The sequence below is a fragment of the Candidatus Methanoperedens nitratireducens genome, from assembly GCF_900196725.1.
Taxonomy (GTDB): domain Archaea; phylum Halobacteriota; class Methanosarcinia; order Methanosarcinales; family Methanoperedenaceae; genus Methanoperedens; species Methanoperedens nitroreducens_A.
The window spans coordinates 1-53,077 of sequence record NZ_FZMP01000249.1 but is presented as its reverse complement, the minus strand read 5'-3'; the positions used below and the strand labels follow the sequence as shown (position 1 = coordinate 53,077).

Annotated in this window: 55 protein-coding genes, 1 tRNA gene and 2 pseudogenes; 24 read left to right on the top strand and 34 right to left on the bottom strand. The window is 43.5% G+C overall.

What is annotated here, in order from left to right; all coding sequences use genetic code 11:
* A partial coding sequence (locus tag MNV_RS18655; protein WP_096207446.1) for an ISNCY family transposase occupies nt 1–861 on the bottom strand: 861 nt, incomplete at its 3' end.
* 53 nt (nt 862–914) lie between these two features.
* Here MNV_RS18655 and MNV_RS18650 point away from each other — a divergent pair.
* The 5 genes from MNV_RS18650 (at nt 915) to MNV_RS18630 (ending at nt 3,854) form a co-directional block, all read left to right on the top strand.
* Nucleotides 915–1,088 (top strand): DUF2080 family transposase-associated protein, encoded by a 174-nt coding sequence (locus MNV_RS18650; protein ID WP_096207445.1) that lies wholly within the window; start codon nt 915–917, stop codon nt 1,086–1,088.
* A gap of 71 nt (nt 1,089–1,159) precedes the next feature.
* A complete protein-coding gene (locus MNV_RS18645) occupies nt 1,160–1,459 on the top strand; it encodes a hypothetical protein (RefSeq protein ID WP_179294094.1) in 300 nt (99 codons plus the stop codon).
* Nucleotides 1,460–1,743: 284 nt separating this feature from the next.
* Nucleotides 1,744–2,565, top strand: coding sequence for a hypothetical protein (locus MNV_RS18640; RefSeq protein ID WP_096207443.1), 822 nt, complete (start codon nt 1,744–1,746; stop codon nt 2,563–2,565).
* Nucleotides 2,562–3,098 (top strand): metallophosphoesterase, encoded by a 537-nt coding sequence (locus MNV_RS18635; protein WP_096207442.1) that lies wholly within the window; start codon nt 2,562–2,564, stop codon nt 3,096–3,098. Before MNV_RS18640 ends, MNV_RS18635 begins: the two co-directional genes overlap by 4 nt.
* Before the next feature lie 72 nt (nt 3,099–3,170).
* Nucleotides 3,171–3,854 carry an FKBP-type peptidyl-prolyl cis-trans isomerase gene (locus tag MNV_RS18630; RefSeq protein ID WP_096207441.1) on the top strand — a complete coding sequence of 228 codons (684 nt, stop codon included), beginning with the start codon at nt 3,171–3,173 and terminating at the stop codon, nt 3,852–3,854.
* 5 nt (nt 3,855–3,859) lie between these two features.
* Here the strand turns inward: MNV_RS18630 and MNV_RS20940 are convergent, their stop codons facing one another.
* The 5 genes from MNV_RS20940 to MNV_RS18610 all read right to left on the bottom strand — a co-directional run bounded on the left by MNV_RS20940 (nt 3,860) and on the right by MNV_RS18610 (nt 7,899).
* Entirely contained in the window at nt 3,860–3,982 is a 123-nt protein-coding gene (locus MNV_RS20940) for a hypothetical protein (protein ID WP_257000117.1), read from the bottom strand.
* Between the two features lie 2 nt (nt 3,983–3,984).
* On the bottom strand, nt 3,985–4,311 hold the full coding sequence (locus MNV_RS18625; RefSeq protein WP_096207440.1) for a hypothetical protein: 327 nt from the start codon (nt 4,309–4,311) through the stop codon (nt 3,985–3,987).
* Nucleotides 4,312–4,490: 179 nt separating this feature from the next.
* Nucleotides 4,491–5,603: a hypothetical protein gene (locus tag MNV_RS18620; protein WP_096207439.1), complete on the bottom strand. Its 1,113-nt coding sequence runs from the start codon at nt 5,601–5,603 to the stop codon at nt 4,491–4,493.
* A 33-nt stretch (nt 5,604–5,636) separates the two neighbouring features.
* The gene (gene gpmI / locus MNV_RS18615; RefSeq protein WP_218838073.1) at nt 5,637–7,160 is read right to left on the bottom strand and encodes a 2,3-bisphosphoglycerate-independent phosphoglycerate mutase; all 1,524 of its coding nucleotides are present in this window, start codon (nt 7,158–7,160) and stop codon (nt 5,637–5,639) included.
* 46 nt (nt 7,161–7,206) lie between these two features.
* Nucleotides 7,207–7,899, bottom strand: a complete 693-nt coding sequence (locus MNV_RS18610) for an RAD55 family ATPase (RefSeq protein WP_096207438.1) — start codon at nt 7,897–7,899, stop codon at nt 7,207–7,209.
* A 398-nt stretch (nt 7,900–8,297) separates the two neighbouring features.
* Here MNV_RS18610 and MNV_RS18605 point away from each other — a divergent pair, with 398 nt between their 5' ends.
* Both MNV_RS18605 and MNV_RS18600 read left to right on the top strand, forming a co-directional pair.
* Nucleotides 8,298–9,593, top strand: coding sequence for an MgtC/SapB family protein (locus tag MNV_RS18605; RefSeq protein WP_096207437.1), 1,296 nt, complete (start codon nt 8,298–8,300; stop codon nt 9,591–9,593).
* A gap of 22 nt (nt 9,594–9,615) precedes the next feature.
* On the top strand, nt 9,616–10,443 hold the full coding sequence (locus MNV_RS18600) for an SDH family Clp fold serine proteinase (RefSeq protein ID WP_096207436.1): 828 nt from the start codon (nt 9,616–9,618) through the stop codon (nt 10,441–10,443).
* On the opposite strand, the gene MNV_RS18595 is transcribed toward MNV_RS18600, so the two are convergent.
* Entirely contained in the window at nt 10,388–11,515 is a 1,128-nt protein-coding gene (locus MNV_RS18595; protein WP_096207435.1) for a hypothetical protein, read from the bottom strand. The genes MNV_RS18600 and MNV_RS18595 overlap by 56 nt on opposite strands.
* A gap of 21 nt (nt 11,516–11,536) precedes the next feature.
* Entirely contained in the window at nt 11,537–11,761 is a 225-nt protein-coding gene (locus tag MNV_RS18590) for a hypothetical protein (RefSeq protein ID WP_096207434.1), read from the bottom strand.
* Nucleotides 11,762–11,906: 145 nt separating this feature from the next.
* On the opposite strand from MNV_RS18590, the gene MNV_RS18585 reads away from it, so the two are divergent.
* The 3 genes from MNV_RS18585 (at nt 11,907) to MNV_RS18575 (ending at nt 13,846) form a co-directional block, all read left to right on the top strand.
* Entirely contained in the window at nt 11,907–12,521 is a 615-nt protein-coding gene (locus MNV_RS18585; protein WP_096207433.1) for a nucleoside deaminase, read from the top strand.
* Nucleotides 12,522–12,689: 168 nt separating this feature from the next.
* Nucleotides 12,690–13,448 (top strand): glycoside hydrolase family 75 protein, encoded by a 759-nt coding sequence (locus MNV_RS18580; protein WP_218838072.1) that lies wholly within the window; start codon nt 12,690–12,692, stop codon nt 13,446–13,448.
* A gap of 5 nt (nt 13,449–13,453) precedes the next feature.
* Complete coding sequence (locus MNV_RS18575) at nt 13,454–13,846, top strand: hypothetical protein (RefSeq protein WP_096207431.1); 393 nt, start codon at nt 13,454–13,456, stop codon at nt 13,844–13,846.
* A gap of 134 nt (nt 13,847–13,980) precedes the next feature.
* Here the strand turns inward: MNV_RS18575 and MNV_RS18570 are convergent, their stop codons facing one another.
* The 12 genes and pseudogenes from MNV_RS18570 to MNV_RS20000 form a co-directional block, all read right to left on the bottom strand.
* Nucleotides 13,981–14,304, bottom strand: a complete 324-nt coding sequence (locus MNV_RS18570) for a DUF1616 domain-containing protein (RefSeq protein WP_096207430.1) — start codon at nt 14,302–14,304, stop codon at nt 13,981–13,983.
* A 17-nt stretch (nt 14,305–14,321) separates the two neighbouring features.
* Nucleotides 14,322–17,867, bottom strand: coding sequence for a PGF-pre-PGF domain-containing protein (locus tag MNV_RS18565; RefSeq protein WP_096207429.1), 3,546 nt, complete (start codon nt 17,865–17,867; stop codon nt 14,322–14,324).
* A 1-nt stretch (nt 17,868) separates the two neighbouring features.
* Entirely contained in the window at nt 17,869–19,245 is a 1,377-nt protein-coding gene (locus MNV_RS18560) for a hypothetical protein (RefSeq protein WP_218838071.1), read from the bottom strand.
* A 222-nt stretch (nt 19,246–19,467) separates the two neighbouring features.
* Nucleotides 19,468–21,132 carry an EpsG family protein gene (locus tag MNV_RS18555; RefSeq protein WP_096207427.1) on the bottom strand — a complete coding sequence of 555 codons (1,665 nt, stop codon included), beginning with the start codon at nt 21,130–21,132 and terminating at the stop codon, nt 19,468–19,470.
* Between the two features lie 19 nt (nt 21,133–21,151).
* Nucleotides 21,152–22,570: a flippase gene (locus tag MNV_RS18550; protein ID WP_096207426.1), complete on the bottom strand. Its 1,419-nt coding sequence runs from the start codon at nt 22,568–22,570 to the stop codon at nt 21,152–21,154.
* Nucleotides 22,571–22,687: 117 nt separating this feature from the next.
* A complete protein-coding gene (locus MNV_RS18545) occupies nt 22,688–23,308 on the bottom strand; it encodes a class I SAM-dependent methyltransferase (protein WP_096207425.1) in 621 nt (206 codons plus the stop codon).
* Nucleotides 23,305–23,817, bottom strand: a complete 513-nt coding sequence (locus tag MNV_RS18540; protein WP_257000120.1) for a glycosyltransferase family 4 protein — start codon at nt 23,815–23,817, stop codon at nt 23,305–23,307. Before MNV_RS18540 ends, MNV_RS18545 begins: the two co-directional genes overlap by 4 nt.
* Nucleotides 23,814–24,446, bottom strand: a complete 633-nt coding sequence (locus MNV_RS18535; protein ID WP_096207423.1) for a glycosyltransferase family 4 protein — start codon at nt 24,444–24,446, stop codon at nt 23,814–23,816. The genes MNV_RS18540 and MNV_RS18535 overlap by 4 nt, the downstream gene beginning before the upstream one ends.
* Complete coding sequence (locus MNV_RS18530; RefSeq protein WP_096207422.1) at nt 24,443–25,924, bottom strand: hypothetical protein; 1,482 nt, start codon at nt 25,922–25,924, stop codon at nt 24,443–24,445. Before MNV_RS18530 ends, MNV_RS18535 begins: the two co-directional genes overlap by 4 nt.
* Nucleotides 25,924–27,084 carry a glycosyltransferase gene (locus MNV_RS18525; RefSeq protein WP_096207421.1) on the bottom strand — a complete coding sequence of 387 codons (1,161 nt, stop codon included), beginning with the start codon at nt 27,082–27,084 and terminating at the stop codon, nt 25,924–25,926. Before MNV_RS18525 ends, MNV_RS18530 begins: the two co-directional genes overlap by 1 nt.
* Nucleotides 27,085–27,187: 103 nt before the next feature.
* Nucleotides 27,188–28,215, bottom strand: a pseudogene (locus MNV_RS18520) (glycosyltransferase family 2 protein).
* Complete coding sequence (locus MNV_RS20000; RefSeq protein WP_179294092.1) at nt 28,212–28,349, bottom strand: hypothetical protein; 138 nt, start codon at nt 28,347–28,349, stop codon at nt 28,212–28,214. The pseudogene MNV_RS18520 and the gene MNV_RS20000 overlap by 4 nt, the downstream one beginning before the upstream one ends.
* 272 nt (nt 28,350–28,621) lie before the next feature.
* On the opposite strand from MNV_RS20000, the gene MNV_RS18515 reads away from it, so the two are divergent.
* The 3 genes from MNV_RS18515 to MNV_RS18505 all read left to right on the top strand — a co-directional run bounded on the left by MNV_RS18515 (nt 28,622) and on the right by MNV_RS18505 (nt 34,294).
* Nucleotides 28,622–30,667, top strand: coding sequence for a PGF-pre-PGF domain-containing protein (locus tag MNV_RS18515; RefSeq protein WP_096207420.1), 2,046 nt, complete (start codon nt 28,622–28,624; stop codon nt 30,665–30,667).
* A gap of 96 nt (nt 30,668–30,763) precedes the next feature.
* On the top strand, nt 30,764–31,738 hold the full coding sequence (locus MNV_RS19995; RefSeq protein ID WP_096207419.1) for a hypothetical protein: 975 nt from the start codon (nt 30,764–30,766) through the stop codon (nt 31,736–31,738).
* 453 nt (nt 31,739–32,191) lie between these two features.
* Entirely contained in the window at nt 32,192–34,294 is a 2,103-nt protein-coding gene (locus MNV_RS18505; RefSeq protein WP_096207418.1) for a PGF-pre-PGF domain-containing protein, read from the top strand.
* A gap of 75 nt (nt 34,295–34,369) precedes the next feature.
* Here MNV_RS18505 and alaS read toward each other — a convergent pair whose 3' ends face one another.
* Both alaS and MNV_RS18495 read right to left on the bottom strand, forming a co-directional pair.
* Entirely contained in the window at nt 34,370–37,117 is a 2,748-nt protein-coding gene (gene alaS, locus MNV_RS18500; RefSeq protein ID WP_096207417.1) for an alanine--tRNA ligase, read from the bottom strand.
* Nucleotides 37,118–37,206: 89 nt separating this feature from the next.
* Nucleotides 37,207–38,622 (bottom strand): DHH family phosphoesterase, encoded by a 1,416-nt coding sequence (locus MNV_RS18495; protein WP_306453668.1) that lies wholly within the window; start codon nt 38,620–38,622, stop codon nt 37,207–37,209.
* Nucleotides 38,623–38,878: 256 nt separating this feature from the next.
* On the opposite strand from MNV_RS18495, the gene MNV_RS18490 reads away from it, so the two are divergent.
* Both MNV_RS18490 and rtcA read left to right on the top strand, forming a co-directional pair.
* Nucleotides 38,879–39,373: a coiled-coil domain-containing protein gene (locus MNV_RS18490; protein WP_096207415.1), complete on the top strand. Its 495-nt coding sequence runs from the start codon at nt 38,879–38,881 to the stop codon at nt 39,371–39,373.
* A 443-nt stretch (nt 39,374–39,816) separates the two neighbouring features.
* Nucleotides 39,817–40,811: pseudogene (rtcA, locus tag MNV_RS18485) on the top strand (RNA 3'-terminal phosphate cyclase).
* A gap of 68 nt (nt 40,812–40,879) precedes the next feature.
* On the opposite strand, the gene MNV_RS19165 reads toward rtcA, so the two are convergent.
* From MNV_RS19165 to MNV_RS21450, 3 genes are all read right to left on the bottom strand, one after another.
* Entirely contained in the window at nt 40,880–41,140 is a 261-nt protein-coding gene (locus MNV_RS19165) for a hypothetical protein (protein WP_143311912.1), read from the bottom strand.
* Between the two features lie 245 nt (nt 41,141–41,385).
* Nucleotides 41,386–41,658: a winged helix-turn-helix domain-containing protein gene (locus MNV_RS18480; protein ID WP_179294091.1), complete on the bottom strand. Its 273-nt coding sequence runs from the start codon at nt 41,656–41,658 to the stop codon at nt 41,386–41,388.
* Between the two features lie 124 nt (nt 41,659–41,782).
* On the bottom strand, nt 41,783–41,884 hold the full coding sequence (locus tag MNV_RS21450; protein WP_143311914.1) for a twin-arginine translocase TatA/TatE family subunit: 102 nt from the start codon (nt 41,882–41,884) through the stop codon (nt 41,783–41,785).
* A gap of 208 nt (nt 41,885–42,092) precedes the next feature.
* On the opposite strand from MNV_RS21450, the gene MNV_RS18470 reads away from it, so the two are divergent.
* The 4 genes from MNV_RS18470 to MNV_RS18455 all read left to right on the top strand — a co-directional run bounded on the left by MNV_RS18470 (nt 42,093) and on the right by MNV_RS18455 (nt 45,518).
* On the top strand, nt 42,093–42,734 hold the full coding sequence (locus tag MNV_RS18470) for a 50S ribosomal protein L1 (protein WP_096207412.1): 642 nt from the start codon (nt 42,093–42,095) through the stop codon (nt 42,732–42,734).
* Nucleotides 42,735–43,766 (top strand): 50S ribosomal protein L10, encoded by a 1,032-nt coding sequence (locus MNV_RS18465; RefSeq protein ID WP_096207411.1) that lies wholly within the window; start codon nt 42,735–42,737, stop codon nt 43,764–43,766.
* 22 nt (nt 43,767–43,788) lie between these two features.
* A complete protein-coding gene (gene rpl12p / locus MNV_RS18460; RefSeq protein ID WP_096207410.1) occupies nt 43,789–44,106 on the top strand; it encodes a 50S ribosomal protein P1 in 318 nt (105 codons plus the stop codon).
* A gap of 179 nt (nt 44,107–44,285) precedes the next feature.
* The gene (locus MNV_RS18455; RefSeq protein ID WP_096207409.1) at nt 44,286–45,518 is read left to right on the top strand and encodes an aminotransferase class V-fold PLP-dependent enzyme; all 1,233 of its coding nucleotides are present in this window, start codon (nt 44,286–44,288) and stop codon (nt 45,516–45,518) included.
* Between the two features lie 15 nt (nt 45,519–45,533).
* On the opposite strand, the gene MNV_RS18450 is transcribed toward MNV_RS18455, so the two are convergent.
* The 8 genes from MNV_RS18450 to MNV_RS18415 form a co-directional block, all read right to left on the bottom strand.
* Nucleotides 45,534–46,331 carry an MEMO1 family protein gene (locus MNV_RS18450; RefSeq protein ID WP_096207408.1) on the bottom strand — a complete coding sequence of 266 codons (798 nt, stop codon included), beginning with the start codon at nt 46,329–46,331 and terminating at the stop codon, nt 45,534–45,536.
* Between the two features lie 6 nt (nt 46,332–46,337).
* Complete coding sequence (rpsB, locus tag MNV_RS18445) at nt 46,338–46,964, bottom strand: 30S ribosomal protein S2 (protein ID WP_096207407.1); 627 nt, start codon at nt 46,962–46,964, stop codon at nt 46,338–46,340.
* Between the two features lie 12 nt (nt 46,965–46,976).
* Nucleotides 46,977–47,177, bottom strand: a complete 201-nt coding sequence (locus tag MNV_RS18440; RefSeq protein WP_096207406.1) for a DNA-directed RNA polymerase subunit K — start codon at nt 47,175–47,177, stop codon at nt 46,977–46,979.
* 145 nt (nt 47,178–47,322) lie between these two features.
* A tRNA-Pro gene (locus MNV_RS18435) sits at nt 47,323–47,397 on the bottom strand.
* 3 nt (nt 47,398–47,400) lie between these two features.
* Nucleotides 47,401–47,586: a DNA-directed RNA polymerase subunit N gene (locus MNV_RS18430; protein ID WP_096207405.1), complete on the bottom strand. Its 186-nt coding sequence runs from the start codon at nt 47,584–47,586 to the stop codon at nt 47,401–47,403.
* Between the two features lie 3 nt (nt 47,587–47,589).
* Nucleotides 47,590–47,988, bottom strand: coding sequence for a 30S ribosomal protein S9 (locus tag MNV_RS18425; protein ID WP_096207404.1), 399 nt, complete (start codon nt 47,986–47,988; stop codon nt 47,590–47,592).
* Nucleotides 47,989–47,997: 9 nt separating this feature from the next.
* The gene (locus tag MNV_RS18420; protein WP_096207403.1) at nt 47,998–48,417 is read right to left on the bottom strand and encodes a 50S ribosomal protein L13; all 420 of its coding nucleotides are present in this window, start codon (nt 48,415–48,417) and stop codon (nt 47,998–48,000) included.
* A gap of 4 nt (nt 48,418–48,421) precedes the next feature.
* Complete coding sequence (locus tag MNV_RS18415) at nt 48,422–48,784, bottom strand: 50S ribosomal protein L18e (protein WP_096207402.1); 363 nt, start codon at nt 48,782–48,784, stop codon at nt 48,422–48,424.
* A gap of 252 nt (nt 48,785–49,036) precedes the next feature.
* Between MNV_RS18415 and MNV_RS19990 the strand changes: the two genes are divergently transcribed.
* Genes MNV_RS19990 through MNV_RS18400 form a run of 4 tightly spaced genes read left to right on the top strand, consistent with a single transcriptional unit; the run spans nt 49,037 to nt 50,803 of the window.
* Nucleotides 49,037–49,192, top strand: a complete 156-nt coding sequence (locus MNV_RS19990; RefSeq protein ID WP_179294090.1) for a hypothetical protein — start codon at nt 49,037–49,039, stop codon at nt 49,190–49,192.
* A complete protein-coding gene (locus MNV_RS18410; protein WP_143311911.1) occupies nt 49,183–49,986 on the top strand; it encodes a radical SAM protein in 804 nt (267 codons plus the stop codon). The genes MNV_RS19990 and MNV_RS18410 overlap by 10 nt, the downstream gene beginning before the upstream one ends.
* Nucleotides 49,983–50,456 carry a M23 family metallopeptidase gene (locus MNV_RS18405; protein ID WP_096207400.1) on the top strand — a complete coding sequence of 158 codons (474 nt, stop codon included), beginning with the start codon at nt 49,983–49,985 and terminating at the stop codon, nt 50,454–50,456. Before MNV_RS18410 ends, MNV_RS18405 begins: the two co-directional genes overlap by 4 nt.
* Nucleotides 50,426–50,803: a hypothetical protein gene (locus MNV_RS18400; RefSeq protein WP_096207399.1), complete on the top strand. Its 378-nt coding sequence runs from the start codon at nt 50,426–50,428 to the stop codon at nt 50,801–50,803. Before MNV_RS18405 ends, MNV_RS18400 begins: the two co-directional genes overlap by 31 nt.
* On the opposite strand, the gene MNV_RS18395 is transcribed toward MNV_RS18400, so the two are convergent.
* Nucleotides 50,778–51,272 (bottom strand): hypothetical protein, encoded by a 495-nt coding sequence (locus MNV_RS18395; RefSeq protein ID WP_143311910.1) that lies wholly within the window; start codon nt 51,270–51,272, stop codon nt 50,778–50,780. The two genes, MNV_RS18400 and MNV_RS18395, sit on opposite strands and share 26 nt — an antisense overlap.
* A gap of 491 nt (nt 51,273–51,763) precedes the next feature.
* Here MNV_RS18395 and MNV_RS18390 point away from each other — a divergent pair, with 491 nt between their 5' ends.
* Nucleotides 51,764–53,026: an amidohydrolase family protein gene (locus tag MNV_RS18390; protein ID WP_096207397.1), complete on the top strand. Its 1,263-nt coding sequence runs from the start codon at nt 51,764–51,766 to the stop codon at nt 53,024–53,026.
* The last annotated feature ends 51 nt before the right edge of the window (nt 53,027–53,077 follow it).

Here is a 53,077-nt window from a genome sequence, read left to right as displayed (position 1 = left end):
TTCAGAGTTATTTCTAAGATAATATTGCTCAAGGTACGGAATGGTATTATCCACAAACTCTTTCATTGTATCCTTCCATTTCCAGGAACCTCTCAATGTTGCATTTTTTCTCGGAATGACATAGACCTTTGCTTTCCCGAATCTATCCACATAAGAAGGAAAGCTGTAGTATTTATCAAGCCTTATACTATCGATTTCTACATCAATATGTTTTAGCATATCCATTGCTCTATCAAAAGCTTCCTTTTCACTTTTTAAACTCATTCCAAATGCTACATACATCTTTGATTCAAGATCAAGCAACTTAAAGGAATATACGAAAGCCCTGGTTCCAGAATACTCTTTTGCTTTATCCTTTCGTTTCTGCGTTTCAGAGGCATAATGCTTTTTTATCGTTAATGAATAGCCTGTCCCATCTCCGCATGCATCTACATTCTTAACTCCCTTTGCTTTTAAAATCAGCATGTGTAGGTTATAAATCACCATTTTGATATCATAATTTGAGTATAATCGTTCTACTGTTTTATAGCCAACATCAATTCCTGAAAGAAGTGAAAATAAAGTAAGCATCGAAGCCATTTTTCTGTTTGTTTCACCGATTAGTTCTTTCAATAAGAGAATAATGACACTCTGCTTTAAATCAAGACTGGGCGGTCTTCCGCTGCCTCTATGAATTTTAATATTTGTTGCTTCATTTATCAGAGGTTCAAGATTACGGATTGCTCCTTTGATCCGATTCATTAATTGCTGTTCATATGTTCGCAAATCACGTTTCTCTATTTTCTTGTTCTCTTTGTACTGGTTGAGGAGAAATTCATCTATATCTTTTAGTCTGTTCCGAATGTCTTCACTTCGCATCATAATGCTATTTTGGATGCAAAGCTTTATATAGATATCTATAGATATCTACTGGTATGGCAAGAATTATAGAACTTAAAAAAGAAGACTTGATTTTGAAGGATGGCGAAATAGAAGGGTTTCTGGAAAGGGTTGTTACTCCTTTTGGCACTTCAGCCAAAGCTGATATTCCCAGAAAATACATTGGAAAAAGGGTTTACGTGATAATCACTAAGAGCTTAGTTGATTGAAGCTGGTTCTATTTTGTCCCACAGCCGATAAAGCCTCAGGTTTTATATTCTGGCAGGTAAACATAATCCTTATGGTAACGGTTAGTGCAAAGAAAAGACTTGAATCCATAGAGCGCGATATTATCCCTTCCATGTTCGTGGGCGTGCTGTCAAAGGATGATAAATGGCTGAAGAAGACCCTTGAAGATACCCTGCCAGCGCTGGAGACGCGTGCCCTCCGCCTTGCAATGGAAGCTGTAGAAAGTAAAGAATGCACCTTAGATGATCCATTGTGCAGCGAAGAACGTATCAGAGCATTATTTAAAGATACGCGCGCAAGGCTTGAGAAAGAGCATATTACAAGGGAGTCGCGTACAAGGTGGCAGCATTGAGATTCGCTGTTCTTTTCTCAGGCGTCGTTGTGTTCCTGTTTAAGGATCCTTGCCCATATCCTTTTTGTTTTCCATTCATTGAGGGTTGTTAAGACATTTTTCAGAATGCTCATACCATCGCCATAGCACCTTCCACTGCAATAAATATACATAGATTATATATAATCTTTACTATGGGTTTTACAAATATACGTTTAAAAATTATTATGCCTGATGCACTGATGTTTTGTATAAAATAAAGCAATCCCGCTAACTATTTATTTAGCCGCCGCGATTAATCAGCTATGCAAAGCCAGAAGGAACAAAGCCAGAAGGAACAATTCATAGAAGATTATACATTGTGGATAAGATCAGCCGCAAAGGACATCGCTTTTGCATTGAACCAGTTGAAGCCTGAGGAAGTAAGGAATATAATCACCCTGAGCGAGCAGTACCTGAAAGAGCCCGGATCCATGTACGGCATGGACGGGCTTGAGAACGCCAGAAAGCTTACGCCATCAAAAATCCTGCTGCTCTCAACCGATGCCGTTGTATTCTCGCAGAGCATCTTTCTAAGGATGCCCTCTATTTTTGATTACGCGGTCGCGATGAACAGGCGGTATTACCTCGGCTCGTGGTACTCGATAATAACCCTCAACAGGTCTTATATAAAGGAAGCCAGCGAAAAAATGCTAAAGTACACGCTTGAGCACGAACTGCTTCAAAAGGGCATATACGAAGAGGCACTGATGAAAACTGAAACCAGGAAATTCACACCTGAAGAAAAACAGAAGATCAGCGATGAGACATTAAAGAAAGCCATCGAAAAGACAGGAATAACTTCAGAGGAGCTTGCAAGGGAGAACCAGCTCATGCTGAAGATATCCTATACATCCCCGCTTGTCCCGAAACCTTTTGCAGAGAGCGCGCTTTACTGGTTCATGGAAAAAAACCTCGAAGGGTTCGGGGATTACGGCGAAGCGAGCAGGACGGAGAAAGAAGATGCGATCGGTAAGAAACTGAATTCTGATTTCAAGGAGTGGCTTGATTTTTCCGTTGAAGTCTATAAGACATTCCTATCGGACATCAAAAAAGAACTGAACTATATGGACTATGGTTACGCATGAAGATAATTGCGATCTCTGATACGCACATAAAACACGGCTCGATATTAGAGCAACTACCGGAAGAGCTTGTGGTATTGCTCAAAGAGGCGGATATGATCATCCACGCAGGCGATTTTGTCATGAAAGCTGCATTCGATGAGCTTGCAGGACTTAACAGGCTTGAGGCAGTTCACGGCAACATGGATGAAATAAAATTAAAAGAAATTCTCCCGGAGCGCAGGGTAATAGAGGCAGAGGGCGTAAAAATAGGGATAGTCCATGAAGCAGCTCTTTCCCTCCAGGATACTACAGGCGCATGGTACCTGGCAAAAGAGATGGGCGTAGATGTGCTGGTTTTCGGTCATATCCACAAGCCTGTGATCGAGAGGGCGGACATGCTCCTCGTCTGCCCGGGCAGCCCCACATTCCCGAGGCTGTCCGAGCCGGCTGCGGTTGAGCTGGTTATCGATGGGGGCAAAATATCGGGAAAAGTGATAACGCTTACGGGGGCAACGTGCGGCGCTATTGAAAGCGCGAGGTCTTTTTATAAATAATTTCTGAAAGAACTTTAGGTAAGTATTTTATACCATCGATACATCAAGAGCGGAAAAAAGGAACGAATAATTATGAGTATCCAAAAGGGAGATTTTATTAAAGTTTCATATACCGGAAGAAATGACGATCGCATTTTTGACACGACAGATGAAGAGGTTGCGAAAGCCAACAACATCTACAATGAGAAAGGGAAGTACGGGGGGGACATAATAATTGTGGGCGCGGGTCATACCGTGGCAGGACTGGACGAGGATTTAGAAGGCAAGGAAGTAGGATACAAAGGCACTGTCACGCTTCCTCCCGAAAAAGCATTCGGCATCAGGAACCCTGAACTGATAGAGACCGTACCCATCACCAGGTTCGAGGACAGGCCGCAGGTCGGGATGCCGGTGCAGATAGACGGTCGCCCGGGTATAGTGATAAGGGTCATAGGCAGGATGGCACAGGTGGACTTCAACAGGTTCCTGGCAGGACAGACCGTTACTTACGAATACGAGATAAAAGAGAAAATAGAGGATACGGAAAGTAAGGTCAAAGGTCTTCTGGGCCTGTATATCGGTAAAGAGTTCTCAATCAGGATAGACGATGGAACCCTGTTCGTGGATATTGAGCCTGAACTGACTTTTAACCAGCGGTGGCTCATCTCGAAGAGACAGATCGCAAATGAGATAATCAGCAATACGGATATTAAGGAAATTATCTATCAGGAAAAATACAATAAGGACGTGCTGGCGCCAAAAAAGACCGAAGAATAACTCAATCAGTTTGTAAAAATCAGCAGGTAAATGACAGCCGCTATTATTATTGCAGTTACCGCGTCCTCGGCGATACGCAGGTTGTTTATGCTGTTGCAGAGTATATCCGGACCAAGATTGCATGCCATGTCTATGCACCCCTGTACAGGCTGTTCATCACATTATAGTAGTTAAAGAACCCGTAAACAAGGACTGCCCCACCTGCAATTCCCAGCAGGTACCTTGTCACCTGAAGGTCGTAGCTGGCGGAAAAATCAGGAAATATCAGCTTAAAGCTTACCCTCAGACCGATTAAAAACAATCCAATGGCAATGATCGCCCATGCTTTCGTACCTGTATCGTCACCGAAACTCTGCCTTTTAACGTAGTTTGCGAACATGAAGGCAAACACTATGCATATCAACCAGAAAACCGCCTGGGTTGCTGGCTGTGTCAGGAATTCAACTATTTCACTCATTTTATCCTCCGCAAGCGGTTTTTATTGATGTAAGGAACTGCCCCGCAACGGCATCTCCTTTTAACATTCTTACTCTTTCATACAAAATCACATTATTATAAGCAGGCGTGTGAAAAACTTCACATTAGTTGAGAAAAGTTTAGATATGCAGAAACGCGGTTTTATCTTTAACGGGAAATTCACCTGATGATAGGAATTATCACTTCGTACAGTATCAGCGCGACTATTGCAGCTTCGAGAATCATCGTTAACTGCTCTGTAGAAAGTTCTCTCGCAGTCGCATAGAGATCTTCAAGAACATCTATTTTATGCTGAACTACTTTTTCAAAATCCGTTACCTTCAGGGTATTCAGCATCTTCTGATAGGCAGATTGATAATACCAGTCAGCGGTTATCTTGTGCGGGTTCATCAGGTCTTCGATATCATCGAGGATTACAAGCCCTATCTCACTGACTTTGAACAGTGACTTTTCAAGTTTTCTTGGCGCCTGCGTAAGGAAATACAGCTTCGAGCTGCTGAGCTTTTTTATCGCGTCAAATGCATTATCGATTTCCGAGTCGATTTTCCTGTCATATATCTGGAATAAAAGCAAAAGTGATATTGCAAGCTCAAGCAGTTCCCGCAGGTCCTTAAGATAGTCATCACAGCCCAGTATAAATACGCCTTCAGGCGAGGCAAGGAACAGGTCCTCATCATAATAGGACAGGTCGTTGGCGAGTTTCTCAGTTATCTCCCTGCTGTGCAGCGGACGGATCGAGGTCTCACCTGATACAAAACGCGTGATAACCTCGCCATACTGTTCCTTCAGGCTTTTCTGGTCAAGTTTGGGAGTAAAATCCTTTATTTTCAGGAGCGTATATCTCTTTGTGATCGGATAGTACGAAACCTTCTTCCCTGCATTAAGTTTTTCGCGTATCTCGTTAATCTTCCTGTCCGTGAAAGTCTGGAAATCATGCCCTTCCACTATGATCGTGTTAGAGTGGAGTGCGACCAGTATATCGTTGAACAATATCCTGTCCCTGATCTCGAATTCAGCGCGCAGGAGGGATACGCCTGCGATAAAAACGTCCGTGAATATATTCACGCCGCACGTTATTTTTTCGCTGCCTGCAACTATTACAGCTACGCCTTCTGATTGATCCATTTCTATGGGTTTGTTCCGCCTTTCTGCGATCACGTCCGAGCCGAACAGCTTTGCCAGCTGGCTTTTATCCACTTCTCCCCCGATACCGAAAGCCACAAGTATGGTGAGTTTCCCGTTAAAGATAGTTAGATCGCCAGTTGCATCCATGAAATAATATAGGTTTGAATAGTATATAAATTATTATGGCAGTATTAATGATCTCCCTGCCATCTCTTCCGGCTTCCGGATGCCCAGTATTTCAAGAAGCGTCGGGGCTATATCAGCCAGTATGCCGTCTCTGAGCATGAGGCTTTTCTCACAGATGAGGAAGGGTACCGGGTTAGAGGTATGCGCTGTATGGATACCTCCATCCTCATCTATCATTTTCTCTGCGTTACCGTGGTCGGCTGTAATGATCAGGAGCCCCCCTGCAGCTCTTACAGCATCGAATACCCTGCCGATGCACTGATCTATTGCTTCTGCCGCTCTCACTGCAGCCTCAAAAACACCCGTATGTCCTACCATATCAAGATTGGCGTAATTCAGGATGATAACATCATATTTACCCGAGGATATCGCTTTCACAACTTCATCCGTTACCAGGAAAGCGCTCATCTCAGGCTGCATATCGTACGTTGCCACTCCGGGGGATGGTATCAGTATCCTGTCCTCTCCCGTGACCGGCACTTCCACGCCTCCGTTAAAAAAGAAGGTGACATGGGCATATTTTTCCGTTTCTGCGATGCGGAGCTGTCTTAAATGGCGCCCTGCCAGGACTTCTGCAAGGATATTTTTTAACGATTCAGGGGGAAAAGCTACATGGGCACGGAAGGTCTCATCGTACTGAGTAAAGCAAACAAAAAAGGTATGAGGATGCTGTTTTCGTTTAAAATCCATGAAATCATTGTTTATAAATGCGCGGGTTATCTCGCGGGCGCGGTCCGAGCGAAAGTTAAAGAAAATAAGAGAATCATTATCCGAAACCGAAGCTACAGGTCTTCCATCCCTTAAAATGACAGTCGGGGTAACAAACTCATCGGTCTCGCCCCGTTCATAGGCATTTTCTACCGCAAGATAGGCGTTTTCAGCTATAACGCCTGCGGTAGAGGTCATAACATTATAAGATTTCTCCACCCTGTCCCATCTTTTGTCACGGTCCATCGAATAATACCTGCCCGATATAGTCGCGAACTCGCCGCCCAGCTCTTTCATTTTTTTCCCAGCTTCTTCAATATACGTAAGGGCGCTTTTAGGGGGCACGTCCCTGCCGTCAAGGAACGCGTGGATGTACATTTTTTTAATACCCCGTTCCTTAGCCAGCCGTAGGAGCGCATACAGATGGCTTATATGGCTGTGCACCCCGCCGTCTGAGAGAAGACCCATGAGATGCAGCGATGAGTTGTGGTTTTTGACGTTACTTATGGCTTCAAGAAGCACCTTGTTCCTGAAAAAATCCCCTTTGCGGATCGATCCGGATATCCGCGTCAGGTCCTGGTACACTATCCTGCCTGCACCGATATTGAGATGCCCGACCTCGGAATTCCCCATCTGGCCGTCAGGCAGCCCCACAGATTCCCCGGATGATTCGAGTTCGGAGTGAGGGTAAGCAGCGAACAGTTCGTCCATGTTCGGCTTTCTTGCAGCGGCTATAGCATTCCCCTCTTTTGTCCCGCTTATGCCGTAACCGTCAAGTATCATCAGCAAGAGAGGTCTTTTTTTAATCATTTACGCTGAATACTTTACGTTGGCGTATGTAGTTATCGGTTATTTATCACGTTATCATCACCTTAGCGCCATCGATCTCATATTCAAGCCAGAGTGTGGGTTTTGGTGACAGGCCGATCACCCGTATGAAGTTCTTACCGTTCTCGGATTTGATCTCCATTACACCATCAAACAGATGGTTTAGTGTCGCTATCGACTGCATGTCATGTATTCCGCTCTCCAGTACATATATTCCAAGACCCCCTGCTGCCTTGATACGCCTTGTATAAACATGCAGGAACTTGTAAACTATTCTAATGTTCGAGTATAATAATAATGCAGAAAGTGAATTAACACAAAGCTGAATCTTTCGGACATTCTTTCTCATGGAATATTCCTCAAGGAACTGGCTGATCCTGATGCCTATTCCTGTTAAATCGACCGGATGGTTCGCTATTTTAATGTTATCATCGTCATCAGCTTCAACGCCGATCATCCTTGTAATGCAGTCAACTATCCCTATCCTTGAGAGTGGCAGGATCAACTTATTCTCCCTGAACCATTCCAGGATACCGGCTCCTGTTTCGTATGTGTTCACCGTTATTACCGCGTTCTTATTTTTTGCTGCCCCGTGGTACATTATGTGGTTCAGAATAACTTCCTTTCTGCTCATCGGAGGACCGATCATCATGATATTTGACCCTTTCTTTATGCCACCGCCCAGTTGTTTGTCCAGTTCCGAAATCCCAGTTTCTATCATGCTATTTCCCCTTGTTATTTCTTTGATTCAACAAATTCGATTAGTATCATCATTCGCATCATCATAGAAGTATTATTATCAATTGTTAATATAAATATGCCGACAATCCTTTTAAGTTTCTTTGAGTTTCAGGGATGTTATGTAGTTTATAATCGTTTTTGATTGTTTATAATCGTTTATTATCTGTATAATAAGCTATTTATATTTATCAGTTATAAATCATTATAATGCTATTAAAATTAGAATCTTTTAGTCTATCTGTCCTGACATGCCTATCTTTTTATTACCTTCTTACCATATTAAGCTTATTTAATATCTCGTATAACAATCCATGGAGGACTGGTTAATACTCTTTCCGATCTGCTAATAGATGCCACAAAGTCTTAACCTGATAAACAATGTTCGACCTTGTACCGCAATTTTCCGGCAGCAATACAGATATCGAATTTTTCCAGAAATTAGCGCTGGCAACTTTCATAGGCATTCTCATAGGCATTGAAAGGGAACACAGGCGTTCCGAAGGGGTCGAGCTTATAGCCGGGGTCCGCTCTTTTACGATATCCTGCATCGCAGGTATGATATCCTCGTACCTGGCGACCCTTACTAATCCGGGGGTCTTACTGGTCTCCCTTGCATTTTTTGCGGCAATATCCGCAATATATGCTTACATAAAAAATGCTATATTAAAACAGCCCGGTATAACTGGCTCGATCGCGCTTTACTGTACTTTCCTGCTGGGAGTCCTTATAACCTACAACCTGTACCAGATAGCCATCGTGGGTGCAGTCGTCCTGACCCTCCTGCTTGCCGAGAAGCGCCCGCTGCATTCATTTGCCACGAACCTGACCGATACCGAGATCATAAGCGCCGTCCGTTTCCTGGCTGTGGTTTTTATACTTTTCCCGTTAGCTCCTGATGAACTATTCCTTGGAATCATTAATCCAAGATGGATCCTGCTGATCGTAATAACAGTGGCTACTATCAGCTTCATCAGCTTTATTACACTGAGAAAAGTAGGGACACGTTACGGGCTGCCCCTGTCAGGTATACTCGGAGGACTTGTAAACAGTGAAGCAACCGCAGGCGCGATAGCATCAATGGTAAAGAAACGGAACGAGCTTACGGCATCAGGCTACGCAGGCATCCTCCTTTCTAATTCATCGATGCTGATGAGGAACCTGCTCATCGCGTTCATAGTCGACCCGAGCGGCAGGGTGTTAATGTTCATGCTGCCCCCGCAACTGTTGATCACAGCCGTTGCAGTGGGCACGGTATTGAGGTCAAAGGATGGCGAGCCCGTGAACGAAACGATAAAGCTTGAGTCGCCTTTCGCGCTATCTTCTGCAATAAAATTCGCCCTGGGTTTTGCGGCTCTATCCGTATTTTCAACATTCGCTAACATGTGGGCCGGGGTCACAGGTGTTTATGCAACTGCGCTTGGAGGATTTATCAGCAGCGCGGTCGTGACCGCATCAGCCACTGCGCTTGCCGTAAGCGGGCATGTTTCATACAGCACGGCAGCTCTGACCGCTCTGCTGGCTGGTATTATCAGCACAGTGAACAAGATACTGCTTGTAAAATGGGCGGGGTCGCAGGGACTTGCGGAAATGGTGAAGGAGACTTTCACGGGTTTTGTAATACTCGGTACCGTTGTCCTCATAATATGGGGAATTTTCATAACTTATGTTTATTAATCAGGAAAGCCATGATTAGTATATGTTCGGCTTGAGCACAACGGATTTTTTAATAGTCCTCGGTGTGATAATCCTTCTTTATTTGCTTATTTATCCGCAATGGCAGGTAAGCGCGGCGCGAAGGAGGAGGTTTTCCAAAATCCGTGAAATGGAGCGAAAATGGGGGACGAAGATCCTGACGATGATTCACAGGAAGGAAGCGATCTCCATGTTCGGGATACCTGTTTACCAGTTCATAGACGTGGAAGATGCGCAGGAGGTATTAAGGGGCATACGCGAAGCCAAAGATAAGCCCATAGACCTGATAATCCACACGCCCGGGGGGCAGCTGCATGCATCCATGCAAATAGCAAGGGCCCTGAAAAACCACAACGTAAGAACGCGCGTTTTCGTTCCGCACTATTCAATGTCGGGCGGGACGATCATAGCTCTGGCAGCAACTGAGATAATTATGGATAAAGATGCCTCTCTGGGTCCTGTCGACCCGCAGGTTGGCGATATCCTGCGAGGTGTTTTTCCTGCGCCTTCATGGCTGCATGTGGCAAGTAAAAAAGGGCTTAAGGCTGCTGATACGACGCTTATGATGAGCGACATATCGGAAAAAGCGCTTAAATTCACAAAGGGCATGGTGAACGAGCTGCTTGAAGGCAAGTTCGATGACAGGGAAAAGCAGGAGCAGGTTGTCGAAAAACTTACAGGCGGCGAGATGATACACTCCGAGATGATATCGGCAGCGGATGCACAGGCTCTCGGGCTTCCTGTTTCCACACAGCTTCCGCCGGAGATACATGAATTCATGAAGTACTACCGTTCTGTAAGTTCAAATGTGGAGTATCTAACGAAGGAATAAGCCTGGAACCCGGGTTGTCGAATCTCGGAGACTTTTTAAATCCGAGTATGTTCAAAGCTATATCGTAGTTGCTCTGCATTATCCGGTTCTTCTGGAGGAACGGTTTCATTTTATTCAACAATGCCCGGATATCGATATCCCCGGTCCTGATGCCCATCCCGGCTAATAATCTATCTTTTTTTAAAGAATCCAGAAGAGCGCAATAATGCATCGGCGTGCAGAATATAACGATAGAAGGATGTTCTGACTGAATTGTGAGGAGCTTTAAACCGTCAAGTATGTTTGAAAATTTTAGTTCGTCTATTCTCATCTTGTAATCCAGGAACTTCTCGTACGCCTGCAGGAATTCCAGGGCATGCCCGCTTAAACTTTTAATAATGTAACTCCTGACCTTGAATTTAAGTAATCTCTTAAGGCGGTTCAATAATTCATTATAAAATTCCTCTGTTTCCTCGTATGAAATAGCCGTCTGCCTTACCTGCATGGGGGCGTACCACAGGTGCTCAGGCAGCTTATGTAATGATGCTATTTCATTGATCGTTCTTGCTACCTGCAGCAGGAATTCGTCGTCTGTGTCGCGGGTATGTTCATAGACGGGAATGAGTTCCTCCCTGCTTTTAATATCCTGGCCGTAAAAAACAACGCTTAACGGAAGGCGCTCCCTGCTCTCAATAAGCCTTATCTCCTTATCGATAATGCCTTTGATGTAGACACAATAGAGAGCCTGCGACCCGTCAACGCTGGCTGATATCTGGTAATAATCCGACCAGAACTCAAGGGGCGATATCAATCTTTCATTGTATTTATTCTCAAGCTCTACAAAATCGACCGATATATCAAGGAAAACAGCCCGGGGATTGATAATATCAAGCAAACGCAAGATCTCATTATGTATTTCATCCACGCTCACCAGGGCATGCTGCGAATCCTCGGGGAAGAACCGGTCAAGCTTGAAGGGATACTCAAGATGGTTTCGCAGAGCGGATTCATCAAGCCTGCCAAGCCATTCCCTGATAGCAACATCGTGTACATCAAATACGCTTATGATGGGGATCAGGAACAACTGCGACATGACTGGGCTTTTTAAGGCTGGTCAGGCTTCCCTTTCCAGGGTATTTTGAAGAAGTATCCTGATCTCTTTCCGAAGGTCCGTACCCGCAGAGTTATCAAGATACAGGATACCTTCTTTTATTTTGTTCCTATCCGGCGGGTTTTTATGAAGCTCTGATATGGCGTTGATCAATATATCCACGTCCATCTTCGGCACTGTGCCTGTTATCATTACGAACGAATCGCCCTGCTTTTCTAATCTGACCATGATATCACCTTTTTTGGAATCTCTTCAAATAATCAATTGTACTGCATAGTTTATGAAAATATCCCAGCTTTCACTCCAACTTTATTGTCCAGCCCAATATGTTTCATAGTTAAGCTAATTGCTCATAACCGCTTAGTATCTTACAATGATATCTGAACAGATAAGTGAGTCAGGACTGCATGAACTTGCAAAGATCAATCCAGAGAACAGGGATATTGATAAATTTAAAGCCCGGCTCACGGAGTATGAATCCGATAATGCATATCCTGATGACAGTTATATCTGGCTTGCGGACATACTGGCACTGGAGGCTTTGAATTCCGGAAATTTCGGTGTCGGGTGCATTTTGACGGACGTTAACGGCAATATAGTTGTCCAGGGTCATAACGAAGTGTTCAACCCATACTTCCGCAGCGACCGGCATGGTGAAATGGTAGTTATGGATAAGTTTGAAGATGCTCATCCGAATATTCATAATCCGGGAGGCTTCACGCTGTACACGTCCCTTGAATCCTGTCCCATGTGCCTGATACGAATGATAACTTCCGGGATCAAAAGAATCCTGCATGCTGCACCTGATATGGAGGGCGGCATGGTCCATAAAATGAAGCATTTGCCTCGATTCTGGATCGACCTGGTAGCAGGACAGGTTTATTCCCAGGCCGAGTGCTCGCAGGAACTGATTAGTATCGCTAACGAGATATTCCTTTATAATGCCGATGAGCTTAAAGAAAAACTGAAGAATAGAAAGGCACTTTAATAGACTCAGAGACTATCCTTTCTCGATATATGGGATTCCCCAAATACAGGATTCGATATCGATACATAACACATGCTACAATATCTTACTCATTTATTACACATTCCAATCTTTTAATATATTATGAATAAGAATATATGTTTAGTTTTAATTGTCGCCGCAGTATCGGTGATTCCCACGACTGCGATAGCTGCCACATACACACCAACCCAAATAATGTCAGCAATACAACCGTATATGATACCATCAAACGCCATCAATCCGAGTAACCCGATGCAAACATCGTATGGGGAAGGACAAGTTTACATTTATAAACTTCCAACAAATCCAGTCGCGTATGTATACACAAGTTCAGGAGCGATTGATTGTGACGGACAGGCAACAACTCATTGCAACAGTAATACTGACCCATATTATCAGGGGCAGACCTCGTTCACGCAATCAGATGGCAGGCCTTTAAATGCCGAACTACTGCCCTGGTACGTACTGCCAGAAACCCCTAACCCAATATTTGACTATGCGACCCGCAATATATATGGCGGAGAAGCCGGGGTAGTCCTTTACAATGATAAAATGGAGTTTGGCGTCTTTGGTGATGAGAGGGGCAGAGATGGCGGCAATAGTGCAGGGCTGGCAATAGGCGAAATCAGTTATGCAATGGCATCTGCACTGGGCATTGATCCTGACCCTGCTTATGGTGGTATAGAGAGCGGTGTGACATATATTGTTTTTACAACAGAAGATAATGTAGTAGTACCGATTGAAAGTCATACAGCGGCAGATACAAAAGGTCAATCAGCTCTGGATAAAATGATGACTCAACTAAATCCTGCTGTTACCCCGACGCCAACACCTGCACCCACAACCAATCTACTAAAAACCCGGGGTTTGAAAGTGGTAGTACAAGACCTGACAACTGGTGGTTAGCTACCATGTATGGTAATACTCCTGCATGGAGTACAGTTCACCACAGTGGCAACAAATCAGTTAGAGTATATATTTCAGGGACAACAAATAAAATATCCGGTGATGTAGTATCCGACCACTTACCATCAACAAGCTATAAGACATACAACCTGTCAGCCTGGGGTAAAGGTTACTCTCTTGGCGGTAATGCACCAGCAGTCAGGTTAGCCGAATACGATGTAAATCATGGATGGTTGCGTAATACTCCGGTATATTTCCCGAAAGGCACTTATGGCTGGACTAAGAAACAACGAACTATAACAACAGGCGCGGATACGGCTTATGTGTCGGTGTACGCTAATATCTACAACGGACATGGTATATTTTGGGTGGATGATGTTATATTGAAGGCTTCTTGATGTAATACCGGTTCCGTTACTGGATTCAATTACTAATTCTGTATTTATTAGTATTTATTAGTACCCATAAAAATGTTAAAATAGCTTCCGTAACGGGATGGTTCGCTTATTTAAATAAAACTCACTAAACGTATTCAGGACCTCCAGAGTTTTCGTAAATCCGATAATTTATCCGGCATTAAGCCCCGCTTTTTTGCAAAGTAGATAGCAGTCGGGATCAGGGTCAGGAGAAGGATCGCTATGGTGGAGTTGATGAGCGTGATCTTAACACCGAGGAGGTAATTCAGGTAAAATATCACTAAAGGTATTATGGCTATGGAAAGACCAAATGACAGCGCGGTGCGCTCGATAGCATCGATCTCATCTTTTGCGAAGAACACAAAACTCCATGCAAATCCCGGAATGAACAGAACAAAAAATGAGCCGAAAATTATTCGCAGTGCCTCTACCAGATCCATTTTAGCATACCTCTTGTTCAATTAAGTACATCGTTATCCTCAAGCATCAGGAAAGATAATAACACGATCAATATCCCGCTTATAATAGATATCGGATAGGAGATGAAGCCCATATAATTTATTTTAGACCAGATGATTATCATTCCCAGTATCCCTATACCGGCTGTGGTTATATATTCTTTTTTAGTGGCTACTGTAATTTTGTCGGTTTCGGTTTTATTGCCATATAATGATATGATCCCAAAAATGAACACTATGATCATCAGGTGATTCAGGTTCAGATTTTTTGTTACGCTGTTGTCCCATATATTATCTATAAGTAACAATAGCAGGAACGTAAGAAGCAGTGAATTGAATATTTCAGAACAAAGTCTTGATAAAAATGAAACTGTTTTGCTGTTCAACACACCGGCTCTCCGTGCCACGAGAAATACTGAGATAACGACCGAGATGGATGAAAAAGCCAGTATTATCAAATTGAGATCAGACCTGGGATTTTGACCGATTCCCGCCTGTGCCAGAGACATTGCTGCGATACCCGATTGTTTATATTCTTCTAACAGTCCTGCCTTTCCTGCATCCGGGATCGCCTGCGATGCAATATCCGCCTGCGATGCTAAAACCCGGTCTGATGATATGCCTCCTGAAATGGAGAACAGCGCAGAAATGTCATTGACCTTTGCCGAATAATACGCGAACTTCCCGTCGCCTCCGGTCACGTATGTCGGAATGGCTTCCCAGGAACCATCATGGAACTCTGACAATGCAACAGAGGTGTCACTGATATTGTTATAGGTTAACCACTGGCGGTTCACCCTGAAATAAACTGTTGCGTTCTTTATGTTCTCTTTATCTATCGATATCGAGAAATATTTGTATACCACACCATCCGGGACGACGATGATATCATCGGGCATGTTCTTGAGTTCCTTCAGACTGGCTTTAACCTGGTCGATGAGCCCTGAGACATCAAGGGCTATGGCGGTTATATCAAAATCAGGGAAGGTAAGCGTCATATTGTTCCCCGGGAAATACGGGGCAAGCGTATAGCTTGTTTCCCTGGCTATATTCGAGCTGTTCGTTACTGCCGATGGTGAAATTACCTTACGCTCAAGATAGAAAGTCCCGCCACCGTCCGCCACAAGGTCAAGATACGAATTGAATAACGTTTTCCTCGTGCTTTTCTCGATATTAAAAACGCTGTTCCGCGTAACCACGATATCGAGAAGCCCGTCATTATTAACATCTGATAAAGTCAATATTTCATTCCCTACAGATGCCCCGCTTTTTATTACGGTCATATCTTCATCGTAAAGCTCTATATCCGAAAGCTTGACTATGCCTGTATTTGCTCCGTGGAAAACATCGGTGAGTTTAGCCTGGAAGATCGTAACGTCCTTTCCTTTTAAGGAGATGTTATAAAACATTATACTGCCCCTGGAAATTATCTGCCTGCTAACAGGCATGTTCAACCGGGAGAGTTCCAGTACTGCGAATTTTCCCTCGCTGTCAACATCTTCCAGAGCCAGCGTATATATTCCGCCCACCTGCCATTCCCTATTAAGCAGCAGGGTTTTGTTATCGATATCCGATACTTTTCTTGATAACACCATCTCAGGGAGAGTTTCATCCATGACTTTATAGAACTCCCCGCGATAGCCTATATTCCCCTGCGTCCGGACAGCAACGTACTTCAGGCGGTCCCTGTTAAGATCAGTCACACCACTGTTATTCATGACCAGATATTCCCATGTGTTGTTCTCGGCAGGGTTAAAATGAAAGATATTGGGTGCCGACCACGTATCTATGGTGTAGTCCGCCCACGGGCTTTTCGGGGAGCGGACATAGTATTCCTTATCGGTTTTAGTTTTATAAAAATAAAGGCCGGTAAAGGGGTTCGAGGAAGGGATGATGACATAATCAACCTTATTTTTATTCAGCCAGTCCATGCTGTTCTGCAGCTGGAGGACTTTAGCCGATGAAGTGCTGAAGTACGAGTCGCTTGAGAAGGAGAAGTAGCTGTTTGCGGTTATTATAAAATCTCCCTTAGGGATTTCTATTTTATACAGTTCGTTACCGGGAGGAAGATCAATATAGTACGGCACTTTATCCGGAGTTATGCTCAGAGATTGTATATAGCTGCCGCTGCTTATGTTCACAGTTTGGGGAAGAACCGACGTGTTATGGTATGTATCAAGTTTCAATCTATCGCCTGCCCGTGTGTACAGATTAAACTTTACAGGATCGGGGTAAAGTATGCCTGCAAGGAAGGGGTTCTGAACTACAATATTGCCTTTGTTAAGCTCAACGCTCCTGATAATAAGATCGCCGTTTCCCCCGATCATAGTTACTTTATAAATGCCCTCCTCAACTTCAGCCGTGAGAATTCCATTTTGCAAATACCCTGAGATGTGATTGTTTCCTGCATTTCCGTCATCCGGAATGGTTATATTTTTTATCAATTTGTTTGCAGAAGAATAAAGCTTTACTTCAAAGGCATCCGAGCCGTTGTACCAGTTAAGATCCTGTTTTGTCACGGATAAGCTCAGGTCTCCGGCAGTATAAATATAGAAGATATGATTTCCCCTGAGTTCACTTATGATTGAATTTGAATCCTTATAAGTGACTGTGGGCTTTGTGTTTATCCCGACAGGTAAACCGGCGGCTATTACTGAGCCATCAGGAGGGGAGCTCAAAAAAGAGGGAACCGACATTTTAAGGTTATCGTTTATAGAATATATCCTGAAATTGCTATCTTTCCCTATGAGATTGAACCTATCAAGAGATTCATAGAATGGGACATAAGCAGGATATGTTCGTAAAGTGAAGAAGCCACCCGGTAAAGGCGTTGCTCCTTCATCGGGCAGGAAAGTTTTGTTTTTAAGTGAATACACTATATCAACATCCCTGTCTCCGTCTATATCCTTTAAATTTATTTCGTAATCCCCAAAAGACTCTCCATTCCTTATTATTCTGGTATCTCTCAGATAGGTACCTGTGATAACCGCACTATTCCCGAAGATACCTGTGAGTTTTGTACGAAAAATCTCGATCTCTTTTCCATCTATAGTAATATTATAGGAGAAGATTTTATTCCTGTTCACAGTGCCGGTTTCGAGTATTACATTATTTCTCTTCAAAGAAAAAACGGCGCCGTCTTCACCTGCGTCAACAAGTTCCAGGGTGTACCCGTTCTTTAAAATAAGCTCTTTTCCAATGATTACCTGCAAACTGTTATCATTTTTATATAACTCGCCGGTTAATACAGCCTTCCCGGTATTTATGCTACTTACGTTATGCCGTATGGAAAATAAATCAATCTGGCTGTTTTTATAGTTCAATCCTGCATAATAAAAATTGCTATCGGTCAAATAATAGCCATTCGAGGTATCGATGTAAATCTCCTCATAGTCGCTCAGAAGGCTTGGAGAATTTGTTATGTTTATGATGCACGGCGTGCTCCCGAAGCTCACGGGACAAACCGGCGACCTGATCTCCTCCCCTGCGGCAGATGCACCAACGAGCAGCAGCAAACAGAAAAGCATTATAATCCTGAAATTCATGCTATTCCTCCAGGTAAATCCTGATCCAGTCCACAGGTACTGAATAATTGTATTTATTGAGGTGCGGCGCGCTTATAGCAAAATTTAGTGTATTATTATTTATATAGGCGTCTGAAAGATCGTATTCGACACTGGCAATAGTCCAGTTGCCATCTTTAGACTCCTGGCTGTTGGGGATAATAATATAATCCACTTTATTTATTTTAAGCCAGTCTATGCTATCCTGCAGGGGAAGTATTTTAATTGCCTGAGGGGTAAAATATGAATCTTTTGAGAACGAGAAATAGCTATCTGAATCTATTAAGATATTGCCTTTTGGAATTTCTATCTTATAAAGCTCATTGCTTGAAGGAAGGTCTATGTAATGCCAGCTATTAACTGTAGAAATATTAAGTGATCTAGTATAGTTACCATTGGTTATGCGTATAGTTTGAAGACCTTCATTGTGATAAGTCATAAACCCTAACCTATCTCCGGTCGCAGCCCTTGTGTACAGGTTAAACCTTGTAGAGTAGGTATATTGTACACCTGCGAGGAAAGGGTTCTGCACTACAATGTTGCCATTGTTAAGCTCAATTTTCCGAATAAGGATATCGCTTCCACCTCTCATAGTGACTTTATAAATACCCTCCTTAACGACTGACCCAAGTGTGCCATTTTGCAGATGTCCTTTAATATTATCTTTTCCCAGGTTACCGTCATCTGATATCGTTATGTTTTTTATCAGTTCGTTTGCAGGGGAGTAAAGGTTTATATCAAGAACATCCGGGCCGTTGTACCAGTTAAGGTCCTGCTTTTTCACGGATAAGCTCAGGTTCCCTTTAGTGTAAATATAGAAGGTATGGACTCCCCTGAGTTCACCGATGCTTGAACCGGACTCCTTGTACGTGGCAGCGGGGTCATTATATATTTCGACAGGGGCATCTGTAGCTATTGTAGAACCCTCGGAAGGAGAACTAAGAAAGGATGAGATAGGGGTTGTAATATTGGCATTCAGCGAATAAACACGGATCCGGCTATCTTCCCCTGTCAGATTGAACGTTCCAAGAGATGCATAAAATGGGTTATAAAGAGTATTCCATACGTAGCTCCACTCCTTTTTATTTTTCATCCCCACTTTAAATTCATAGCCCTGCGGGATTGTGTCTATAAATTTCATTTCAACTTTTACCCTGCTGAAATTTTGTTTAACCGGACTATTAAAGTAAACAAGATCTTTTTCAATGAATCTGTAAGTGACATTACCTTTACTTATCGGATATGAAGTCCTGTCAAAAGGTCCCTGAAGTACAGCATCTCCCTTACTATCCTGCGCTCCTACATCTATAGTGTAGACTGTTGAATCTGATCCTGTTGGAATGGGGGGGTTATCAGGCAACACAGGAGCATACAGACTGAGATATAAAATATAAAGTACTGCTGTAAATGGGATCGTGTATACAATAATTCGCATAGCCATCAGTTCTTATTATGTTGATTATGATGATTATGATAAAATAATAACTTATCTATCGTTTTTATCAATTTTTACGGTTTATTACAGTTTATTTCGGTTTATAATCATCTTAAAACACTTTAACAGAAGTATACCGAAATTATATCACTTATTTCCGTCATAGCGATAAACTACGGCATCCTTCAGCGGAATTTTAGTGAAAGATGAGTTATTAAATTTTTCAAGATTCATCCAGTTGAACTTGTTAAAAGAGTAAAATATATAAACCTTTTCATCATGTTTTTTTAGGAAGTCCACTGCCTCGGAAGGATCGTTCGTAGCTAAAAACCTAAGCCACTTTTCTTTGCCGCTATTATCCCATTCAAAAAGTCCCGGGGCAAGTACTCTCCTGTTGCCCCATGCCAGTGCCCACGGAGCATCGTAGCTTGTCGCAAGTATGAAGGCATCCGGCTCCGAGTTCTCTGAGAGCCACTCCAGGGCGCTTATCTGCCCTTCATTTGCAAACGGCTTTACTTCATCGGCTTTCTGAAGGGTGACAATTCCACCTGAGACCACGAGCAGAAGAACGAAAACGACCCCTGCTATCTGGGGTATTTTCCTGCTTGTTAAGAACGTGTACAGTATTCCGGCTGACGCGAGGATCAGTACCACTATATCCAAATCTATGATCAGGCGATTGAAGAAGAAAAGTTTAAAAACTACAATTACCCCGTTGATCATAAAATAGATAAGAAGGGAGTTCCACGTTTTTCTATGAACCAGGTATAAGGCTCCGATTATGCCGAAGGGGAGATATGCCAGAGATACCCATTCGTATATGTTAAAACCGAAGAAAGTACCACCTCCTGCGGGCTCACTCTGAATGTTCTGAACCATGGTACTTGAGACTCCGGATATCAATGAAAAATACTGATCAGCCCTTGGAAGCCAGAAGGGGGCGATGAGGATCGCAGTTAATGATATTGAATACATGAGCTTTGTGTCGCGGTTTTTCAGGAAATAACCTGCTAATATAAGAGAAAATATGAGAAACTCCGGCCTGTGGTATATCCCAAGGGCGGCGAACATGATGGCAATAAGCGCATATCTCTTTTTTTCAAGAGCATAAAGGGCTAATAATAAAAAGAACATACCAAGGAGGTTCCTCAGATACATAAATGTAAATGCTGTGAACTGGGTATAGGATACGGCGTAAAGTACGCTGGCAAGTACGGCTGCTTTTTCATCAAAAATCCATCTTGTTAAAATGAACAGGGGTAGAAGAAGCAGGGCAGAAAGGAACGGGAATAGGTAGGTGAGCGCCTGTATCGAATCCATACCGCTAAAAATATGCAATGCATCGAACAGGACGAAAAACCCCTGCTCATGCATTTGTTTTATCCATAAAGGAAGCGATGATTCAGGTATGCCGGGAAGGGTATTCAGGTACAGGTCAATCGTGTACTTATAGTATCCTGTGTCATAGCCGAGAGGGATAGAATTATCAGCGTACGGCAGCAGCCGAATACTTATGGTAAAGATAAACAGGATGATTAATGCCAGATAGATATAGACAGTTTTTATCCGAATTCCCGGTTTACCTGATTTTTCGTGCTCAAGAAGAAGCGGAATAGCGAATACCGGCAGCAGGTATCCGAAAAGTATATAATTCAAAAAATATGTGGGCAATAACCCGATCTCTTTCAGGAAGATGGCAATAACGAAGAGAATTGATAGCTGGATGTAGGTACGTATAAAAACATTTTTAATATCCTGTATAACAGGTTCTTTTATCCAGTTAAGTGCATCCTCCAGTTTTTTTTTGAACATAATACCTGAATTTTTACGATTATAGTTTCCTGCCCTCAAAACTCTCTTTTAACTTATTTAAATCCTCCATACCTACCTCTTTCAGAATAACAAGAATGCCAAAATATAAAATTGACATTCCAATATACAGAGCAGGCAAAAGGATAGGTGAGACATGGATCTGCGATATCAATATGAATACTATGACAGACGCCAGCCCGACCCTGAGTACTGACCGCGGCTCGGCAACTTTTCCGGCAATCCTGTGCACATAAAATAGAACTGCTATAAAGCCAAGAAATCCTGCAATTGTAGTTGCCATAGCAGCGCCTTCCAGACCATAAACAGGCACCAGAGCGGCATTGGCAATGAATGCGACCGGCAGCACGGCTATGGAAAAAAGCATAGCGGATTTAGCCCTTCCGGTTGCTGTTATCACCGTTGTGAAAATGGAAAAGAGCGTCAGGAACCCAAGACCGAAGATCAATGTATTGAGCGGTAATGCGGCAGGGATATATTTTGAAGAATAGAAGAGAGTAACAAGGCTGCCGGATGTCGCACTTATAAGAGCTACTATCAGGAACAGCATTATCAGGAGATATTTCATCGCGCCCGTTAAATAATTCTGGATCTGCTCCCTGTCCCTTGATGCGGCGATCGCAGGGAAGAGGGCTGTGCCCATCGCTGTTAAGGCATAGAAAGGAAGCCTTGAGAGATTGGAAGCAGCGGTATAATAGCCGACACCATCCCCGGCAATTATCCTTTTCACAAAGAACAGGTCAAGGCTCATAAGAGCATTAAATGCGACCGAGGATATTATTACGGGTATTGCAAAATCCACCAATTTTTTCTGTTTAAACCCGTTCTCCGCCTCCCCGGGCTTGAAATAGTAGCCTGCAACAATAAGGCCTATAAGCGGCGCAAGGGCGAATCCTGCGATTGCTCCGCCGACTGAGAATCCCATCAGTACAAGGGCGAAAATCCCTGCGACCTTCGCAATGTTGTAAGAGATCATAGCTTTTGCCTGCTTTCCGAATTCTCTCAAACCGTTCAAGAAGCCCGTATATAAAGAATAGAATGCGTATACCGGAATTATAATGGCAGATATCCTGATATAGATAGCAAGCCCGGGGTCAAGGAGAAGGGATGAGATCATGTCCGCAAGCAGGAAATAGGCTAAAAAAATGCCTGTAGAAAGATACAGCATGATTTTATTAGCAGCTCTTTTCACGGCGAATGTGTTCGCTTTATCCAGCGCGATATGGCGTGAGGCTGCCTGGGGAAGTCCGGTTGTGAGGATGAAGTTGAACATGGTAACAAGAGATATAACAACGCCGAAGGTGCCGTAGAGCTCAGGACCCAGCATCCTGCCGAGACCTGCGTGGATGGCGTAGCCGCTGGCTAGGAATACTATCTGGACGAGGATGAAGTATAATGTGCCGAGTGCTAATGCGCCCAAGTCAACCTCGGTCTATTTGGATAACGGAATAGTTCATAGTATAGTTAAGGAGATAAATAATTTGTATCGATTTTTGCATTTATTCAACATGATGAGATCACACAAGTTTTTACTGTGCTACTTAATTTTTCTAGCAGACACTATCAATACATGCCCTAATAATAATTCTTTGGTTTTAAAATATTTTTTAAATAATGGAATATAGCCTTTACTGCATGTTATTATTTCTGTTTTAAAACCCTCTCGTTCTAGAATTCCTTCTAAGATCCACATTGGGAGAGGTGTAATATGATATTTATTTTGTACGTCCCGCTTGGAGAAAAGTACATATCTCCCATTAGTCAGGAATAACGCTCTTGAGAATATGTTGGTTACATTTGGCGTGGTAATTATTAATTGACCTTCATTTTTCAGAACTCTATTTAATTCCCTTATAAAATGCCAAGGATTCTCTAAATGTTCTATGGTTTCAACACTAATAATGAAATCAAAAAAATTATCTTCAAAAGGTAATTGTTTATTTAAATCTACAGCCTGACATTCTAATCTACCATAAGAAAATTGGGAAGTATTTATATCAACCGGATAAACTTCAAACCCTCTCTCCAAAAGTATTTTCGATAAAAATCCTTGACCGGCCGCAGCATCTAAAACTTTACCTTTTTTGTTAAATATTAGTTCTAATACTGTTTCGTGAACACCTTCTGAACTTATTGGTTTAATAATATCATTTTTCATTTTAAGTCTCCACCAATCGTCTGATAGCAGTTTATATAACTTTCACAAACCTTATCCCAATCATATCTTTTTGATGTTTCATATGCATTTACACTTAATGTCTCCTGTAACTCTTCATCCTTTAGAAGTTTTACCAACGCTTCGGATATCTCATTGCTGTCAGGATTTACTAAAATTCCGTTATTATAATTTTGTATAATCTCTTTTATACCACCTACATTTGTGGCTATAATTGGTTTTTTTAGAGCCATCGCTTCTAAGATCATCATCCCAAAAGGCTCATATCGAGATGGGAATATAGCAATATCAGCCGTAGATGCATACTTTATAAGTTCTTGAAGGGGTAAGAAACCCATAAAGTGTATATTTCTTTCTATTTTAGCCTTCTTAGATTGTTGCTGAAGGGATTCTAAAATTGGGCCATCACCAATTAAATAAAAGTGTACATCCGTGTCCATTTTTATAATATTTTTTGCAGATTCTATAATAAGATCTACACCCTTTTCTATAGAGAATCTCCCCCAAAAACAACATTCTTTCTCCCTTTTATATTTATTTTTTTTGCCGGTTTCCAGACATTTAAATCTATGCCATTTGGGATTACATCGATATGCTTGTGAAAATCTTTACTTACAGTCTCTTTCATAAAATTACTATTCACAATAATTTTATCGCTGTAATTATGTATAATCTCTTTTGCAACGCTCCAATGGAGCCGGTACATAATTCTTTTAAAAACGCTATCAAATCTAAAATTTAATTCGGTTGGAGGCCATCCATGTATTTTTTGGATTATCTTAACATTATTATTTAAAGCATGTAGGAGTGGAACTATTATGAAACCCCTAGCTCCAGGTAGATTTTCAAGATGAAGAATATCAAAATCTTTACTATTAATTTGCTTTATATATTTGAATTGATAAGAAAGCACAGAAAACGTACTTTTTTCAACATGTGTTCTCAAATCCACCTTTGGATAATATTCTTCTATTTCGGTGGATTGTTTTTGTTTTATTGCACCAAATATTGTAACTTCAATATTTTTCTTTGCTAAATAATTTGCCAGATTATATGTAACTATGGCAGGACCGCTTTTTGTACAGGGGTATAAAAGACCTGTAATTATCCCTATTTTCATGTCTCAATCCCCTTAATAGGATAACGGTATATCTGGACTTTACTACTACTATAAATTATTTTACCGTCATCCAAGTTTTTCAATATTGGAAATCGATTGCTGATAATCTTATTTGCGTAATTTTCTTTGATGATATAAACTACCTTTTTACTAGGGTATTTTTGATTAAATTTTAATAATAAATCTTGCTCTGTGCTACTACTTAATATCTCAGCAAGTAATGTTTCATTAAACTCTATATGCTTTAAACCATATCCAAATGGCAAACTATATGCTGATGTGAAAATTAAGTAATCCTCCTCATGTTCTTTTTCAACTATGTTGCTTGATAAAAACATCATAGCTTTTTTTTCTTCATTCCCCCACCCTAAAAAGGGATTATGCCAAGATGATTTATTGAAAATAGGAACTACAGGTACAATTAGCAAAAAGAGGATAAATGGTATCATTATCCGTTGGGAGTTGTTTTTAACTAGTTGTAGCACACAGCCACATAATAATGCTAATATTACACCTAGGTGTAAGGTTAGTCTATTCGATGGAAATGAAAGATAAAACCCCACAAAAATAAGCATCCATCCAAGAAGTAACCATACGCTTAGAAATTGATATTCAAACTTCTTGATATTTTTGAATAGATAAATTAATCCAAAAAATGAAATTAGTAAAACAAAAATCCCAAATTGAGAGGATATAAAATCAAAAGTGATTGGTTGTACGGTGATTGGGGGAAATAGAATATAGGTTGCTCCTTGCTTAGAATATGCCAATAGATTCAAAATAAAAAATTTCAAGAATGGAATAGCTATAATAGTAATACTTAAAACAATTACTAGATTTCTTATATTTATATTGTTTTTTGAGAATCCATTCTTCAATAGATATAGAATAATCATTAGTGGTAAATAAAAAATTAGACTTCTTGGATGAAATGTTAACCCTGCCACAAACAAAGGAACCAAGGAAATATTAAGCATTGTAGCTTTTTGGTTTATGAGTATGAAGAATATTAATAACCATAAAAGTAATGCAGAAGATTCGCCTACAATATAATTTAATCTATAAAAAACAATCGGTATAAATATGAAAACAAATGAAGAAAAAATAGAAGCTACTGGTGATTTTGTAATTTTTTTTGTAAGTATATAGATTGTTAATATGAGCATGAAAAAAAACGTTATAATATATATTTTTGCAGCAAAAAATAGACTAGAAGATGTTACAAGACTTAGAATTGTTTGAGAAATAGGGGGCATTGGAACATAACCTATTGTCACTACAGTGGATGATGCAGCATATGGGGGCTCTAAGACATCATAGACAACATCTCCACTATCTAAAATAATACGAGAAATTCCATTTTGAAAATATGCATCATAGGAATAAAGAGTGTCTATTTTGAATTGTGAGTGAGTTATTAATACAAAGGCAAGAGCTAAAATTATACTCAGGGAAACATATTCGGATTTTTTACTCATTATAAAACCCTCTTATAACTATCAATAATCTTATTTGTTAAATTAAACCAAGAGAAATCTTGTATTCTCTTGTTATCGGGTTTTAGATTAGAAAAATTATATAAACTAACTGTAAGGGCTTCTTCTTCATTTTTGTACAATCTTATATTATCTACTTGCATAGCAATCTCTCTATGTGCCTCAATATCTGATGCTAAAACAGGAATACCACAAGCGAGATACTCCAAGACCTTCATTGGAAAGCTGTATCTAAAAACAAACTTGTCTGGAAGATGGCATAACCCCAAGTTAAATTCAGACATATAGTAAGGAACTTGTTCATAAGGGACTCTCCCTGTAAAGATGACATTATCTTGTATTTTAAGCTCGGTAGATAATTTCTCTAAATATTCTTTAGCGTCACCGTCGCCAACAAACATTAATTTATATTTTTTATTGTTATTAATTAAATTTTTAAATGTATTCAAAATGAAATCTAGTTCTCTCATCTTAGAGATCACACCGACATAACCTATTAAAAAATCTTCTTCAGATATTTTATACTTTGTTCTAATTGCATTCTTCTTATCTATAGAGGAAAACATATCAATATCAACGCCGGATGGTATCACAGTTGTAGGCTTGTTATCGAGTTCAATTAAGCCTTCGTAAAATTTTTTTAATCCTTCTGTTATAAAGATAAACCCATCAACATGTTTCGCCAGAGTTCTTTCACTCTGGTATGCCAACATGCGATAAATTGGAATCATAAATTTTGGAATAGTCTTCTTTTCAATGCTCATTTCTATCCAAGGGCTACGGATATCATAAATAATTTTAGTGTTTGGCGATTTTCGTTTAAAAAGGCAAGCACCGAGTATCGCTGAGTTTGGATATAGGCAGTGAATTATATCTATTGGCTTCTCCTTACTTAATTCACTAATTTTTTTATAAAGATTATATGCATATTTAATATTTCCTTTTATAGAATAAAGGCTACCCTCTATTTCATGAATCTCTATATTCTGAGGAATATCGCTTGGAATATGAGAACCTTTGAGAGGTAGTAATACTAGTTCAATAGATTCTTGCTTTGCTAAATATTTTGTAATACTTCGGAGATATGTTGATAATGCAAGGTGATCTGCTAAACTAACATTTTGAGCTATGCATACTCTCATATAAATATACCAATTGTTCTATGCTTATAGGAGAAATGCCCTTTATCGGCGGAAGCGTGCCGATCATTGTTACTTTCATCCTGGCAACGTCTCCGCTCTTATCTTAAATCCGCCTCTCTAAAGCCATCACTTCTCTAACCGGGTCCAGATCCCTATCTCTAAGTATTTCTTTATCTATTCTTCTCATCCTGTACAGCGTCTCTTCCATAATATGCCTGTTCTGATGGGATATGTCCCCTATCAGCCCTATCACGATTATCTGGAATCCGATTATAGCCAGAACCGACGCAAGAAGCGCCGTGGGAAGATATGGGGTGACCATTCCCGTCTCGATGAAATGGATCAGGACCCTTGAGCCAAGAGCTATCCCCAGAAGGAAAATACCGCCGCCGAGGTAAGTGAACGTCCTGAGGGGGTTGTAAGAAGTATATGTCCTTATCAGCGTTATTGCCGAGTTCTTCGCATAGTTGATTATATTGGATATGAGCCTTGACTGCCCGTCGCCGTTCCTCTTCCTGAATTCAACAGGGACCTCAACCATGCTTATCCTTTTGTGCGCTGCCTGGACGATAGTCTCCTGGGTATATGTATAACCCGAATGGATCACAAGCCGCAGGGCAGCCTCTCTTGAAAATGCCCTGAATCCCGTCTGGGCGTCAGAGACTTTCATTCCGGACGCGATACCTACCACAAAAGTCGCAAGCCTGTTCCCGTACCTCTTCTGGGGCACCATATGCTCGATCGTCCCCGCGAACCTTGAGCCGAGCACGATCTCCGCCTTCCCGTCCAGGATGGGCTTGATGAGCTTCGGTATCTCAAGCGGGTTGTACTGACCGTCCGCGTCGATGTTCACTATGATGTCGGCGCCGCTGTCGATGGCTGCGTTCAGCCCCTCCTTGAAGGCGATAGCAAGCCCTTTGTTGGAAGGGAACTCGATTATCCTGCTGCGCCCGCCTGTTCTGCTGCCTCGGATGTCCTGTCCTTTGAGCCGTCGTTTATGACTATTACTTCGATCTCATCGATTCCTTCAATTATCCCAGGTATTTCGCGAATGACTTTTTCTATGCTGTTCTCTTCGTTGTATGCCGGGATTGTTATCGCCAGTTTAACCGGCTTTTTTTCTATTTTCATAAACTATGCACCTGTTTCTTTATAATGCTGCTGAAATTCCCGCGAGGGTTGCGGGAATTTATTATCGCGATGCAATGTCCGGCAAACTCAAGTTCCAAAAGAAATTTTACGTTTTTATTAATTTTTGCCGACATTTTTATCCACCTCGTTCTCTAGTATTTTATAAGGGGTACTTATTATTTTCTATGGAAATATCGCAATGCGCATAATTAATATGATAGTTATAATAATCATGCTAATTATAAACATTACCATAGTTTTTTCAGCATCTCGAATGAATAAACCATTTGAAACCATCGAAACTGTCCGAAACCGTCAAAACTATTGAAACTATTGTAAATTGTCGATGGTTTTAAATAATGCTTATTATGAGTATCATAAATGATTCACTGAGGAGAATAATTTAATGATCAGTCTGAGGAAAAAGAAAAAATCTTTTACGGTAAGCACGTTGATCACTCTATTTGTTGTCGCGATGCTGGTCATCTCAGGACCTGCTCAGGCAGTCCGGGTGTCGATAGACACAAATAATATAAATGGCAGCGCGGCAGGGGAGACAGCTTTTTTTTACGTTAATATAACGATCGGCGCAAATGAGAGGATTCCTATCACTAACATATCCGTAGAAGGTCTTCCCGATATACCCGGATCTCCCGGCGGAGAACTCCTTTTCAATGTAAGTGATTTCAATTCTGTGGGTACAAATGTTATAAAGGATAACTATAATATTTCTCTGGCAGACAGGCATGGCTGGACAAATGGTTACGGCTACGGCTACGGTTATACTAATAACACTGAAATCCTCCCCTACTACGGATACGGGTATGGGTACCGGTTTTATGGTTATGGTTACGGCTATGGTTATGGTTACGGCTATGGTTATGGATACGGTAATTCCGGCACCTACACCCGGCTCAACTATAAGATAACGGTCGATACGACAGGTGCAAACGCGCAGGCATATGATATAGTGGTAAAGGTCAACACCGGTCGGGGTGTTCTGTTCCAGGAAACCGGGAGTTTCAGGTTGATTGATAATACGTCTCCTGCCGGCGTGACCGGCCTGAATAATATAACCTATGCCCCGACTTATATCAACTGGACATGGATTGACCCGACAGATGCGGACTTTGCCAGTGTAAGCGTATGGATAGACGGCACTTTTAAAGACAATGTTCCAAAGGGCATACGGTTCTATAACGCGACAGGTTTTGCTCCGGATACGGAACATACTATCGCCACAAGGACTGGGGATACGAGCGGCAATACCAACGGGACATGGGTGACCCGCACAGCAAGAACGGCGCCTGCAATTCTGCCACAACCTGTCCCTGTCAGCATTAGAATTAGCCCGGATCGCATCGACCCGAAGAGCAAAGGGGAAATTAAAGTAACGATCATTAACAACACTCCTCCCGGCTTTGATGTTGACAGTATAAATATATCAACCGTGAGGTTCGGACCTGGCGGTGCAGAGGTGATCAAATACAAGACCGTACCGCCGCATCATCCGGATGACAGGGATTTGTTCACCTGGGACAAAATCCCGGGAGGCGACAATGAAAAACTCGTCATAACAGAGCTGGAAGATGGCAGGCTGAAAGTACGCGATCACAAAAAACTGGTTCTTCATTTCAACAGGGAAGATACAGGCATTCAATGCGGCGACACTCAGGCGAACCTGACCGGAAAAACATATAGCGGGCAGGACATTATAGGGTCCGATAACATCAAGACCGCAGGATGCGGAGGTGATCATCGTGATGGCGGCTCCGGTGGCGGCGGTGGCGGCGGGGTCATCGGTAGCGCAGAGCCCTTTGATAACATAGCTTTGTATGAAACGAGAGAGGGTTATCTCCGGTCTGGCAAGCCTGTAGCGTTCACTTTCTTAAAAGCGGGGCAATGGATATCGGAGATAGTTATCACGGGAAAAGAGAATGAGAACGGCATCTCTGTAAGAGTCGAGGTACTTAAAGATAGATCCAGGCTGGTGACTGTACCTATTGATGGCGCAAAATACATGAATATCTTGATTAACACAAAAAAGGTCAGGGAAGCCCGGATAAAATTCAAGGTCGAGAACTCATGGATTGCATCCGGAGGGATTTCAGGCGACAAAGTAAAGATGTACAGGTGGGAAGGCAGTAAATGGTCTCAACTTGAAACCACAGTGACAGCAAAAGATGGATCTTACACATATCTTGAAGCGTATACGCCTGGTTTCTCAACCTTTGCAATAGCAGGGTCGCAAGCCGGCGAGGCGAAGCAGCTAGAAACAATAGCCTTGCCGGAGAGTGCGCCGGCGGTTACAGAGGCCCCGGAAGCTACAGGGTCTCCGTCTGTAAAAGCGCCGCCAACAAAACTGGCGGTTATAATTGGCCTTGTTGGTATAATATCTGCCGTTGCGTACGTGTATATCAAGAGAAAAGAGATTTTCATCAAAATTGTCTAAAACCACCAAAACAAATTAAATTGTAAAAACTATCACTGGCTTTAAATAAAGTTAATTATGAGTACCCTAAAGGATTTCTGAGGAGGAAGTTAAATAATGAATAAGATAAGAAAGCAAAAATCTTTTTTGGTAAGCACGTTGATAACCCTTTTTATTGTTATTATCCTGTTGATTTCAGGACCTGCTCAGGCAGTGTCGGTAATCATTTCCGGTCTGGGCGGAACATATACGAAAGGTGATAGCATCGAATTCACAGTATCAGTAAATATAACCGATCCGGACAAATATGTGCCTGCAGCCAATATTTCTCTTGATGTAACAGGGCCTGTAAACCTCAACAGGACATTTACTTTAGATGGAACGCCAATCCCGGACGGCGATACCGCTATTACCATAACACCTGTTAATACGCCTCAACCCGGTCAATTTGGATATGGCTACGGATATGGCGTAGATAGTGAAAGTGGGACTGGCTATAACTTCGGCTATGGCTACGGGTACGGTTATGGGTACGGTTACGGGTACGGTTACGGATACGGAGTCAAAGGGGGTACTATCACTTATACATATAATGTCACCATAGACACTACTTCTCTCCCGGAAGGCAATTATAATGCGGTCGCAAATCTCAACACAGGGAAGGAAGTTAAACCCGCATTTACTTCAGCACAAGCAGCATTCACTATTTCTGCAGCTATTGTTCAAGTAACCGTCGATATTCGCCCGAAGACTATCAACCCGGAAAGCAAAGGGGTAATTACAGTATTCATCCTTAACAATACGCCTGCTGGCTTTGATGTCGCCGATATAGACATTTCAACTGTGAAGTTTGGACCCGGCAATGCATCAGTCATTAACAGCAACATAGCCGCAAACAGGCTGATTCTCAAGTTCGATACAGAGGATACAGGTATCCAGTGCGAAGATACCCAGGCTACCCTGACTGGAAAAACATATAGCGGACAGGACATAACAGGGTCGGATAACATTAGCACGGTAGGATGCGGAGGTGGCGGTCATGGTTGGAAGAAACTCTTGAGGCAGTTCTTGTGGCAAATCTGGTTGAGGTGAGGTAATAACAGGGACATCGGTAGCGAGAGCTTTTTGATAACATAGCTTTTTATGAAAAAAGAGAGTTATCGCAGTGCCGATAAGCCTGTGGCGTTCAGCTGGTAGGGTAGAGGGGCATCGCACCTCTCCTCTCACCTTCTCATACCCTTAAGTATTCCATCAATTTTTTTAAGGACATATGAAATTATCAGTTAAAAAATCTTAACCCGGCATGATCTCTCTTCAAATCATCTCCAGGATATTCTGAATGAGTTCAGCATGAAGTTGATGTGTAAATCTTGTTAGTATCAAAATAATCTTATTGATATCGTATTTTGCAATACTGCAAAATAGCAAAACCGGGATTGGGTAATAGTGCTTATGATTATAACCATTATTATTTACAAAATTAGATAAATATATATATGGGTGGGTTGTAAAAGTCATTGTTATTAACTTTAGGAGGAATATTTGGTGGTAAAGAAAGGACAGAAAAAGTCAATATTATCAAGCGCGTTAATCACGGTTTTCATTGTAATTATGTTAATTATTTCAGGACCTGCGCAGGCAGTGTCGGTGAAAATAGCGGATCTTGATTCTTCGTACACATCTGGAAGCAGCATAAGCTTCAAGATTAAAATAGATATCGAAGATCTTGACCAGTATGTGCCTATAACTAACATATCCCTTGACCTGACAGGACCATCTGGTGTCAATAAAAAAAGTACCTTCTACCTTAATGGAACGCCAATACCCGGAGGCGACTCGAACATCAGCATTTCGCCCGATGATAAAAATCCTTCCGGCAAATACGGCTACGGCTATGGCTACGGTTTCGATGATGTACTTGATCAGGGAACCGATTTCGGCTACGGTTATGGCTACGGTTACGGCTATAGTTATGGTTATGGAGTAAAGCCTAAATTAGAATACGATTATGATGTTACCATCGATACAACTTCTCTGCCTGTAGGCAGTTACAGCATGGTCGCAAGCCTTAACACTGGCAGGACAGAAAAGCCCGCATTCTCATCAGAAACAGAAACTTTCGATATTGTCGCCTCAGGCGGGGGTACATCAGAGAGCATACCTGTTAGCATTGAAATTAAGCCGGAGACAATTAACCCAAAGAGCAATGGGGAAATCACAGTAACTATCTTTAACAATGATTCTGCAGGTTTTGATGTTGGCAATTTAAATATCTCAACCGTGAGATTTGGACCAAATGGTGCTGCACCGTTTTGGAACAATACCCCTGCCGATAAGAAGTTAATGTTAAAGTTCTATACAAATGACACAGGTATCCAGTGCGGCGATACTCAGGCAACCCTGACAGGAAAGACCTATAGCGAACAGGATATAGTCGGGACTGGTAGTTTCAGGACCAGGGAATGCAGTATAGATGTTCCATTATCAACCGACGAATCTGGCATAACCAATACAACAGTTACTAGAGAGTCCCCCTCAGGAAACATGACTATTACAATCCCGGCAGGAACGCGGGCTCTGAAAAGTGACGGAACTCCACTATCGAATATAACCGTTACTTCCCTGGCTGATCTCCCATCAAAAGCCAGGGAAAAATTATCCTCAAGGGATAGATCGATTGGAGAACTTGTAGAACTTGAACCATCAGGCTCAACCTTTGTTCCCCCGATACGGATACGGTTTAACTATACAGAGCCCCTGCCTTCTGGCGTCAGTGAAAGCAGCCTGCAGATCAGGACATATAATGAAACGACCGATACATGGGAAACGCTTCCTATCGTAGAACGCAACACTGAAGAAAATTATATAATAGCAAATGTATCCCACTTCAGCACCTTCGCCCTGATTGGTACGGTACCTGAAGAGTCGTCCTCCGGGTCCGGGGGCAGTAGTGGTTCTACGGGCGGTAGTGGTGGAAGTACTGGCGGTGGCGGTGTAATCTCATCAGAGCCCTTTGACAATATCGCCAGGGTCGAGACTGTAGACCGGGATCTTCTGGCAGATAGAGCCGTAAAATATACCTACTCCACTCTTGGATTATATGAAATAGATGTCACTGGCGGTGAAAATGAAAACGCTATTTCTATAAGGGTCGAAGAACTTAAAGGAACATCGACGCTTGTTAATGAATCAGCGCCAGGTAATGTTTACAAGAATTTCAATATATGGGCGGGTACCAAGAAGATCAAAGATGCCCGGCTCAGATACAAGATTGAGAACACGTGGCTGGAATCAAATGGCCTTGCAGGCAGTGATATGAAAATACTCAGATGGAGTGAAAATAGGTGGCAAACGCTGGATATAGCCGAAATAAAGAATGATGGCACATATACCTTTGTTGAGGCCGATACCCCCGGATTCTCATCTTTCGTATTAACCGGGCTGAAAGGCGGATTATTGCCAGCACTAACGCCGATAGCAACCCAGCAACCTGAAGAGACTTCAACAACTAGTGGTACAGCTACAATTACCCAAACGCCGACTTCTGAGGCGCCCCCGGTGAATCTGGCAATCGTAATGTTAGTGATTGTTCTGATCGCCATAGTTGCAGTGGTGTACATCAAGAGGAAAGAGATATTTAAGAAATAAAATAAAAGGGATTTACCCTTTTATTCTTCTTTTTTAGTTATGAAATAATTTTATTGGTTTTATTTGGTGGGTTTTTCATCCCACCTTCTCCCTCACCATCTCCACCCCCCTCTCCAGCGCCTCCTCAATCTTGCTGGCATCAGTCCCCCCGCCCTGTGCTATCCCCGGCTTCCCTCCACCTCCGCCGCCCACAAGCTTTGACATCTCGCGCACTATTGCGCCCGAATTCACACCCATTTTCTGGGCGCGCTCGCCTGCCGCTACCACAAGCTTCACGCCGCCTGAGTCGCTTGCAAGCAGCGCCACTACATCATCATTTTTGCTGAACTCTGTTGCTGCTTTTATAAGCTCATCAACATCAGCGTGGGGTATCTTCTTCGAGAGAACTCTCAAGCCGTTTATACCCACAGCCTCACTCATCATCGCCTTCACCCTCGCTTCAGCCAGTTCAGCCTTCAGGCGCTCGTTCTCTTTCTTCAGGTCTTTCCATTCCTCAAAGAAGCGGTTCACAGTATCGGGCAACTGCTCAGGCGATACCCGCAGCGCTTCTGCGGATTTATTGAGCAGCTCATCCCTTTCCTCCCACCGCTTTACGGCAGCTTCGCCTGCTGAGAACTCAATGCGCTCAACACCATCCTGTATCCTCTCGGTCTTGATGAGCTTGATCGGGCCTATCAGTCCCGTATTTGAAACATGCGTTCCGCCGCAGGCTTCCACGTCATCCCCGACTCTCAGGATGCGTATCTCCTTTCCCGGCGGCACGCCGCCCTGGTACAGGACAAATCCGTACAGCTTCTCGGCTTCCATCCTGTCCATCCATTTAATGTCCACAGGCAGGTTTTTCATCACTTCCTTATTAGCGAGCATCTCGATCTCTTTGAATTCCTCATCGGCGATCCGCTTATAGTGGGTAATATCAAGCCTTGCCCTGTCTGTCGATTTCTGCGCCCCAGTCTGCCATATATGCCTTCCAAGAACTTTTTTAGCAGCCTCGTTCACGATATGCGTTGCTGTATGGTGCCTCATATGCGCCAGTCGCCTCTCCCAGTCGAGCCTGCCTTTAACAGTATCCCCTTTCTTGAACCCGAAATCAGAATCGGTCTCATGGATTATGACACCGTTGACAATCTGAACATCCACAACGTTAGCGACAAAATCATTCACAGCCAGAGTGCCGTGGTCTGCAGGCTGACCTCCTCCCTCAGGATAAAATAAAGTCCTGTCAAGGATAATCTTGTTATCAATGACTTCAAGCACCTTTGCCTCAAACTCGGTTTGCTCAGGATATTCATAATATAGTTTTCTTGTCGGGGGTATATCAAGCGGAAGTTTCTCCTGCTCTTCCTCTTCGGCCCTGCTGTGTTTTTTAGCCACAAGTGAATAGAACGTATCAGGAAGCTCCACGTCAACACCTGCTTCTTTTGCCACCTCGCGGGTGATTTCAGGCGGGATGCCGTGTGTATCGTATAACTGTATTAATTCGGCAAGAGGAATCCTTTCCTTCTTTTCCTTGAAATGCAGGGCAGTTTTTCTGACAAGCTTCTTTCCGCGCTCAATTGTATCCGCGTATTTTTCTTCCTCAAGCGCGACTATCTCATGGATCGTGTCAAGCCGCTCCCTGAACTCCGGATACTCGGGGAAATTCCGTATCTGTACTTCTATTATTTCAGAAAGCGGTATCCTGAGATCCAGTTCTTTCATCATCCGGAGCGTCCGCCGCAGCACAAGCCGCGCGAGGTAACCAGCCTTCACGTTCGAAGGAATGATGCCATCGCCGAACATGAATGCAAGGCATCTTGAATGGTCTGTGATGGCGTACACGGTCTCTACAGGCACCATGATCTTTTGCAGTTTCTCGACTGTCGTGCCGATACTTCCAGCTACTTTCTTCCTCAACTGGAGAAGATTCGCCTGTCCGCTGATGTCCATCATACCGGCGAACCGTGCGTTCTGAGAGAATATATTAGCATATTCGGGGTCTTCTATCGAGTGCTCGATGCCCGCAAGGTCCATCAGTTCGTTTACGACCTTCGGGAATACGGCATCGTATATAGTGGGTGAGCCTTTGGATGCCCATACGAACCTCTCAAGACCGTAGCCGGTGTCCACGATGTAGTTATCCATCTTCTCGTAGGTCTCGCCTTTGATCTCGATCGGACCGCCTTTTACCTGTTTCAAGTCCATGAAAACAAGTGTGGCAAGCTCAAGACCGGCGACCATCACTTCGACGCTCGGACCGGCGTTCCCTCCGCCGGCCCATGGTGATTCCTTATATGTTACAGCGTTCAGGTCAAGACCGAGCTCCGATAACAGGCTGTCGCATAATTCCAAAGTCCTGTCCTTCCAGTAGATTTCCTTTTTGCGCGAGTTGAAACAGTGATGAGCCATCATCTCAAAGGTGGTAAGATGGCGTCCGCTCCTTCCAACGGCATCAAGGTCATCAAGGCGGATGCAGGGCTGGGATATGGTAAGAGGATTGGCAGGCGGGGGAACAAGTCCTGACGTTACGAAAGGCTGGAAATCCGCAATCGAAGCGATCGTCAGGTATATATCATCCCTCCAGCGCGCTATTACCGGATAGCGTTTCACACGCGTATGCCCGTGCCGCTCGAAGAATGACAGATAGGCTTCCCGCATTGAAGATATGTCGTATTCTTTCTTGAAAACCGGATTACCAATAAATGAGTACGTTACGCAGGGAGGGTCTCCGCAAAATTCGGTTTCAGGATTTCGCGTCCAGAAGTTCTTGCCGCACTTCGGGCACTGTTTTCGCACAAACCCGTTCTCTTTGAAATAATCCAGCTGGTACTCATCCTCAAGCATAGGGGGTACTAATTGTAAAGGTAATACATAATCATTCTGGAAAATCCGGATGTTGGGATTACGGGGTTATAATGATAACTTAATAGTAACTAACTTGGCCCTTTCTGTATCCCTATAACAGAAAGTATCTGTTTGACCACTACCTCTTCTGCAAGTTTCATCAAAGTTTGTTTATCCCTGGTGCCGCCGAAAACTCCCAGTGGAATCTGCGCGCCGGCGAGCATCGCGTGACCTCCGGCTTTATCAGCCCCGAAAGCATCCTGCATGACTTTGCCTATATTGATGCGCACGTCACGGCTTCTGCCTGATATGTAAATATGGTCTTCTCCAAGCCCGAAAACTATAGTCGTGGTTACTCCTTCAAGGGTCAGCAGGTAATCGGCAGCCTGTGCCAGAGTGTCCCTGTTGCGTATAGTCCCGACGTTTGAGATAAGATAACTGCCTTTTATCTCCCTGTTCTTGATGGCTTCGCCCAGAACATCGATCTCCTCAACAGACCTTGACGGTGTTTCGAACTTTGTCAATATTTCCTGGTTCGCAAGAGGATACAGGTAAGCGGCTGCCATAAAATCCGCAGGGTCGGTATTTCTCCTGAAATCGTCCGTATCGACTTTTATACCGTATAAAAGAGCAGTTGCCAGCTCGGTCTTGATGGGGATCTCAAGGTCCTGCAGGTACTTTGTCATTATAGTGGCAGTGGCGCCAATGTTCGGTCTTATGTCCACATACTCTGCTTTCACTTCTTCAATATCAGCCTGGTGGTGGTCTATTATTATGCTGACCGGTGTATCCGGTGGAAGCAGGTTGTTCACTCCGGGTACAGAACATTCTATCAGGGCTATCTTTCGATACTCCGTAGACTTGAAATCCCTGGACTGGTCTAACTCTACGTCGAGGATGTTGACAAATGCCTTGTTCTCATGATGACCGATTTGTCCTTTGTAAAGTATCTCTGCTTTGACCCCTACGCTGCCGGCTATTTCTTTTAAGCCCATGGCGCTTGAAATCGCATCCGGGTCAGGGTTATTATGAACAATAATAGCAAATTTCCCATCGCCTACAGCACTTACCATTTTTTTTAAATCCTGGGCTAATTTTACTGAAGTGATTTTCTCTACATACTGGACAACCGCCAGTGCGATGGCTTTCTGGGGAAGTTTTGAAGGAAGTACGACAAGATCCGCGCCTGCAGCTTCCATTTCTTCCTTCTGCTGATAATCGTGCGCTCTTGCAACGATCTGGATATCAGGTGCAGTTCTCTTTATGAAAGCAAGTGCGTGCTTATTGGCATCGATATCCGAGCTTACTATAAAAACAGATTTAAGATGCTTGAAATCGAGTTTTTCCAGTACCTCGGTGTTTTCGATGTCCCCCAGGAATGCATTGAGGTTCTGCTCCTTTAAGGTTTCGACTTTTGCTGAATCGTTGTCTATGAGAATGATGTTTTTATTTCTTGTACCTAGCTCGTTCGCCAGAGCAAGACCTATACCGCCGCTTCCAAGGATTGCATACGTCGCCCTTATCGGCTTCAGGTCGAATGATTTCTCCTCTATGATAAAGCCTCCTGATACATCCTGTATTAATTAACATATATTAATAAGGAGGTATTTGGTTATATTCATCTTATTTTTAATTGATACTTTCGCCTCTCTTTATTGATTTACAGGTTTTTATATTTATTGTTAGGGAGTCGGAGATTCAAATCCCGTCCTGCGTTTAATGCAGCTTAAGGTTAAATAGAACATGAGTCAAGTATAGATTATGCCCGCAGAAAAAATACCTGGCTGGATTGAGAGGTTATTGTTGCCGAGACTCAGCGAGATAAGCGGTGAACTCAAAGAGATTAGAGGCGAACTCAAAGCTATTAATACGCGGATAGATTCAACGGATGCTAAGATTGATAGCCTCAGAAATGAGACGAAAACTGAGATAGCCAGCGTAAGAACGGAGATTGCTGGTCTGAAAACTGAGACTAAAACAGAGATAGCCAGTGTACGAACGGAGATAACCGGCCTCAATGAAAAGATAGACAGCCTCAGAAATGAGACCAAAACAGAGATAGCCAGTGTACGGACGGAGATAAACAGCCTCGATGAGAAGATAGACAGCCTCAGAAGTGAAACAAAATCCGAATTTACGGCTTTGAACTACAGGATTGATTCGCTCGAACGACGCATTCCGGTTATCGAGGAGATTACAGCACTCAAGCTTAAAATCGCCGATATCGAGAAAAGGCTGGCTGAGGCACAAACATAGGCTGCTTTTAAAATCAGCAACATAATGCTTAGCAAAATTTTATCTAAATACTGGGTTATGGTTAATTGAAGTTACTTTTATACTTATTTCATCTATAATTTTTATTCACCAACCATGATATCAATTCCCTGCTATCAATGGTCTATTATTGTATATGAGTCAAGGCGCAGCAATCAAGGCAATCATAATGATTGCCCCCGTCCTAAAGTGAGCACGCAAAAGCGCCAACAGTTGAAGCCACCAAGTTTAACAAAGCATACAAATATGAATATATTTATATATCAAATTTTATGGACAAAATTGGCCGAGGGGAAACTATATATATTATAATAATCATAATGATATTCTAACGAGCGGGTAGGTACGACTTTTTTAACTAACCCCCACTCCCACTCCCCGACCCGCTCGTTAACTTTAATCATTTAACAGATAATTAAAATCCTATGAGGCTGGATGGGTCTTATGGCGAAGGCGGCGGTCAGATATTAAGAACAGCGGTAGCGCTCTCGGCAGTTACAGGGGAACCAGTCGAGATTTATAATATCAGGAAGATGCGACCGAAACCCGGGCTTGCCACCCAGCATGTGAAAGCCATAGAGACCGTCTCATCCATTTGCGATGCAGAGGTTGAGGGTTGCTCACTTCATTCTACTTACCTGAGTTTTAAGCCCGCGAAAATAAAAGGCGGGACATATAATATCGATATCGGCACAGCGGGCAGCATAACTCTTCTCCTCCAGTGCCTGATGCCCGTAGCCATGCACGCCCCGTCGCCTGTAAAGTTAACGATCACAGGCGGAACGGATGTCGCCTGGTCGCCGCCCATTGATTACCTCAGGTACGTCACTCTAAGGGCGCTCTCACTGATGGGATATGAGTGTGAGCTCCGCCTGGTGCGCAGAGGATATTATCCGCGCGGGGGCGGTTATATTGAGGCGACCATCAATCCTTCGATATTGAGAAAAACAAGTTTCGATAAAAACCAGTGCAACATCATCAAGGGAATATCCCACTCGTCGGGTCTTCCTGCCCATGTAGCGCAAAGACAGGCTTCCAGTGCCGAAAAAATACTGCGCGAGGAGGATTATAACACCAGTATTTCACTTGAAATAAAAGATGAAACATCAACAGGTAGCGGTATTACTTTATGGTGCGGTACTGCAGGAGGGAGCGCACTTGGTAAGCAGGGATTAAGAGCAGAAAAAGTAGGTAGTACTGCGGCAGCCTCAATACTCCGGGAGTTAAAAACCGCGCCGGAGTGGACATATATTTAGCAGACCAGTTAATACCGTATCTGGCACTGGCTCGCGGTGGCTCTTTTACAACAAGGAGCTTAACTCCACATGCAAGGACAAATATATGGGTGACAGAGCAGTTCCTTAATGTGAAATTCAAGATAGAAGAGCTAAATACAGGGTTGTTCCTCGTATCTATTTAACTATTCATGAATCAATCCAAGGTTGAAGGCTAAGGAGGAATGAAAAGCCTCCAACCTTTAGGACATTGTTAAAAGACATACTGTGCATCTGCGAGACGAACTACTGTGCATTTGGAAATGGGATAGGCATGCCGGGGACCACCCCACCACGGCTCTTCCTCCCCGAAAGAGCAAAGCCCCCGTCCATCGGATAGGGATATTGACATGCAAGCCCGGCTATTATCATGATACCTGCGTATATCATATCCCACATCGGTTGTTAAAGGCAAGAAGGTAAAGGCATACCGGATAAAGGGATGTCCTTGTTGCCTGACCGGAACTGTCACCATGCAGACCCCAGGGACAAATTCCCTATTCCGATATGCCTGATACCATACCTGATATAAGCGAACCTGCCTACTCCCATTTTATTATGTGGTGCTGCCGGAATACAGGCGAGTCACCATAATTACCATTAAGAATCCTGAAAATAAATAGCCCTATGAATAAGTTGCATATGCTATAACATATGCAAGTGGCATACGGTTTTTAAATGTAAGCTATGTTAAATCGCTGACCTGATGCTGGAATCATGTTATCCAAGCATCTCGCCCACAATCCTTATTTCATCTACTTTCCTCAATCGTTCCAGTAATTTCATCCCTTTTTCAGTAATTTCGTAGTTATCAGGAATACTGGTGCATTTTGCTATAAAACCTTTATCTATCAATAGCTCAAAATATTTCTGAAAGTTTCTCCAGTCAAGATATGCCCTCTGCATGATTCGTGTCTTCTTAGAATTTTTCTCTTCATACGTTACTTTTAACACATCGTAAATGAGTTCCCATCTGCTTCTTTTCTTTACCACGGTACAAGTCCCCCATATTTTTATATCTCAAAGCTCCTCCCCATCAATAATCTTTGGATCAACAAAATATACATTGATTTTGCTATTAATCTTTCGTCGATTATATTAGTCCAAACCCGAACTATCATGTGGATTTGCCCGGGCAGCATGCGAACTCCGGCAGTTTGCTGACTCTGAACGACAAAAGAATTACGGCAAAAATTAGTATCAGTTTCTGTGCTCCAATCGTAAAATACCAACTCCTTTAAACTCCTGATGTAAAGTATGGTGGCAGTAATATAAATAGCTTTTTGGATATTCAAAATAACTTTTACGATTTTGTAGTATTATCCTGACAGTGATATTGACCGATAGCTTAAAGTACTATATAGTCGAAAAGAGTACCCCCTATCACCGTAGGAGACATACAGTCGACTACTACGGGAGGAATCTTATTGGAGCAAGAACAAATATTAACTGCTGTAAAGCAGGCACTTGAGAAGTCGCCGCAGCGTAAATTCTCAGAAAGCATAGATCTGGCGATAAATCTTAAAAACCTTGATATGAACCAGCCGCAGAACAGGATCGATGAAGAAATAATCCTGCCCAACGGCGTCGGAAAGCTTATCAAGATTGCGGTATTCGCAAAAGGTGAAACTGCGCAGAGAGCAAAAGGCGCAGGGGCTGATTATGTTTTTGATCCTGAGGAGATTAATGTGCTCGGCGAGGATAAGGCAAGAACTAAAACTCTCGCTGAAGAGGTCAATTTCTTTATAGCCGAGGCTGCGTACATGCCTCTGATCGGTAAAACACTCGGTCAGGTGCTCGGCCCGAGGGGGAAGATGCCCATACCTCTGACACCTGATAAGGATATAGTCCAGATAATAACCAAATCAAGGAACTCGATAAAAGTAAGGTCCAAGGATAAGATGACGTTCCACATTTCTATCGGAAGAAAAGAAATGGATGCTGTGAAAATAGCAGAGAACATAGAGACGATAGTAAACCGTATCGAACACAGATACGAACGCGGTTTATACAATGTGAGGTCTGTATATGTCAAGACTACCATGGGACCGTCTGTGAGGGTGATCTAAATGGCATCAGAGGTTAGACATCACAGTATTCATATCCCCCAGTGGAAAAAAGATGAAATAGAGGATATTAAAAGATTAATCGGCGCTTATTCATCTATTGGCGTTGTAGGGGTTCATGGAATCCCGTCAAGCCAGCTTCAATTGATGCGCAAGAACCTGCGCGGCATGGCAAACGTCAAGATGAGCAGGAATAATCTCATTTTCCACGCGCTGGATCAATCGCCCGACCAGGTCAAACAGATCAGTAAGTATGTAGAAGACCAGACCGCTTTGTTATTTACGAATGAGAACCCCTTTAAGCTCTACAAGATCTTAGAGAAAGGCAGGACAGCTGCACCCATAAAACCCGGTGGCATAGCGCCAAAGGATATTGTTGTCCAGAAAGGCCCTACTTCTTTCCCGCCAGGACCGATAGTGGGAGAACTGCAAGGTTCAGGAATCCCCGCCGGCATAGAAGGCGGGAAGGTCGTAATCCGGGAAACAAAGACCGTAGCCAGAAAAGGCGATGTTGTGGATGCAAAACTTGCATCTATACTTTCACGTCTTGAGATTCACCCTGTGGATCTGGGACTGGACCTGCGGGCGGTCTATGAGAATGGCACAATTTATGAATCCAAAATGTTGCTGATCGATGAGACACAATATATTGGCAATATAACCCGGGCGGTACAGAAGGCATTTAATCTGTCCATTAATACAGCATACCCGGCAAAAGCAACAATCAGTACCCTGCTTGCTAAAGCAGCGTCTGAATCAAGGAACCTTGCCATAAACGCTGAAATAATAATGCCGGATATCATGGATGTGTTGCTTGCCAAAGCCAATGCGCAGATGTTAACTATTGCAAAGATCGCATCACAGAAGGATACGAACGCCATCGGCGAGAAGTTAAAAGAGAAGCTTGCAGCTTCGCCAAAGGAAGAAAAGAAACCGGAGGCAGCGGCTGCGCCAAAGGAAGTAAAGGAAGAAAAGAAAAAGGAAGAACCCAAGGAATCTGATATTGCATCGGGTCTTGGCTCACTGTTCGGTTAAGTTCATTTAAAAGGTGATTAAAATGGAATACGTATATGCAGCGCTTTTATTACACAGCGCAGGAAAGAAAGTTACAGAGGAAGGAATTGCTGCTGTAATAAAAGCAGCAGGAATGGAAGTAGATTCTGTAAGGGCAAAGGCCCTTGTCTCGGCTCTTGAGGGCGTCAATATAGAAGAGGCTATCTCAAAAGCAGCATTTGCGGCAGCCCCGGCTCAGGCAGCACCAGCAGCCCCGGCAGCAGCGGCAGAGGCGCCGAAGAAGGAAGAAAAAGCAAAAGAGAAAGATAAAGAGAAGTCTGAAGAGAGTGGAATGGAAGGGCTCGGCGCGTTGTTCGGCTGAGTCCCGACATTTTCTTTCTTTTTTTATTATTTATCAAAAAGTGTTTTTTCAGGACTTACACGTTTGAAACTTTATTTTCAACATCGGTAGACGTTTTTTGCATTGTACGTTCCATATCGACCAATATTCGAAAACGTGCACCAACATATATATCGCATCCCGGCTAATTTATAATCGCTATGGATATCCAGAAAATTCGCCTTGATTTCCCGGCACTTGCGAAAAAATGGAACGGGAAATATCCCATCTATCTCGATAATGCCTGCATGACCCTGAAGCCCGCACAGGTCATGGAAGCAATGAACGAATACTATAACGAGTATCCCGTATGCGGCGGGCGCTCGCTTCATAAGATGGCGAAAAAAGTAGATGAGAAAGTTATAGAAGTAAGGGAGAAGTTCCAGGGATTTCTTAATTCACAGCACCCTGAAGAGCTGATTTTCACACGGAACACCAGTGAGGGGTTGAACCTTATCGCCAATTGCCTTGATTTTAAGAAGGGGGATGTAGTCCTTACAACGGACAGGGAACATAACTCAAACCTTATTCCCTGGCAGGTGCAGGCTTATAAGAAGGGAATAAAGCACATAATCGTTTACTCAAACCCGGACAATACCTTTAATCTTGACAACTTTGAAGAGACCTTAAACAAAAATAAAAATGTCAGGCTAGTGAGCATGGTTCATACCGCAAACCTGGATGGCTATACCATCCCGGCAGGGGAAATTATCAAAATAGCCCATGACCACGGCGCGCTTGTCATGCTGGACGGCGCACAGAGCGCGCCCCAAAAATCTATAGATGTTAAGGCACTGGATGTGGATTTTTTTGCGTTTTCGGTGCACAAGATGCTCGGTCCGACTGGAATGGGTATGTTGTACGGGAAATATCACCTGCTTGAGGAACTTGCGCCTTTTCTTGTAGGAGGTGATACAGTGAGCGATACCACCTATGAAGCTGCAAAATTCCTTCCCCCACCTGAGAAATTCGAGGCAGGGCTTCAGAACTATGCCGGGATAATAGGGAGCGGCGCCGCTGTGGATTATCTTAAGAATGTCGGGCTTTCGAACATAGAAAAGCATGAGGAAAAGCTGAACAGGATTATCACGGACGGGATAAAGGACATACATGGGCTGAAAATAATAGGACCGCAGGACCCGGCGCAGAGATCCGGCATTATCACCTTCACTCTTGAATTCCCGAAGGGTGGCGATGCGCATGATATCGCCATTATACTGGATGAGACCGAGAATATCGCAGTTCGCTCAGGCGCGTTCTGCGTACATTCGTGGTTCAACTACCGCAAATGCGAGGCTGCGGTGCGTGCTTCGCTTTACCTGTATAACACCGAAGAGGAGGCACGGAAATTCATCGATGCGCTGGAGAAGACGGTATGGTTGTTCAAAGGGTGAGAACCAGTTAACAGTTCAGCATTCCATAATTATCCCGGCATACCCCACAACTGCAGAAACATCGCCGGTAGCATCGCCGCTTGTGCTGTAATTTAGCAACGTGGCCTTCTTTGCGCCGAGAGTTTTTGTGGTGGCAAGCATCGCGGCGATCGGTCCGTATCCGCACACAGAAGCATCACGCTTCTGTAACCGCTGATAGAAACCCGGGATATCCATGTTCAGGATCGATTCAATATAGTACTTATCATTCTCCCTTGCTACTTTATCCGGCATGTAGTGGGTGAAATCACTTGATGCTATTACCACTATTTTCTTATCGACCTTGTGCACAGCTTCAGCTATTTCCTGCCCCACTTCCATTGCAGTTTCTTCGTCCTGCATTCCCATGCAGATGGGGACTATCTTAAAATCCTTGAACCGGTACTGCAAGAAAGGTAGCTGTACTTCAAGGGAGTGCTCGTATTTATGGGCGGTCTCATCCTGATAAATAATTCTCTTGGGAAGCGCCCTGATGAAATCAAGGTCGGCGCCCACCCCACCCAGCGGAGTGCTCCATGTCTCGGAAGAAACAGACACCGGCGAGCCATAACCAGTGTGGTTGGGCCCAAGCATCACAAAGGTGCCGGCATCAGGTAATGAAGCATATACATGGGCAGCAGCCTTTCCCGAATAAATATAGCCTGCGTGGGGTACCACAGCGCCTAGGACATTCTTCCTGGTCCGAGGGACGTCAATAAAGCATCTGCTGACTTCCCTGAGAAGGTCGTTTTTATTGCGGGGATAGAACTGTCCCGAAACTGCCGGAGCCCTCATATCAGGTTATATTTCAGCCTCGAAATCGGCTACCGTATAATTAATGGTATCTCCTCTTTCCTCAAGTGTCTTCTTTGCAAGAAGCCAGTATATCAACGCGAGTGCTTTTCTACCCTTGTTGTTGGTGGGGATCACAAAGTCCACATTGGATGTCGAGTTATTGGTATCGCACAAGCCAATAACAGGTATCCCGACATTGATCGCTTCGTTCACAGCCTGTACATCGCCTGCAGGGTCTGTTACCACAAGGACATCGGGTTCTACATATAAATGCAATTTCGGGTTGGTTAAAGTGCCTGGAATAAACCTGCCTGTTATTGCCCTTGCACCTATCGCTTTTGCGAACATCTCCGAAGGATAGTGACCGTACTGCCTGGCAGACACTACAAGTACCCTCTGCGGATCGTATTTGGCAAGCATCTTTGCCGCAAGCCGTATCCGCTGGTCTGTAGCCTGTATATCCAGCACATACAACCCATCCGTCCTTACGCGATACACGAAACGCATCATTTCTTTCGTTTTCTGCTGCGTGCCTATATGGATTCCTGCGGTAAGATATTCATCCTGGGGAATAATTGATTCATAACCTGTATCCTGTTTTACATCCTGTTTAATATCAACGATATTTTCCATTTTCTTCACCTTTTATGCTGCTATTGGTTTTATCTCTTCTGTTGTTCTTTTTACTGTGATGGGGATCACTTCCTTTTCCAGTTCCTCCATCGCGATATCTATAGGTTCTTTTTTATCTGTTTCTATCAATACTGGAGCGCCCATGGATATCTGAAGTGCCCTTGCTCCGATAATTCTTGCCTTTTCATATCGAGTAAATTTAGTTTCGACCACTTAATCACCTCAAAACAAGTATGCGGAAGTTAAATAAGTACAACGGATCTATACAAATATTTATTACAAATGTATTAATTATATACTGTTTTTTCCCAGAGTCCCTCTGAGAGTGGTTCATGTTCGTTTCCTTTGCCCCGGAATATGGGGTTGCTGAGATTTGAACTCAGGTCACGGCGTCCCGAACGCCGTAGGATGGACCAGACTACCCTACAACCCCTCCTCACTGGTACGGCGCCAGCAGGTCCACCAGCTCCACATGGGTGAGAAGCATTCTCCTGCAGCAATATCTCTCTATACCCAGGTCGTCGAGTACTTTGCCCGGATCCTCTGTCTGGCTCCGTTTTTTGTACTCATCCCATACGCTGGAGATGACTTTCCCGCATGAAAAGCATCGTACCGGTATCATGTTTCACCTGTATGATTTCTGTCTTCTCTTCCTGGCACCGCGTCCGCCGAACTTCTTGGGCAGCTTGTAACGCGTGTCGTTAACTAGGAGACTCCTGTCGTACTGCGCCATGGCATCTCTGAGTGCCGTATCATTTGTCCAATCCACAAGGCCGCGGGCTATGGCTGTGCGGACTGCGCCTGCCTGCCCGATAATACCGCCGCCGTGTACATTGACGTCGATATCCACTGTCTGAAGAAAGTTATTCGCGAATTCGAGGGGTTCTGACATTTTCAGGCGTATCAGTTCGGGCTCTACTATCTCGATGGGTTTATTGTTAACCCTTACCCGCCCTTTACCTTCCCGCAGAGTTGCGCGGGCGATAGCGGTTTTCCTTTTTCCGGATGAATTAACGATTTTCATGTATGACTCCTAAAATTTTGAACCTAATCTTTTGCTCAGGTCGCCAAGCACCGTGTAATTACTTGTGCTCAGGCGTGTTATGCTTGCGTCCTGTAATGTATTTGCCTGCTCTTTACTTAATTCCGGCGGTACTCCTATATAGACTTTTAGCCTGTTATATGCCTCCCTGCCGGTCATCTTTTTGTGGGGGATCATACCCCGTATAGTTCTTGCCACTATCTGGTCAGGACGCCTCGGGAAATGAGGGCCGAACTCCCGCGAGCCCCTGTCGGTGTATTTTTTGTATCTGGCGAATGTCGTGTCCCTTCTGCCTGAGAGTATCACCTTTTCGGCATTGATGATATTGATCTCTTCGCCTTTCAATAATCGCTGGGCTACCAGGCTTGCCATCCTTCCAAGTATAAGATTGTTTGCGTCGATTACTGCCATGATTTCACCCTATTATCCTTACTCTTGCACCCTCAGGATTCTTGTTCATGAGTTCCTGGATGCTAAGGCAGGAGCCTCCTGCCGCGGTAATCTTGCTTTTTGCGCTTCCGCTGAAGCCCAGGGCTGCAACTGTCAACTGATGGTCAAGTTCGCCTGCTCCGAGTACTTTCCCGGGCACGAGTATCAGATCTTTTTCTTTCGTGTACCTGTTTATCCTGCTGAGATTGACCTCGTGACACTGCCTTGTCGGGCGCTCAAGCCGTAACGCTATATCCCGCCAGAGCGGTACCTGCTTCTCCCTTGACTGTTTTTTAAGACCTGATATCAGGTCTAATAACTGTGTGTTTGTTTTGTAATTGTGCTTCATCCTGTTCCTCCGTAAGACCTTACGAGGTCCGACTCACGCAAACCGATTTCGGTTTGGAACCTTTCTATGAGGTTTTACTGCGTTCGGATTTTTAGATCCATACGCCGCAGGCGAGTGCCTGCTACGGTTAATGCAGAATCATAAAAAAATGATTCAGTCTCCCCCTGAATGCATTTCATGTTACATAAAGGTAACGCATATGAAAAATGACTGGATAATCTCTTTATACAGCAAAGCCTCTTAAACAAATCTATGGATTATGACCTGCATCGCGCTAAACATATGATAGGTGCGCTGGAGATCGGCTCAGATACGAAAGCCTCCATGCTCAAATCATTCGCGCGCAGGGTTGAACTCTCCGGCAGCGACATCTTTTTTTTAGAGAGCCTTTTACCCCGATATCCCTGACTGGCACACATTGCTCTCTTGCATGCAGGCACTGCAACTCGCATTACCTGCGCCACATGCTTGACGGCTCTGACAGCAAATTGCGTTTTGAAGTCTTAAGATTAGCTAACAAAGGCGCAAAAGGGATACTGCTGAGCGGGGGAAGCGCTGCCGATGGAAGCGTCCCTACGTATGAGCAGGCAGATGTTATCCAGAAGCTCAAGCGGGATACAGGACTCAAGCTCAGCGCGCACACAGGCATTGTGAACAGCTCACAGGCACAGGCACTTGCCGGATACCTTGACATGGCGCTCGTTGATGTTTTAGGCGATAATGAAACCATACACGACATACTTGGCATCAACGCCTGCGTGCAGGATTACGAAAATTCGCTGAACCATCTTTCATCTGCCGGAATTCCGCTTGCGCCGCATATCATTGTTGGATTGCATAATGGCAAGCTGAAAGGAGAGTTCAGGGCGCTTGAGCTCGTAAAAAAGTTCAATCCCGGGGTCGTGGTGATAGTGGTATTCATTCCCACAAAAGGAACTGCCCTTGAGGGAGTTGCGCCGCCTGAGCTCGAAGATGTTGTGAAAGTGATAACAAAGGCGCGCGAAATGTTCGGTGTGCCACTTTCATTAAGCTGCGTGCGTCCCGGCGGCAGGTACCGCTCGATGCTTGATATGTACGCGATCCTGGGCGGGATAGACAGGATAGCAGTACCTTCAAGAAAAGCTTATACAATATGCCGGGAACTTGGACTGAATATCGTTGAGATACCGAAAATGTGCTGTTCATTTAATATATCACCATGAAAAAGATAGCAAGCCATAATGATATTGATATTTTTGCGCCGGATAATTCGAGGTTCTCCTTCCTTAAAAGCCCTTATGCAGCCCATAAGACCCATAGCGCCGTAGATATTTACTACGGGAGTTTTAGCAGCGATGCTCTTTCGCCTGCCGACGGGGAAGTAATAGATGTTCGAAGTTTCGATACGCCCACGCCCTTTAAAGACCGGGATTCCAGGGAATATGTTATAGCCCTGCGCCAGAAGGAGCATGTCGTTAAAATACTCCACATAAAACCTGATGTTGAGATAGGCGAGAGGATCACAGCGGGTGATAAAATCGGGACCTTTATACAAAATGGATATTTCATCTTCTGGAACGACCCTGTTATGCACGTCGAGGTGCGGCAGCCTGATGACTACCTGCGCGCCTCGAACCGCCTGAGCCTTGTGCCGCAGATCAAATGGGGCAGGCTTTCTTCGCGAAAAAAATAGACCTGGAATGCAGCGTTGCGGATTTAAATAAGAGGTATGCTCTTCTTTCCGCGCCCTGCGATACCTGCGGCGACATCAGGGGTTTTGCAATGGATGGTGGATTTCTTGATGGTTATGTCGCTTCCGGTGCTGAAAGCGGTTTCTTTGGCATCGTCATGCCGCAGGGATATATCCATCCGGAAGTCCGGGCGCTTGAGATCACAGCAGGAGGTAGAAAGGTAGATTGCGCAGGGATTGCCTTTTGTTTATTTTTTTACGAGCCCAGGATCAAGGTCTTGCCCAAAAAATACGGCGATGAACTACTTTCTGTAGGCGACAGGATCAGGATAAGGCTTGAAATTCAGTAGCCTCTTTCCGTAACCTCACCCTCAGCACATCGGCTGCGCTGCTGAGATCGTTGTCATAAAGGTCTTTTATCTTTGAATTGTACAGGAACGTGTATATTTTCTTTAGCTTTGCCTCTTTCCTGTCTTTCAGTATCGTATTTTCCGCCGCCAAAGTGATGCTGAAATCATGCTGGTGGGTCAATATGAAGTTGCGGAGGTCATCCGCCGTCTTCATTCCGGGCAGGAGCCGGAGCATCCAGATTATGGGCGGACCCCTGGTTTTCCGCTGCTTCGGACCGTCGTGGATATACAGACCGAATGCCATGTCTTCTTTTTGAAGAATGGCTGTCAGTGTCATGGCGCCCGCACCGCTGCATACTTCCACTTTTTCGCTAAGAACGGTATAGCCCATATCTGACAATTCTTTCTTTGCAAATTGCAGAAGCGAGAGTTCGTAATCCTGCTCGGGGAGATCCCAGTAATCACTCATGGAGTCAAGCAGGTATAAATGAATATTTATACCTATCTTAACCAAAATTCTAATAATAAAGTGAGTTTTCTATCTGTAAAAATTTTGTAGTATTTTCTTGTATATTCTGCGTTATGCCTCTACAGATATTTATTATACTTTTTATTATTCAACCCCTTTATTTCTATTGGAAAAATAAATAATGATTGTTATTATAATGATGGAAGATTAATTAAAAAACCAGTTCGCTGCCTATCGATTATATTAACCGCCTCAAATTAAACAACATTAGATAGCAAACTTTTTTAACTGTATGACCGGATACAGATTATGTAACCCTTATTTCGTATGGAAAGGAAATCAAGGAGGATAGTGGGCAGGTTGGGGATTATGGTGGTGTAAAAAAGTATTTTGCTGCCCACTATTAGTTCGTATATATGCGAACATGGTATATAAAGTTTACTCAGCATTTTAGAAAACTTATTTCATTCCACCCGCCAACATAACACCATATGGCAGACCTGATGATCAAAGGCGGCACCGTCCTCACTATGGAGGGCGCTATCCTCAATAAAGGAGTGGTAGTTGTGGATAATGGCATGATAACCTTCGTGGGAAAGGACAAAGATGAAAAAGCCGATAAAATAATTGATGCAACAGGCTGCGCTGTCATGCCTGGTCTTATTAATGCCCACACACATCTCTCCATGACACTTTTCCGCGGGTATGCGGACGGGCTCCTGTATGGGAAATGGATAAAAAAGATCCGGCAGGCGGAAATGAAACTGTCACCCGCCGACATCAGGGCTGGCGCATACCTCGGTGTGCTTGAGATGATCAAATCAGGCACTACAGCCTTTGCTGATATGTATGTATACATGGATGAAGTTGCCCGGGTCGTGGAGGAGACTGGAACAAGGGCGGCTCTAGGGTATGGAATGATAGAAGGTATCAATGAGGATCCGGATACTAAATTAAAAAGCAGGGCAGGATTTAACAAAAAATGGAACGGCAAAGCCGGGGGCAGGATCACGACCATGTATGCGCCGCATTCTGCAGTTTCATGCTCAAAGGAATTCCTGATAAGGGTTAAAGAACTCGCTGGGAGGGATAATTCCAGGATCCACATACATGTCCTTGAGACAGAAAATGAGCTTCGGTTAATGAAACAAAATTACATGATGTGTTCTGTTAATTTCCTTGATAGCATAGGTTTACTCAGCCGGGGCGTTCTTGCTGCCCACTGCATCTGGTTATCGGATGGGGATATTGATATACTCAGAAATAACAATGTAAATGTTGTCCACTGCCCGTCAAGCAATATGGCGCTTGGCACCGGGGTCGCACCTGTTCCGAAGATGCTTGAAAAAGGAATAAATGTGGCGCTTGGAACAGACAGCGCTGCTTCAGGCGGAAGCCTTGATATGTGGAATGAAATAAGAACTGCCTCATATCTTCATAAGCTTAAAGACCCGCAAGCGATGCCTGCATCCACTGTGCTTGGGATGGCGACCGTGAACGGGGCGCAGGCACTGGGCATAAAGGCAGGTGTGCTCAAGCCCGGAAATCTTGCGGATATCATTCTTGTTGACATGAAAAAACCTCAATTTGTGTCCACGAACCTGATCTCAGCCCTCATTCACGGCGCTTCGGGGTGTGATGTGAAAACCACTATAGTTAATGGAGAGATACTCATGGAAGATCATGAAGTGAGAGTCATAGATGAAGAAAAGGTCATCGATGGTGCAAAAGCTGCAATGCTGCAATATTCCTAAGTTTATTAGAAGGTTTTCTTTTAACGCATAGGAAAGTATAAACGCATTTTC

Bases quoted from the DNA above. Each gene is read 5' to 3' on its own strand.
- MNV_RS18490 (WP_096207415.1), top strand. From the start codon at position 38,879: ATGCCCGCAGAAAAAATACCTGGCTGGATTGAGAGGTTATTGTTGCCG.
- MNV_RS18645 (WP_179294094.1), top strand. From the start codon at position 1,160: ATGGTAACGGTTAGTGCAAAGAAAAGACTTGAATCCATAGAGCGCGAT.
- MNV_RS18530 (WP_096207422.1), bottom strand. From the start codon at position 25,924: ATGAGTAAAAAATCCGAATATGTTTCCCTGAGTATAATTTTAGCTCTT.
- MNV_RS18625 (WP_096207440.1), bottom strand. From the start codon at position 4,311: ATGAGTGAAATAGTTGAATTCCTGACACAGCCAGCAACCCAGGCGGTT.
- MNV_RS18555 (WP_096207427.1), bottom strand. From the start codon at position 21,132: ATGTTCAAAAAAAAACTGGAGGATGCACTTAACTGGATAAAAGAACCT.
- MNV_RS18650 (WP_096207445.1), top strand. From the start codon at position 915: ATGGCAAGAATTATAGAACTTAAAAAAGAAGACTTGATTTTGAAGGAT.
- rpsB (WP_096207407.1), bottom strand. From the start codon at position 46,964: ATGGAAAATATCGTTGATATTAAACAGGATGTAAAACAGGATACAGGT.
- MNV_RS18390 (WP_096207397.1), top strand. From the start codon at position 51,764: ATGGCAGACCTGATGATCAAAGGCGGCACCGTCCTCACTATGGAGGGC.
- MNV_RS20940 (WP_257000117.1), bottom strand. From the start codon at position 3,982: ATGGCATGCAATCTTGGTCCGGATATACTCTGCAACAGCATAAACAAC.
- MNV_RS20000 (WP_179294092.1), bottom strand. From the start codon at position 28,349: ATGTCGGCAAAAATTAATAAAAACGTAAAATTTCTTTTGGAACTTGAG.
- MNV_RS18420 (WP_096207403.1), bottom strand. From the start codon at position 48,417: ATGGCAGTAATCGACGCAAACAATCTTATACTTGGAAGGATGGCAAGC.
- MNV_RS18595 (WP_096207435.1), bottom strand. From the start codon at position 11,515: ATGTCGCAGTTGTTCCTGATCCCCATCATAAGCGTATTTGATGTACAC.
- MNV_RS18400 (WP_096207399.1), top strand. From the start codon at position 50,426: ATGGGGCAGGCTTTCTTCGCGAAAAAAATAGACCTGGAATGCAGCGTT.
- MNV_RS18635 (WP_096207442.1), top strand. From the start codon at position 2,562: ATGAAGATAATTGCGATCTCTGATACGCACATAAAACACGGCTCGATA.
- MNV_RS18405 (WP_096207400.1), top strand. From the start codon at position 49,983: ATGAAAAAGATAGCAAGCCATAATGATATTGATATTTTTGCGCCGGAT.
- MNV_RS18395 (WP_143311910.1), bottom strand. From the start codon at position 51,272: ATGAGTGATTACTGGGATCTCCCCGAGCAGGATTACGAACTCTCGCTT.
- MNV_RS18575 (WP_096207431.1), top strand. From the start codon at position 13,454: ATGTATGGTAATACTCCTGCATGGAGTACAGTTCACCACAGTGGCAAC.
- MNV_RS18535 (WP_096207423.1), bottom strand. From the start codon at position 24,446: ATGAAAATAGGGATAATTACAGGTCTTTTATACCCCTGTACAAAAAGC.
- MNV_RS19990 (WP_179294090.1), top strand. From the start codon at position 49,037: ATGGATTATGACCTGCATCGCGCTAAACATATGATAGGTGCGCTGGAG.
- MNV_RS18545 (WP_096207425.1), bottom strand. From the start codon at position 23,308: ATGAAAAATGATATTATTAAACCAATAAGTTCAGAAGGTGTTCACGAA.
- MNV_RS18630 (WP_096207441.1), top strand. From the start codon at position 3,171: ATGAGTATCCAAAAGGGAGATTTTATTAAAGTTTCATATACCGGAAGA.
- MNV_RS18600 (WP_096207436.1), top strand. From the start codon at position 9,616: ATGTTCGGCTTGAGCACAACGGATTTTTTAATAGTCCTCGGTGTGATA.
- MNV_RS19165 (WP_143311912.1), bottom strand. From the start codon at position 41,140: ATGGTGACAGTTCCGGTCAGGCAACAAGGACATCCCTTTATCCGGTAT.
- MNV_RS18415 (WP_096207402.1), bottom strand. From the start codon at position 48,784: ATGAAGCACAATTACAAAACAAACACACAGTTATTAGACCTGATATCA.
- MNV_RS18620 (WP_096207439.1), bottom strand. From the start codon at position 5,603: ATGGATGCAACTGGCGATCTAACTATCTTTAACGGGAAACTCACCATA.
- MNV_RS18590 (WP_096207434.1), bottom strand. From the start codon at position 11,761: ATGGTCAGATTAGAAAAGCAGGGCGATTCGTTCGTAATGATAACAGGC.
- MNV_RS18570 (WP_096207430.1), bottom strand. From the start codon at position 14,304: ATGGATCTGGTAGAGGCACTGCGAATAATTTTCGGCTCATTTTTTGTT.
- MNV_RS18455 (WP_096207409.1), top strand. From the start codon at position 44,286: ATGGATATCCAGAAAATTCGCCTTGATTTCCCGGCACTTGCGAAAAAA.
- MNV_RS18585 (WP_096207433.1), top strand. From the start codon at position 11,907: ATGATATCTGAACAGATAAGTGAGTCAGGACTGCATGAACTTGCAAAG.
- MNV_RS18515 (WP_096207420.1), top strand. From the start codon at position 28,622: ATGATCAGTCTGAGGAAAAAGAAAAAATCTTTTACGGTAAGCACGTTG.
- MNV_RS18565 (WP_096207429.1), bottom strand. From the start codon at position 17,867: ATGAATTTCAGGATTATAATGCTTTTCTGTTTGCTGCTGCTCGTTGGT.
- alaS (WP_096207417.1), bottom strand. From the start codon at position 37,117: ATGCTTGAGGATGAGTACCAGCTGGATTATTTCAAAGAGAACGGGTTT.
- MNV_RS19995 (WP_096207419.1), top strand. From the start codon at position 30,764: ATGAATAAGATAAGAAAGCAAAAATCTTTTTTGGTAAGCACGTTGATA.
- MNV_RS18465 (WP_096207411.1), top strand. From the start codon at position 42,735: ATGGCATCAGAGGTTAGACATCACAGTATTCATATCCCCCAGTGGAAA.
- MNV_RS18425 (WP_096207404.1), bottom strand. From the start codon at position 47,988: ATGAAAATCGTTAATTCATCCGGAAAAAGGAAAACCGCTATCGCCCGC.
- MNV_RS18525 (WP_096207421.1), bottom strand. From the start codon at position 27,084: ATGAGAGTATGCATAGCTCAAAATGTTAGTTTAGCAGATCACCTTGCA.
- MNV_RS18610 (WP_096207438.1), bottom strand. From the start codon at position 7,899: ATGATAGAAACTGGGATTTCGGAACTGGACAAACAACTGGGCGGTGGC.
- gpmI (WP_218838073.1), bottom strand. From the start codon at position 7,160: ATGATTAAAAAAAGACCTCTCTTGCTGATGATACTTGACGGTTACGGC.
- MNV_RS18605 (WP_096207437.1), top strand. From the start codon at position 8,298: ATGTTCGACCTTGTACCGCAATTTTCCGGCAGCAATACAGATATCGAA.
- MNV_RS18450 (WP_096207408.1), bottom strand. From the start codon at position 46,331: ATGAGGGCTCCGGCAGTTTCGGGACAGTTCTATCCCCGCAATAAAAAC.
- MNV_RS18640 (WP_096207443.1), top strand. From the start codon at position 1,744: ATGCAAAGCCAGAAGGAACAAAGCCAGAAGGAACAATTCATAGAAGAT.
- rpl12p (WP_096207410.1), top strand. From the start codon at position 43,789: ATGGAATACGTATATGCAGCGCTTTTATTACACAGCGCAGGAAAGAAA.
- MNV_RS18430 (WP_096207405.1), bottom strand. From the start codon at position 47,586: ATGATACCGGTACGATGCTTTTCATGCGGGAAAGTCATCTCCAGCGTA.